Genomic DNA, 54,673 nt, shown 5'->3' with positions numbered 1-54,673 from the left:
GTGTCGTAGCTCTCGTCGTTGATGCCCAGCACGATCGTCGCGTCCACGTCCTTGCCCGGCGCGGTGATGATCACCTTCCGCGCGCCGGCCTCGAGGTGGCCGGCGGCCTCGTCCCTGGTCCGGAACTTGCCGCTGGCCTCGATCACGATGTCCACGTCGAACTCGCGCCACGGCAGCCCGGCGGGCGTGCCCACGTCGGTGACGTGGATGTCCTTGCCGTCCACGGAGAGCACCGAACCGTGCGCGTGCACCGGCGAGGCGAGCCTGCCGTAGGTGGAGTCGAATTCGAGCAGGTGCGCCATCGCCGCGGGCGGGACCACGTCGTTGACGGCCACCACCTCGATCGGGCTTCCGGGCCGGGCGAGCGCGCCGCGCAGGACGTCACGCCCGATCCGGCCGAGCCCGTTGATCGCCACTCGGGTCACCATCGTCTTCTCCTTCGTCTCACGAGGGACGGGGCGTGCCGGCGGCCACCGGCACGCCCCGCGTCGTTCACGAACCGGCCTTAACCGGGATCTCGTGCGGCTTTCCCTTCTCGCGCACCGGAATACGCACCTCGAGGACGCCCGCGTCGTAGGCGGCCTTGACGTGCGTGACGTCCGCGCTCTCGGGCAGCCGCACGCTCCGCGCGAATCCCCCGTAGGCGAACTCGGTGTGTTCGTGGTCGTGCCGGGTGAACTTCCGCTCGGCGCGCAGGTTCAGCTCACCGCGCTCGACCGTGACGTGGATGTCGTGTTCGGGGTCCATCCCCGGCAGCTCGGCCCGGACAACGTACGCGCCGTCGTCGAGGTAGTGCTCCACCCGGATGGGATGCCGGTCGCCGAACTCCTCCTCCAGCAACCGGAAGACGTCCGGGAGCAGGGTGGTCCGCGGGATCCGTGTGGGCATCGGTGCCTTCCTTCCGCCTCGTTTTCACTGGCGCCTCCAGCACAACGCCGGAACCCGGGCGCACAGCAGGGTTTCAAGTCCCTTCGGCTCAGGACCTTGGGCCCGTGACCGGGTAACCGAACCGCAGGATGAGTTGCGGGAAACCGGCCAGGCCGAGCTCCGCGGCCAGCCCGGCGCGCACCTGGTGCAGCCGCAAGGGCCGGGTGAGCACCGAGCCCGCCAGGCCCCGTGCGACCGCGGCCAGCCAGATCTGTTCCATGACGTGCCCGGCGAGAAGATGGTCGCGGCGCGTGTCATCCGGCGTCAGCACCAGCACGAGCGCTTCGGCCGCCAGCCGCTTGGCCAGCGTCGCGGTGTCCGGCAGGTGCGCCCACGGCAACGCGGAGTTCCCGTGCGGCTCACCGAACGGCGACGACCACGCACGCAGTTCCCGCCGATACGCCACGTCGTCGCGCGGGGCCTGCCCGGCGTGGGAAAGGAATTCGGCCAGCGGGGCGGATTCGGCGGCCGGGTCGAGGATCCTGCCCATGGCGCCATCGCTGACGGCCGCGAGTCGCCGCCGCTCCTGTTCGTCGATGGCGCGGACGGCGAACGGCGAACGGTAGCTGTGGCGGCGGTAGATCGCCGAGTAGTGGCGGACCTCCTCGGGGGTCGCCTCGTGCCGGTGCGGCGACGTGACGCGGGCGAGCAGATCCAGGCGCCCGGCGTCCGGCAGCAGCACTGTTTCCGGCGCCCAGCCGAGCGCGCGCAGCGCAAGCTCGAGGTTCGTCAACGCCGCGCCGCCCGAGATCACCCGGTCCCGTCCGGCGGGGTCGTGGCGCCGCCGCCTCGCCCCGGCGTGGTCGTACAGGTCGGCGCCGGCCGCGCGGATCTCCGCGGTCCAGGGAACAAGGTTGTGCACTGAGGGTGCTTCGCCGACGGCGCGCGTGAGCACCGCTCTTTCCGCGCTGGACCAAGACATGCCCGCGCCCTCCTCGTTCGAGGTCGGAACGCCCAGCGTGGTGACGCGCGAGGACGGCCCGGTAGGTCCGGCGGACACTCACGCGGGGGTCCTTCGGCCCTGTATGCGGGGCCCCGGTCCCGCGACGCTGAAGCCGGAACCCTTGGGAGGACGTGATGACAAGCCCCGTGGCGGAGACCATGCGTGCCTGGCGGGTGCACTCCCCCGGCACTCGTCAAGCACGAAAGTTCGAGCAGGCCAGGGAAGCCGTGCCCCGGCCCGGGCCCGACGAGCTGCTGGTGCGGGTCCTGGTGTGCGGGGTCTGCCGCACCGACCTGCACGTGGTCGAGGGGGATCTGCCCGTGCACCGGCCCGATGTCGTGCCAGGGCACGAAGTCGCCGGCCGGGTCGTCGCCACCGGGGCGGAGGTCCTGGACTTCCGCGAAGGCGACCGGGTGGGCATCGCGTGGCTGCGGCACACCTGCGGGGTTTGCCGGTACTGCCGTCAGGGCTCGGAAAACCTGTGCGTCGCGCCGGAGTTCACCGGCTGGGACGCCGACGGTGGCTACGCCGAATACGCCACGGTCCCCGCCGCGTACGCGCATCGGCTGCCCGATGGCTACTCCGACGCCGAGCTGGCTCCCTTGCTGTGCGCGGGAATCATCGGCTATCGCGCGTTGCGCCGGGCGTGGCTGCCGGCGCGCGGGCGGCTCGGCATCTACGGTTTCGGGGCCAGCGCTCATCTCGCGATGCAGGTCGCGCTTGCCGAAGGCGCGACGGTGCATGTGCTCACCCGGGACGAGCGGGCCCGGCGGCTGGCACTCGAACTGGGCGCGGCTTCCACCGGCGGCGCCGCCGGCGTTCCCCCGGAACCACTGGATTCGGCGATTCTGTTCGCGCCGGCCGGAGAGCTGGTGCCGCCCGCGCTGGAAGCGCTGGATCGCGGCGGGACACTGGCCGTGGCGGGCATCCACCTTTCGGACATCCCCGGCCTGAACTACCGGCGGCACCTGTTCCAGGAGAAGCAGCTGCGCAGTGTCACCGCCAATACCCGGGGCGACGCAAGGGATTTCCTTGACTTCGCCGCCCGGCACCGGTTGCACGTGGTCACCACGCCGTACCCGCTGGACGAAGCCGACCGGGCGCTCGACGACCTGGCCGCCGACCGCGTGCACGGCGCGGCGGTGCTAGTGCCCTGACCCGGCGTTCACGAGCCGCGCCCACCATCGCACCGTCCCTGAGGAGCGGATGACGGCCACGGGCGCGGTGCCGTGCCCGGCCACGGACTGGCTCACCGAGCCCAGGAACAAACCCGTGAGCCCACCGTGCCCGCGGGTGCCGACGACGATCAACCGGGCGTGCCTGCCGAATTCGAGCAGGGTTTCCTCCGGCTTGCCGCGCACCACGAGGCATTCCGGTTCGATTCCGCCGAACTCGGCCGCCACCGCGGAAACCCTTTCGCGCAACGCCTTTTCCGCGTGGTACTGGGCCTGGACGGAGCCGCCGTGGCCGGCGATCCGCCAGGAGTGCAGCGCCGTGACGCCCGTGCCGGAGCGCAGGGCCTGGTGAAAAGCGAACCGCAGCACCGCCGTGGTCTCCGGCCCGTCGTCCACTCCGGCGACGACGTGGCCACTCTCGCGCGCCGGCCCGCGCACGATGACGACCGGGCAGCCCCCGTGCGTGGCCACCGCGAGTCCGGCCGACGCGCCGGTCAGCCGTCCGAGGCCGCCCCTGCCCCGTGACCCGAGCACCAGTTCGGCCGCCCAGCCGGCCTCCTCCACGAGGATGTCCCGCCGGTTTCCCTCGTACAGCACGGTTTCCACCTCCGCCGCCGTCCTCGACGCGACACTGCTCGCGGTGTTCAGCCACTGCTCGCCGCGGGCACGCCGGCCGGCGCTCTCCTCGGCGGGGTCGCCGGCGACCGCGGGCACCGGTTCGGCCACGTGCACCAGCCGCACCCGCAGGCCCCAGCGCACCGCCTCGGCCGCCGCCCAGCGGACCGCCGCCAGCGCCGACGCCGAGCCGTCGACACCCACCACCAACGCCCCGACGCTGCGGGAATCCATCGTCAGAACCGCTTCAGGTCACGGCTGAACGTGGCCCATTCGCGGGCGAGATCCGCGTGGCGGCGTCGGTTCAGCAGCATCCGGGCCACCCAGCAGAGCACGATCAGCAGAGCCACCGACGCCACCCAGGAGTACATCCCGACCCCGATCCCGGTGCCGAGCGCGTCGCCGGTGCTCCGCGGGCGGGCGACCGCGTTCCCGGCCCGGTCGAGCCAGATCGGGACCCGGGTGCCCGCGCGGGTGCCGGCGTCGGCGCTGACCCGGCCCGTCCGCGACTGCCCGTCCGGGAGCTGCCAGGTGGCTTCCGCCGTATGCACCCGGGTCGCGGGCGAGGTGTCGGCCTGCGGCACGTCGGTGAGCAGGACGGCGGTCGAGGGCACCCGGCTCGCCTGTTCCTCCGCGGCCTGCGCGGCGGTCTGGGCCCGCACGGCCGATCCGATCGACAGCGCGACCGGCACCATACCCAACGCCAGCGCCACGGCGACGATGACCAACCCCATCTCGAACCGGTCCCAGCGGCCGGTCAGCGGGTTCCCGAACGACGTGAGCCACCGGAGCCGGCGGCCGATCCAGTCCATCACGGTCCCTCCTCGGCGTATTTCCGAAGCAGAATCTCGCCCGCCGGGGCCGTGTTCCTAGAGGCGTTCGTCCCAGGTGCGCAGGCAGTGGGGAGGACCGAAAGTCCCTGGCGCCGGGGCATTCCGGCTCTGCTCGGGACCCCGCCCCGGTGCGAGTTTGAAGCGGTAGGCCGATTCCCGTTCCCGAGGCAGGTTTCGTCATGGACCGCGGACTTCCCGACGATTTCACCGTGCAGGCCGCCGTCGCGCTCGCCGCGCGTGCCCCGTCGATCCACAACACTCAGCCCTGGCAATGGCGGGTGGGCGAACGCACCTTGCACCTCTACGCGGACCCGGGCCTGCGGCTGGCCGAAACCGATCCGCAGGGCCGGGACCTGCTGATCAGCTGCGGCGCGGCGCTGCACCACCTGCGGATCGGGTTCGGGGTGCTGGGCTGGCGTGCCGAGGTGCACCGGCTGCCCAACCCCGCCGAACCCGAACACCTGGCGGCGATCGAACTGCACCGGCACGAGCCGGGGCAGGAGGAAATCTCGCTGGCCGCCGCGATCCCCCGGCGCCGCACCGACCGCCGGCGGCACAGTTCATGGCCCGTGCCGGACGGTTCCCTGCAGCTGATGTCCGAACGCGCCGCGCGCGAAGGAACGCTCCTGCGTGTCGCCGAGGACGCCACCCGCTACCACCTCGCACGGGCGATTTTCGAGGCCGCGCAACGACATGCCGACGATCCGGCGTATCGGGTGGAACTGGCCGCGTGGAGCGGCAGGCACGCCGCGCCCGACGGCGTGCCGAGCGCGAACACCCCGGCGCCGGACGACACACCCGGCGCGCTACCCGGCAGGCCGTTCGCCGATCCCGCCCTCCGCCAGCCCCCGGGCGCGTCGGGTGAGGACGACGAGAACGTGCTGCTCGTCCTGGGCACCACCTCCGACGACCGGCTCTCCCGGCTGCGGGCCGGCGAAGCCACCAGCGCGGTGCTGCTGACCGCGACCGCGCTCGGGCTCGCCAGCTGCCCGCTCACCGAGCCGCTGGAGATCGGCGACACCTGGGAAGTGGTGCGGGACAAGGTGATCGGCGGCAGCTACCCGCAGATGGTGCTGCGGATCGGGTGGGCGCCGATCAACGCCGACCCGCTCCCCGCCACCCCACGCCGCGACCTCGCCGACGTCCTCAAGCCCCTCGGCGAGCCGGTGGAACACCAGGCGTGAAGCGCCCGGGAAGGGACGCAGCATGTCGCGAACGGCGAAACCGGGGCCCCCACCGGACCCGGTGCGCAAACCCGACCCGCCGAAGCCGCCGGCCTGGCGGGCCTGGCTGCTGCCGGCCGCCGGGCTGCTGGCGCTGAGCCTGCTGTTCCTGCCCAGCATCCTGATGAACACGCCAGCCACGAAATCCCTGTCCTACACCGACTTCCTGTCCAAAGTGGACTCCGGGCAGGTGAAGACCGTGCAGATCGGCGACAAGGGCGCGGTGGACGGCACGTTCGCCGACGGCTCGGCGTTCACCAGCCAGCTGCCGACGGCGCTCGGGGACACCCAGCTGGCGCAGCGGCTGCAGGCGCGCAACGTGGTGATCACCGGCACGATCTCGTCATCCGGCACCAACTGGACCACCATCGTCCTGGTGGTCGGCGGGTTCCTGCTGTTCGCCGGGCTGCTCGCCTGGAGCGGGCGGAGCGCGCAACGCTCACTCGCGGGCGGGCTCGGCGGATTCGGCCGTGCCAAGGCGAAGATCATCGAGGCCGAGCGGCCGACCACCCGGTTCGCCGACGTCGCCGGATACGAGGGCGTCAAGCAGGAGGTCAGCGAGATCGTCGACTTCCTGCGCGACCCGGCGCGGTACGCCGCCGCCGGGGCGAAAGGCCCGCGCGGCGTCATCATGGTCGGCCCGCCGGGCACCGGGAAAACGCTGCTGGCGCGCGCGGTGGCCGGGGAGGCCGAAGTGCCGTTCCTCTCGGTCACCGGCTCCGCCTTCGTGGAGATGTTCGTCGGCGTCGGCGCGTCCCGGGTCCGGGACCTGTTCACCGGCGCCCGCGACCGCGCCCCCTCCATCATCTTCATCGACGAGATCGACGCCGTGGGCAGCCGCCGGGGCGTCAGCGGCGTCGGCGGCCACGACGAGCGTGAGCAGACACTCAACCAGCTACTGTCCGAAATGGACGGTTTCGACCAGGACAGCGGCGTCGTCGTCCTGGCCGCCACGAACCGCCCGGAAACGCTCGACGCGGCGCTGCTGCGGCCCGGCCGGTTCGACCGGCAGGTCGTCGTCCCGCTGCCGAACCAGGCCGAGCGGGCGGCGATCCTGGCCGTGCACGCCGGGAACAAACGCCTCGCGCCCGACGTGGACCTGGACCGGCTCGCCCGCGGCACACCCGGTTTCTCCGGTGCCGATCTGGCCAACCTCGTCAACGAAGGTGCCATCAACGCCGTCCGCGGCAACCGCGTCATCCTCACCCCGGACGACCTGACCGCGGCGCGCGACCGGGTCCTGCTCGGCCGCCGGGAAACCTCCAACGCCCTGCTGCCGGAGGAACGCCATTCGGTGGCGGTGCACGAATCCGGGCACGCGCTCGTGGCCGCGCTGTGCGAGCACGCCGACCCCGTCGCGAAGGTGACCATCCTGCCGGCCGGGATGGCTCTCGGCGCCACCGAGCAGCTCCCCGAGGCCGAACGCCACCTCTACAGCGAGGCCTACCTCACCGACCAGCTCACGGTCCGCCTCGGCGGGCGCGCGGCCGAACTCGTCGTGTTCGGGCAGGGTTCCACCGGGGCGGCCAACGACCTGGCCGGCGCGACCGATCTCGCGGTCAAGATGGTCACCGAGTTCGGTCTGTCCCCCGAACTCGGCCCGATCGGCTACCCGCGCGGCGAAGGGGAGTTCCTGCCCGGCGGCAAGGAACCCGCCCGGACCTACTCGGAACAGACACAGCACCTCATCGACGAAGAGGTGGCGCGCCTGCTCCGCGACGCGGAAGAGCGGGCCGTCCGGTTGCTCGGGGAGCACCGGCCGGCGCTCGACACGCTCGCCGGCCAGCTGATGCACCGCGAAACCGTCGACGGCGGCGCCGTACTCGACGCGCTCGGGCACGAGTACGAAACCGATCACCACGGGCCATCCCCGGCCGTGCTCGGGAACAGGGCCCCTTCGCACTGAGGAGCGATCATGGACACGCTCAGTCCCCTGGACGCGGCATTCCTCGAAATCGAGGACGCCGAACCGGAATCCTCGCTGGCGATCGCCTCGATCGCCGTTCTCGAAGGACCCGTGCCAGCCCAGGAAGAACTCGTCACCGAGTACGCGGCACGGCTGCCGCAGGTGCCCCGCTACCGGCAGCGGATGCGGCGGGTGCCCTTCGACCTCGGGCCGCCGGTATGGGCCGACGACCCCGGCTTCGACCCGGCGAAGCAGTTCGAGCGGATCGCGCTGCCCGCGCCGGGCGACGAGGGCGCCTTGTGCGAACTGGTCGGGCTCATCATGAGCGAGCGGATGGACCGCTCCCGGCCGCTGTGGCAGTGCTGGGTCGTCGAAGGGCTGCCCGAGGGCCGCTGGGCGCTCGTGTCCAAGATCCACCATTCTCTGGCCGACGGCGTGTCCGCGAGCGCCCTGCACGAGCTGTTCTTCCGCGTCGAGCCCGCTCCCCCGGCGCCCGTCTGGCAGCCCGAAGACGAACCGGGCCCGTTCACGTTGCTGGGCTCAGCGGTGCGGCGGCTGGTGACCGGGCCCTTCACCGAACTACCGGTGCTGGTGCGCACGATGCTGTCCCCGGAGAGGCTCGCCCGGCGGATCGCCGACACCGCGCGCGGGATGGCGGCACTGGCGACAGCGCTCGTCCCCGCCGCGTCTTCGTCGCTCACCGGCCCGGTCGGCAGGCAGCGGCACTACGAGCTCGCGCACACCACGCTCGCCGACCTGCTCGCCATCAGCCGGTACTTCCGGGTGACCCTCAACGACGTGGCACTCGCCGCCGTCACCGGCGCGCTCCGAGCCGTGCTGCTGGACCGCGGCGAAGACCCGGCCGCCGACACCGTGCGCAGCCTGGTCCCGGTCTCCGTGCGCGATTCGTCCACTATGGACAATCAGATTTCGCTGCTGCTGCCGGTCCTTCCGGTGGACCTGCCCGATCCGGTCGAACGGCTCACCGCGGTGCACCGGCGGCTGACCGCGCTGAAACGGGAGAAGGAGGCGGAAGCCGGGCTCACGGTCACGACGACCGCCGCGCACGGCCCGTTCCCGCCGGTCGGCTGGGCGCTGCGCGCGGCCGCGAAACTTCCGCAACGCGCCATCACCACGGTCACCACGAACGTCCCCGGCCCCGCGCACCGGCTTTCCCTGCTGGGCCGCGAAGTCGTCGACCTGTACCCGTACGTGCCGATCGCCGTCCGGCTGCGCACCGGCATCGCGATCCTGAGCTACGCGGGAAAGGTGACGTTCGGGATCACCGCGGACGTCGGCACCGCCCCGAAAGCCGGCCTGCTGTCCGGCACGATCGAGCAGGAACTCGGCGCCCTGCGTCACCTGGCAGGCGGGGCGAGCGAGAAGTAGGCCTCTTCCTCCTGCGCGAAATGCAGGTTCAACACCGCGTCGAGCCCGTAGAGCGTGGCCCGCACGTCGTCCACCTGGTCGGGCTCCAGCCCGGCCGGGGACTCCGCGAGATGCCGACCGAGCCGCCGGATCAGCCGGACGATCTCGGCGTGCCCGCGGCTCATCGTCACCGTGGTCTCGGGCCCGCCGAGCACCTCGTCGAGCACGGGGTACAGCTGGTGCTCTTCCGCCATCTCGTGCGGCAGCAGGCGGCCCACCAGGAGCCGGTAGGCCGCCCCGACGGCCGCGTCCGCGTGCGGCCCGGTGCCTTCGGCGAGGCTGTCCGCGGCGTCCCGCACGGCGGCCCGGACCGGCAGCAGTTCCGTGTGCTCCCGGGCGAAACGGGTCAGCAGCGGGTCCGCGGCACGCGCGGGCTTCCGGCCGCGCAGGATCCGCAGGGAGTTGAGGATGACGGCGACGTCGATGGCCTCCTGCACCACGGCGCCCGCCACCGGGACCAGCAGCCCGAACGCCGCGACGGCCATCGCGAGCAGAGACAGCCCCGTCCCGGCACCGGCGCTCTGCACCGCCAGCCGGCGCGTGCGCCGGGCGATCTCCATCGCGTCGGCGAGATGGGCGATCCGGTCGTCGAGGATCACCGCGTCGGCCGCCTGTGCCGCCGCGGTCGACCCCCGCGATCCCAGCGCGACCCCGACGTCGGCCGCCGCCAGCGCGGGCGCGTCGTTGACGCCGTCGCCGACCATCACGGTAACGCCGTCCCGGCGTTCGGCGCGGACCCGCCCGATCTTGTCCGCCGGGGTGGCCCCCGCCTGGATCTCGTCCACCCCGACCAGCCCGGCGACCTCAGTGGCGTTGTCGACGCGGTCACCGGTCAGCAGCACGACCCGGTCGATGCCGGCGGCACGCAACCGGCGGAGCGTCCGGGACGCGTCCGGGCGCACCCGGTCGCGGACGAGCAGCGCGGCGACCGGCTCACCATGCCGGCGCACCCACACCAGCGACGCGAGGTCCAGGTGGCTGCGGCGGGCCGCGGCGCGCGCCCACGACGGCAGGGCGGTGCCCGGCGCGAACCTGCCCACCTGGATCCGTTCCCCGGCCACCGTGCCGCACGCGCCGAACCCTGGCTCCTCGGTCACCGAGTCCGCCGCTGCCAAGGGAATTCCGCGCTGTCGCGCCGCACGGACCACCGCGGCGGCGAGCACGTGCGGCGAGTACTGCTCGACCGCCGCCGCGAGGCCCAGCGCCTCCTTCGCGGTGACACCCGGGGCCGCCACGACCGCACCCACTTCCGGCTGCCCTTCGGTGACCGTGCCCGTCTTGTCGATGGCCAGGCGCGACGCGCGGCCGAGAAGTTCCAGCGCCCCACCGTCTTTGACCACCACGCCCGCGCGCGAGGCGCGGGAGAGCCCGCCGGTCACCGCGACCGGGACCGCCAGCAGCAACGGGCACGGGGTCGCGGTCACCAGTACGGCGACCGCGCGCCCGGGTTCGCCGGTCACCAGCCAGGCAGCCGCCGCGATCGACAGCGACAGCGGCAGGAACCAGACGGCGACGCGATCGGCGAGCCTCGCGACCGGAGCCGAAGCGGCCGCGGCCTGTTCGGCCAGCCGCACCACCCCGGCATACGTGCTGGCGTCCGCGCGCGCCGAGACCAGCAGGTCGAGGGCGGCGCCTGCGTTGACGACGCCGCTGCGCACCGCGTCCCCGGTCGCGCGCGCGACGGGTTCGGCTTCGCCGGTGAGCGCGGATTCGTCGAAAAGCCCGTCCGCCAAACAGGTCCCGTCCGCGGGAACCACCTCACCGGGCCGCACGACGACCCGGTCGCCGGCGCCGACTTGCCCGATCGCGACGGTCACGGGTTCCCCGGCACGGCGTACGTGCGCGCGCTGGGGCGCCCGGTCGAGCAACGCGGCCAGGTCCCGGCGGGCGCGCCGGCCCGCCGCCGCTTCCAGCAGCTTCCCGGTGGCCACCATCGCCGCGATGATCGCCCCGGCCAGGAACTCTCCGATCGCCACCGTGCTCGCCAGCGCGAGCACCGCCAGGATGTCCGCGCCCCACCGGCCCGCCCTCAGGTCGGCCACGACCCACCACACCGCCGGGACCAGGGCCACCAGGTCCGCGGCGGCCCACAACACGTCGGCGGGCATGCTGCCGAAGGGGCGCGCGATCGCACCGGCCGTCAGAAGGAGGAGCACGGCAGCGAGCAGCCACGCTTCCCGGGACCGTGTCATTCCCGGTGCCACACGTCGTGCAGGACGCCTTCGTTCGCCGGCTCGGTGCCCCGGACACGGCTGTCGTCGAAGTCGAAGGAGAGGTCGCCGACCACCCCCACGACGCCGGGCACGCGCGCGGCGAGTGTTTCGGCGATGGGCACCAGGCTCTTGCGTTCCAGCTTCCCCGACAGGGTCGCCACCCCGTCCGTCACCGAGACCGAGATGCTCGCGCGCGGCACGCACAGCGCCCGCTCCACCACCTCGAGTTCGATCTCCTCGCGCAGTTCTTCGTCCGGGCGCGCGAAAAGAGCGATCAGGTCGGCCCGGCTGACCACCGCCACCAGCTTGCCGTAGGCGTCGACGACGGGGAGCCGTTTGACGTTCCCGCGCGTCATCCGGCGGGCCGCCTCGGCGACGGTGGTGTCCGCGGTCGCGGTGATCGCCGGGCTCGTCATCAGCTCCCCGGCGGTACGCGCGTCGCGCTCGCGCGAGCGCCGCCACCGTCGCGGCGGGACCTGTTCGCGCATCAGGTCCGCCTCGGAGACGACGCCGACGACGGTGCGCTCGTCGTCGACCACCGGCATGGCGCTGATCCGGTAACCGGCCAGCAGCCCGGCCACGGCCTTGAACGGCGTGGTCCGCCGTACCGAATGGACCTCGGACGTCATCACGTCCCGGACCCGCGTCGTCTTCATGATGTCCTCCTGAACCGCCGGAGACCGGCGTGGGCGATGAGCAGCCCGGCGAAGGCGAAGACCGGCTGCAGCCAGCTGTAGGTCCGCACGAAGCCGATCTCGACCGCGATCCAGCCGATGAGCATCGAGCCAGCGACGACCGCCGCGACGCTGGTGTACGCGTTGCCGCGGCTGCCGAAGCAGGCGACGACCGTCATCGGCACGCCGACGACGAGCGCGAGCGCCACCCCGGCGAAAACCGTACTGCCCCAGGGAAGACGCGCGGTCACCTCGGCCCCGAGCCCCAGCACTCCGGTGATCAGCGCGGCCGCGCCCGCGTACGCCAGTACCGCGACCAGCCCGGCGCACGCGGCGAGGACCGGACGCCGCGCCGTGTCGCGCGGCCAGTCGATCCTGTTCATCACCACACCTTCTGCCCGCACGGCGGAGTGCTCCAGAGCCTCAGGTCCCGGCGGGCGGCGACCTTGGGCCCTTCGGCGCGGCCTGTTCGCGGCGCAGGGTGGAAAACCATGACGCACAAGAAGTGGTCCGAACTTTCCGGCCTGGCCAAGGCGAACATCATCGGTGCGGGCGCCGTCCAGCTGGCGCTGGCCGCGGACGCGTGGTGGGACCTCTCGCGCCGGCCCGCCGACGACGTGCGCGGCCCGAAACCGGCCTGGGCGCTGATCATCGCCGTCAACTTCGTCGGCCCGGTGGCGTATCTCCGGCTGGGCCGGCGATCGGGACACGGCATCCCGGTGCCGCCGTCACCGGCCGACTGACTCGTCTTCCGTTTCGCCGCCGGGCTTTTCCTGGCTGCGGCGCTGTTCCGCGGCCAGGTAACGCCGGATGTTCCGCTCGGCCAGCTCCGCCGTGCCGTGCGAGGGCGAGACGCGGTCCTGGGCGCTCTCGCGCGCTTCCCGCGCGGCCCGCAGACTTTCCTTGTCGGTCATGGCTTTTCTCCTATCGGGAGTTGCCGGACAGCTCGTCCTGCACCGCGTCGAACCGCTTACGCGCCCGCTCGTCGGCCTCGGCCAGCTCGGCCGGGGTCAGCACCCTGGCGTCCGGTCCGGGGAAACACAGCGAAGTGTGGCCGTCGGACAGCCAGTGCACGAGGAACGGCGGCGAGCCATCGGCGGACCGCACTTCGAGGATCTGCCCGCGTTGCCCGGCCACGCCGGTCGTGTGGCCCTCGATGGCGATCCAGTCACCCGCGCGCGCGTGCATGGCTCGACCCCTTCGCGGGGATGATCAGCAGCGGGCATCCGGAGTTCTTCCGCAGGGCGCGGCCGGTCCGGCCGGGCCGTCGTCCCCGCTGTCCCGTCACCAGCAGCTGCGCCCCGGCGGCCTGGTCGAGCAGGTGCCTGCCGGGATGGTCGTGCTGCACGATCCAGTGCGCGGTCACCTCGGGGAACCTCGCCTCCCAGCCCGCCAGCGCGCGGCGCATCCGCAGGATCCCGTGCGGCGCGGCGTCGACGTGCACGACGACGAGCGGCGCTTTCCGCGTCCTGGCTTCGCCGAAAGCCGCGGCGAGCACGGCGTCGCTCGCCGGGCCGCCGTCGACACCGGCGACGACCGGCGGGTTCACGACCGTTTCCGTTCATGCTCGACTTCGCCTACGTAGCACCGGGCCCGGATCACGCCCGGCACGCTTTCCGCGAGCACGACCGCGACCTCGTGGTCCTTTTCGCTCGCGTACCGGTCGATGATGGTGGCTTCGCCGTCCGCGACGTCGACGATCCACCGGTCCGCGGGAGGGAACACCGACAAGCGGCGGGTGACGTCCTCGGCGAGCTTGGCATCGGGCCGGGCGAGCGCGCGCAGGAAATCCCGGCGGGTGACGACACCGGCCACCTTGCCGCGATCCATCACCGGCAGGCAGCGCACGCGGGTATCGAGCATCAGCCGCGCTATCCGCGTGGCGTCGGTGTCGATATCGACCGTGCGCGCCACGGGGTTCATGACCTCCCCGACCGTGGCATGCGAACGATGCGGCTGCTCCGGAAACCGGTCGGCGAGGAGGTCCGCCTCGGTCACCACCCCTGCCAGCCGGTCCTCGTCGATCACCGGCAGCGCCGTGAATCCGCGCTGCACAAGGATTTTCTCCGCCACGGCCACCTCGGTGTCCGGCGTGGTGGTGACGGCGGGGCTGCTCATGATGTCCCGGGCGCGCATGGTCTTTCCTCCCTGTCGGTTTCGCTGCCGAGACTCCCCCGCGCGCACCCGCCCGGCGAAGGGTCCTTCGTCCTCCCCAGCCGGGCCGAGCGGCACCTGTGCGCGCGGCCGCCGGGTGGTCATCCTCGGTGCCATGCGAGCATTCGAGATCATGAGCAGCCCGGTACTCGGGCTCACTCCCGACGCGGGTATCGAGGAAGCCGCCGGGCTGATGCTGCGCCACGGGTTCACGTCGCTGCCGGTCGTCGGCGCGGCCGGCGAGCTGGCCGGTGTCGTGACCGAGGCCGACGTGGTCCGCGCGCGGCTCGTGCCCGGCCCGCGCGGACAGTCCACACCGGAGGGTGGCGTGACGGTGGGCGACGTCGCGCGCACCGTGCGGCAGGTCATGCGGCGCCCGGTCCCGGCAGTGGGCCCGGACGCCGAGCTGACCGCCGTCGCCGAGCTCCTGCTCGAGTCCCGGCAGCGGTGGGTTCCGGTGCTCGGCTCCGGCAAACTCGTCGGCGTGATCAGCTGGCGCGATCTGTTGCGGGCACTGGTCTTTCAGGCACGCGCCTGATCGAGCAGCAGCCTGCGCTCGGCGGCCGCGATGACCCGGTGCGCGGCGGGCACGGCGTCCGGGTCCACCGAGACCGACGTGATGCCCAGCCGCACCAGCCGCTCGGCGAACTCCGGCCGGTTGGACGGCGCCTGCCCGCACAGCGACGACGTGATGCCCAGATCACGGGCGGTGCCGATGATCCGGCCGATCGCGTCGAGCACGGCGGGGTCCGATTCGTCGAACAGCTCGGCGCATTCGGCCGAGTCGCGGTCCACGCCGAGGATCAGCTGCGTGAGGTCGTTGCTGCCGATCGACACCCCGTCGATACCGAGACCGGCGTACTCCGGCAGCCAGTACAGCACCGAAGGCACCTCGGCCATCACCCACCGGAGCAGCCCGCGCTGGCGCCCCAGCGGGCTCGCGTCCACCAGCCGCAGGCACTCCTCCAGTTCCCATTTCGTCCGCACGAACGGCAGCATCAGGTGCAGGTTCGGGGTCTGCTCACGGACCCGGGCCAGCACCTCGAGCTCGAGCGCGAACAGGTCGGGCTGGCGGACGTACCGGTAGCAGCCACGATAGCCGATCATCGGATTGTCCTCCGGCAGCTCGTAGTCCGCGCCCCCGATCAGGCCGCGGAACTCGTTGCCGCGCAAATCCGTCGCGCGGTAGACGACGGGCCGGGGCGCGAACGGCCGGGTGATCCGCAGCAGCGACTCCGCCATCCGGTCCACAAAGGACTTTTCCTCGCCGTGCGCGAGCAGGTCGCGCGGATGCCGCCCGCCGAGCGCCTCGGTCAGCATGAACTCCGCGCGCACCAGCCCCACCCCGTCCACGGGCAGCGCGGCGGCGTGCTCGGCTTGTTCCGGCATGGCCACGTTGACGTAGAGCCGCGTGCCGAGCGCCTCGGCGTCGGCGACCCGCATGACCGGGCGCCGCGTTTCCGTGCGGGCCGGTGCCGGCTGCGCCCCGGAACGGACTTCGCCCGCGCCGCCGTCGACCGTGACCAGACGCCCCGTCTTGAGCACCGTCGTGGCGTGCTCGGTGCCCACCACGCACGGCACACCCAGCTCGCGCGCCACGATCGCGGCGTGACAGGTCATCCCGCCGCCGTCGGTGACGAGCGCGGCCGCGCGGCGGATCGTGGGCACCCAGTCGGGATTCGTCATCGGGGCGACCAGGATCTCGCCCGCGCGCAGCTGCTTGCCCTCCTCCGGCGACCGCAGCACCCGCACCGCGCCGCCCGCCGTGCCCGGTGAAGCGGCGAGACCGCGGACGAGCTGCTCGCCTTCCGCCGACGCCGGCGCGAGCGTCGTGATAGGCCGCGTCTGCACGAGGAAGATCTCGCGGCCGGGATCGATCACCCACTCCATGTCCTGCGGGCGGCCGTAGTGCTCCTCCACCCGGATCGCCAGCCGCGCCAGCTCGATGACGGCCGCGTCCTCCAGCACCCGCCGCCGGGCGGCGGGCTCCGGCAGCTCGACCCGGGTGTCGCCGGTCTCGCCACGCACGATCTGGTACTTCTTGTTCCCGACCCGAACCCCGGTCAGGCGCAGCTCTTCCTTGTCCACCACGTAGGAGTCGGGTTCGACCGCGCCGCTCACCAGCGTCTCGCCCTGCCCGAACACCGCCTCCACGACGAGCCGCTTCCGGTCCGCGGTGCGCGGGTCGGCCGTGAAGATCACCCCGGCGCGCTCGGCCTCGACCATGCGCTGCACCACCACCGCGATCGCCGGCTCGGCGGTGAACCCGCGCTCCGCGCGATAGGCGACCACCCGGGGCGAGAACGCCGACGCCCAGCAGTCCACCACGCGGCGCAGCAAGGCGTCTTCGCCGACTGTGTTGGTATAGGTGGCATTCATGCCCGCGAACGACGCGTCGGCGCCGTCCTCGCCGGTGGCGGACGAGCGCACGGCCACCCGCACGTCACGGCCGATCCTGCCGTAAGCGGCGAGGATCTCGTCACGCAGCTCCCCCGGCAGCGCCGCTTTGCGGATGAGCTCCTGCATCTCCCCGCAGTTCGCGGCGAGCGCGTCCGGGTCACCCGCCGCGGCGAGCGCCCGCTCGTGCAGCCGGGCCAGCCCCGCCCGGACGCCGCCCGCCTCCATCGCCGCCAGGTAACCCTCCCGCAGCACCACGAAACCGCCGGGGACCGGGAACCCCGCGGCGGTCATCTCCCCCAGGTTGGCTCCCTTGCCGCCCGCGGACACGTCGTCCGCGAGCCGGAGTTCGGTGAGGTCCTTGACGGCTGTCATCTTCTCCTCCTGACTCGGTCCGGTCACGCCCCGAGTGTTCGGCGCGCGGCCGGGTGCTTCGAGAGCCCGAAGTCCCTTTCCGCGAGGGCGCATCGGCAGGACTTTCGGCTCTGTCCGGGCGTTCCCGGCCACGCGCACCCTGGCGACATCGTCCTTCGAAGGAGGAATCCCATGTCCGCCAAGCGAAAGATCGTCGTCGGAGTCGACGGATCCCCGCAGAGCGAGGCCGCGCTGCGCTGGGCGCTGGGCGAAGCCGTCCCGGAGCGCGACGAGGTCCGTGCCGTGCTCGTGCGCGCACGCGACGACCTGCTGCCCGGCACCTCCTACGCCATCCAGCCACACGGCCGCCGCCCGGTCGGCCCGGCCCCGGAGTACGCCGATCTGTTGCACAGCACCGTGCGGGGCGCCCTGCGGACCATGGAAAACCCGCCGGAGGCGAGCGAAACCCTCACCGACGGCGATCCCGCGACCGAACTGGTCAAGGAGGCCAAGGACGCCGACCTGCTGGTCGTCGGCTCGCACGGCTCCCGGCCGATCGCCGAAATCCTCGTCGGCAGCGTGGCCACCCGATGCGTGCGGCACGCGCACTGCCCCGTCGTCGTCATCCCCGCCGCGGCCACGAGCCGCGAACACTGAGTCCACATCGGACACGATCATCCAGGACGGCGGGACAGCGCCTGGCCGATGTGCGCCGCCTACGCCCGGACGTCCGGCCAGTCCCGGTAGTCCCCGGGGTCGAGCGCGACGGCCGCCGCGCGCTCGGCCGGATTCAGCCGGTCTCGGTCGAGGCTGCCGTCGAACAGCCGGTGCCGGTGCACGTGCACGAGCTCACGCAACCGCGGCAGGTCCGCCGGGTCCGCCAATGGCCGCGGCGGCCTGCCGAGCGGGCCGCTCGAAAAAACCACACCGGGCGCGTTCGCAACACCGCCCGGTGTCGGCTGCCGTCGCTGGCGCTGGAGCGCAACGCCGGTTTCACCGGGACGTCCGCGGCTTCCTCCGCGGCGCGCTTCGCGACGCGCAGCAGCCGTTGCCCGCGCATCCGGAGCATTTCCCGGACATCGGTCACGCCCCGGTACGCCGCGGGCGCCTCCAGCAGGATTTCTTCGGTCGCGTGCACGATCCGCAGTTCGCGGCGGAGCCGTGCCGCTTCCCTCGCCGCCCAGAGCACGGCGGGCAGCGCGCCGGGTGATCCGTCGACGCCGGCCACGACGGGGCCCGGAAAGTCTGCCAACATCGCTTTCCCTTCTCCCGCGGGAAAACCGGACGGTAGCGCCGGAGAGGCCCCGGAAACGCCGGGCATACGTCCCGCCGCCCGGTGACTTTGTCCCCCTGACTCCCCTCGGGCGCGCCAACAGACTCGGCGGTGCAACCACCCGGGAGAAGGGAACGAAAATGTCGATCCAGGACGACACCCGATTCACCGAGGCCATGCAGGTTCCGCCCCATCGCGCGGCCGAGACCGCGCCCGTGCACGGTGCCGTCATGACCCCGACCGCCGCCCGGCTCATGGCCGTGCTGCGCGTCGCCACCGGCTTCATCTTCCTGTGGGCCTTTCTGGACAAGACCTTCGGCTTCGGCTACGCCACGACCAGCGCGCAGGCCTGGATCAACGGCGGCTCGCCGACGAAGGGATTCCTCGGCAGCCTGACCGCCGGCCCGCTGGAGAGCACTTTGCGTTCGTGGGCGGGGCAGCCGTGGGCGGACTGGCTGTTCATGATCGGCCTGGCGGCCATCGGTCTCGCCGTCATCGCCGGGATCGGGCTGCGCATCTCGGCCGTCACCGGCACGGTCATGCTGCTGCTGATGTGGATCGCGGAATGGCCGCTCGCCCGCGCCGACGACGCGGGCAAGGCCACCCAGTCGACCAACCCGATCGTCGACTACCACGTGCTCTACGCGCTCGTACTCATCGTGCTGGCCGCCGCCTACGCCGGGAACACCTGGGGCTTCGGCCGCCAGTGGGCGGATCTGGTGAAGCACAACCGCTGGCTGCTCTGAACCGGGACGCCACCACCGAACGCATGGAGCCGGGCGAACGCGCCCCGGCTCCGTGCTGTTCTTTCCCGGTCATGGCTGCCAAGCTGGTGGCATGGTCGAGGAGACCGGTCAAGGCGCGGCTCTGCGCAGCAACCCTGGCCCGGCTGAGACTGCGTGAACTGCTCGGCGAGGTCCAGGAGAGCGTCGAGCGACCAGTCGGTGTGCGCGACCAGGTGGACGCGCTGCTGGAGGCCATGCTCGCCGTCGCGGGCGGCCTCGAGCTCGACGCCACGCTGCGCCGCGTCGTACGGGCCGCGATCACCTTGGTGGACTGCCGCTACGGTGCGCTGGGCACGGGCAACACCGGCCTCGCCGAGTTCGTCCACGAGGGCATCGACGAAGAGATCCGGGCCGGAATCGGCGACCTTCCCCAGGGGCACGGCCTGCTCGGGCTGCTGATCGAGCAGCCGAAACCCGTGCGCCTCGACGACCTCGCCCGGCAGCCGTGGCAGGAAGCCACCAGCGAAATCCGGGCGAAAAACTGTTATCCGGCAACGATTTCGACGAAGCGCCGAAACTGATAGCCGAACGCACCCTGGCGCTGACCGGCGCCGACCGCACCTTCCTCGCCCAGCCCGACGACGCGGAGCTGCCGACCGCGGATGTGATCACGTTCGTAGTGACGGTGTCCGTCGGACCGGAACCGGATCCCCTCCGGGGAAGTTGTATTCCCGTGGACTGCTCGGGCAGCGGTGACGCGTTCCGGACGGCCGCGCCCGTCTGCAGCGACCGGCTGCGTTACGACCTCGACGAGCTGTCCGGGCCCGCGGCGATCTTCCCGCTCCGCGCCGCCACGGGCACGGTCTCCGGCGTCCTGGCGGCCGTGCGCGAACCAGGCCGGAAACCGTTCCCCGGCAACGACCTTCCGCTGGCGGCTGTTCGCGCACGGGCTGACACTGCAGAGCACCCGCCTGCGCACCCACTCCCCCGGCATCCGGAAACGGCTCGCCGACGCCACCTGCGAGACGCAGGACATCATCGGCGAGATCCGCACCGCGATCTTCGACCTGCCCCCGGAGACAGCGCAGCTCCGCAAGCGGCTGCACGAGATCATCGCCGAGCTCACCGCGGAGACCTCGCTCCAGACGGTGGTCCGGATCTCCGGCCCGCTCGGCGTCGTGTCCGCGGAGCTGGCCGAGCACACCGCCCGCGGACTACCGGACGCGGTCGCGCGCAGCGGCCCGCACAACCTCACCGAGCGCGCCGAACACGCGGGTGGCACGTTCATCGTGGAAGCCCCGCCCGGCGGCGGGACGAAAGTGGTCCGGAGCGCCCCGGTCTCCTGAACGACAGCCTCAGCCGTCGCCGTGGTGTTGCTGCACGGCCGTGTACTGGACGCCGCTCCACGCGGCGCGCGCCCCGGAATCCCCGATCCGCACGACCTGCACCGCCGACACGCCGGCCAGCGCCACCGTCAGCACGATCAGCACCGGGGTGAGGATCCTGGTCGGCACTTTGTGCTGCCGCCCCAGCCAGACCAGCGCGGTCAGCACCACGAACAGCCCCGCCACGAAGACCAGCAGTTCGTCGCCGAGCTGGGCATGCTGCCGGATCAGCTCGGTGGGCACGAGCCGGTCGCGCAGGTCCTCGCCGCTGCTCGTCGCGACCGGAATGCACACCCCTGCCACCGCGGTCACGCCCACCGCAAGCCAGCCGTAGCGGCGGCGGGCCGCGGGCCACAGCGCGACGACCAGCGCGGCCACCACCGACAGCGGCACCAGCACCACCACCGCGTGCACCACGAGCACGTGCAACGGCAGACCGGAAACGAACACGGGCATTCCAGCTCCCCCTTCGACGACCACGGGCACGGCACAGCCTGACGATCGACTCTGGGAGTTTTCTTGGAACGAGGACCGCGATCGTGATCCGAGGACCTTCGGCACTCCGGCCGGGGACCAACGCCGCGTCCGGCGGGACGATCACGGTCCTAGGCTCGGCGGGGTCACGGAGGTGATTCCCTTGACTATCAAGGTGTTCCTGGTGGACGACCGCGAGCCGCGGGGCGGGCCGCGATGACCGCCACGCTCCGGCGGGACTGGACCGGCGTCCGGGAAACCCACATCGGTGCCGTCTTCTTCGCCGGCGAACTGGCGTACAAGCTCAAGAAGCCCGTGGATTTCGGCTTCCTGGACTTCACCCGGCGCGAAACCCGGCAAGAGGTCTGCCACCGCGAGGTCGCGCTCAACCGCCGGCTCGCCCCGGACGTCTACCTCGGCGTCGCGGACGTGACCGGCCCGGACGGCGAGCCCTGCGACCACCTGGTCGTCATGCGGCGGATGCCGGAAGAACGCCGGCTGGCGACACTCGTGCGCGCGGGCGAGGTGCCGGTGGGCACCATCGACGAACTGGCCCGCACGGTGGCCGCCTTCCACTCCCGCGCCGATCGCGGCCCCGGGATCTCCGCTGCAGGTACCCGCGACGCCCTGCGACACCGGTGGCGGGACAGTTTCTCGCAGGTGCGGCCCTTCGCGGGCACCGTGCTGGACCCGTCCGTCACCGCCGAGATCGAGCGGCTGACCGAGGAGTTCCTCGCGGGCAGGGAAACCCTGTTCGACCACCGCGTCGCCAAGGGCCACATCGTCGACGGGCACGGCGACCTCCTCGCCGACGACATCTTCTGCCTCGACGACGGGCCCCGGATCCTGGATTGCCTGGAGTTCGACGACCGGCTGCGCTGGGTCGACGGGCTGGACGACATCGCCTTCCTCGCGATGGACCTGGAACGCCTCGGCGCGCCCGCGCTCGCCGGCCGTTTGCTGGAGCGCTATGTGGAGTTCGCCGGTGATCCCGCCCCGCCCGCGCTGCGTCATCACTACCTCGCCTACCGCGCCTTCGTCCGGGTGAAAGTGGCCTGCCTGCGGTCCGCGCAGGGCGATGCCGGCGCGGCGGAGCCGGCGCGCCAGTACGCCGGAATCGCCGTGCGGCACCTGCGCGCGGCCCGCGTGCGGCTCGTGCTCGTCGGCGGGCTGCCCGCGTCGGGAAAGTCCACTTTGGCCGGCGCGCTCGCCGACCGGCTCGGGGCCACCCTCATCTCCAGCGACCGGGTCCGCAAGGAGCTCGCCGGGATCCCGCCGGAGCGGGACGCCGCGGCCGGCTACGAACAAGGCATCTACGACGCCGAACACACCGGGCGTACCTACGCCGAGCTCAACCGGCGGGCCGGCACTTTGCTGGCACTGGGCGAGACCGTGGTGCTCGACGCGTCCTGGCGCGCGGCGGATCATCGCGTGCATGCCACTGAAGTGGGCGCGGCGACGAGCAGTCACGTCGTCCCGTTGCGATGCTGGGCCCCGGACGCGATCACCACCGCGAGGCTGACCACGCGCCGGAATTCGATCTCCGACGCCACCCCCGCCGTGGCGCACCGGATGGCGGCCACCGTGGCGGAATGGCCCGAAGCGCACACCGTCTTCACCGCCGGCACTGAGGAGGATTCGCTGGTGCAAGCCCTGGCGTACCTGGGCTGATCCCGTGGGCCGCCCGAGACGGGGCCTGGTCAGGTAGAAGCGGACAAGGCGCGGCCCCACGCAGCTCTCCGGATTCGATACCGGGAATTTGGCGCGCCGCAACAGTTTCAGCGCACCTTGCCGCAGCAGATCCGGTGAGCCGGCGCGCTTTCTTCAGGCGGGGGTCGAAGGCCGCGCCACGGATACCGGCCGGCGCCTCGCCGGGTGTGCTCAGCGAGATCCCTGGCGCCTCGTCAACGTTCACGAAGTCCACTTCGGACTTCGGCTCCAAAACCCGCGGCGATCCGCTCGGTGTCACCGAACATCGATCTATACGCGATGAGCGTGTGCATCCTCTTCTCCTTTCTGCTGCCGCGAGGCGCGGTGCACCGGGACAGCGATCAGTAACGCGCCGAACAGCAGCAGCACCGCGCCCGCGCCGAGCACCCCGGTCGCGATCCACGGCAGGCCGGGGATCGTCGCGCCCGCTTCGGCCCGCACGTCCAGTCCCGGTGCCCCGTCAGGACGCATGACCACGAGCGTCCAGTCGCCGGCGCGCAACGGCCAGCTCACCGTCTGCGTCCCGGGACCCGCGGAACGGACAGCCCAGATCCCGGCGCTTTCCGGTGGCACAGCGGGCGCGCCGCCGGCGTTCACCGTCACGGAGGCCGACGACGGGGTCCGCACGGTGGCGTAGCCGACACCGGCGAGATAACGGCCGGCGTCCGCGGACGTGGCGATCCCGACGAACACCGGTGTGGCCGGGTTCGTTTCGGTGACGCGGACGCGCACGTCCCCGAGCACGTCCGAGGAGGCGGGCCAGCCGCCGAGGACGATCTTGCCCGTGCTCAACGCGTACTGGCTGGTGCTGAACGATTCCGTGGTGGTGAGGTAGCCGTCGGCGTCGCGCGCGGAGCGGTCGGCCCACAGCAGGGCGCCGCCACCGGTGAGCAAGCCCATCGAGGTGAGGGCGAGCACCGCGCCGAGCACCACCGAGGCGACCCGCCCGCCCGTCCAGCGGTGGGCAGGCCATCCGGTCCGCTCGTCCGGGCGGCTGGGCCCTGCCGGGTCGGTGCCACCCATGTCGAGCCGGAACGGCGGGTAGTCGTCGGTCATCAGCGCGGCGTAGGCGCCGACCCGCACCACCCATCGGTCCATGCCCAGCACGAAATCGAAGACCGGTTTCGGATAGGAACCGGTCACCAGCAGCACGACCCCCGCGACGAGGACGAGCACGCCGATCAGCCCACCCGCGGCCCAGTGGAACTGCCCGGGCTCCGAGCGGCCCACGAACCACGCGCCCCCTCCCGCGAACAACCCGACGATGACGTACTGCGGTAACGCGAGCAGCCACCATTTCACCAGTACCAGTCCCCGGGAAAGCCGCTCCGGGTAGTCGATCTCCAGCCTCGCCGGGTACGCGGGCACGTCGGCGAGGGTGAACGGCGGATAGGCGTCGGTGCCCAGCGCGGCGTAGGCGTAGTAGTGCACGCGCCAGCTCCACCGCAGGACGCCGACGTTGAAGTCGAAGATTGTTCTCGGGTACCGGCCGGTGACCAGGATGGCGAAGAACGCCACCACGGTCAGCACGGCGAACGCCGCCCACAACAGGGCGAGCAGGAAGTAGTGCGGCACGGCCAGCAGCCATTTCACCAGCCACAGCCAGCGGGACAGGTTCGGGTCGAGGTCCGCCTCGACCCGAACAGGATATGGTCTTCGGTCGTCCATTTCGCTCGCCTCCGGCGAAGCTCAGATTTCGCGGGACACCGGCACGAACAGCACCGGGCATTCGGCGTGGTGCAGCAGCACCTGGCTGGTCGAACCCAGCCGAAGGCCGGGGAAGCCACCGCGGCCGCGGGTCCCGGCCACCAGCAAGCGCGCCCTGGCGCTCCACTCCAGCAGCTGCTGTCGCGGGTGGGCGTTCTCCACCAGCCAGCGCACCGTGGTGTCCGGGAACTTCTTTTCCCACTCCCCCAAGGCATCGGCGAGCGCGAACGTCTCGGTCTCGCCCACGGCGGCGTGCAGGGCGACCAGCGACACCCCGCGCAGCGCCGCCTCTTCGAACGCCAGCACCAGCGCGGGCTCGTTGGCCGGGCTGCCGTCGACACCGACCACCACCGGTCCGTCGCCGTCCGCACCGCTGCCGCGGATCACCGCGACGGGGCAACGCGCGTGCGCGGTCAGGGCGGCCGCGCACGAGCCGACCACCAGGTCGCCGAGCACGCCACGCCCGGCCGATCCCAGCACCATCAGCGAAGCCTCGTCGGACCGGCTCAGCAACAACGGAATCGGAGAGTCCAAACTGGACTCCGTATCGACGTCGAGGCCGGGATGCTCGTGAGTTGCCTCCCGCGCGGCTTCCCGGAGCCAGGCCAGCGACTGGTCACGGTGGACGTCGAGCCAGTCACGCGGGGGCATCGCCTCGCCGTAGCAGGCGCCGGGGATCCCGAAACCGTTTACCAGCCGCAACGCGGCGTTCCGGTACGCGGCCTCGGCAGCGCCCCAGCGGACCGCTCGCAGCGCTCCGGGCGAGCCGTCGACACCGACCACGATGAGTGAGCTCATCGTTGTTCTCCTCGCTGTGCGCCTGGTGTTCCCACCGTTTCCGCTCCGTCCGTGCTCCCGAAGGGGCCTTCGTCACCAATGCCGGGGACCGAGGTTCACGACGCCATCGGGTTCGGCGGCAGCACCGGCCACCTCGCGACGGTCAGGGCCGAAGGTCCCGCCCGCCAGGGACCATGTCCACCGCGCAAGGTCCCGGCACCGGATGGCCTTCCCCCGGCGCGACGCGGGCACACCGGATGCCACCGTCGGGATGGACGCCGAGGAGGACCCGATGGAACTCACCAATCGCGACGAGAAGGCCAGGGCCGTGCGCGTCACCTCCGCGTATGCCCACGACGCGGAAGACCTCGGGATGCTGCTGGACATGCTGGGCCTCAAGGCCGCCGACGTCCTGCCGGAGCCTGCGGACGCCGGGCCGGAAGTGCCCGCACCGCAGGGCAAGGGCCTGCCGATGGCGGAACTGACCGCCCTGCTGGCGACGCTGGGCCGGCAGCCCGCCTGAAGACCGCCACGGGCGATCCATTATGGACACTGGATCCGGGCCCACCTCCCTCCTCAGGTGCGCAGTCGCCGCAGGAACGGGTCGGCGGGTGGCCGGGGTTCGAGCCGCACCCTGGCATCGAGCACCAAGCAGCCGCGGGCCCGCGCGACGATCGGGTTGAGGTCGAGTTCGGCGACCTCGGGCAGCGCCTCCGCGAGCCTGCCGAGCCGGATCAGCACGTCGCGGACCGCGGACCGGTCGAGGTTCCCGTGCCCGAACAGCCGCGGCGAGGAACGCAGTCCGTCCAGCAGCTCGCCGGCGTCCGCCTCGGTCAGGGGCGCCAGCCGCGCCGACCGGTCGGCGATCACGTCGGTGTCGGTCCCGCCGAGACCGAACACCAGCAGCGGGCCGAACACGTCGTCGGAGCTGACGCCCGCGAGCAGCTCCCGGCCTGGCTTCACGTTCGTCTGCAGCACGGCTCCGCGCCAGCGGTCGCCGAACGTGCGCCGCCACCCGGTCACCACGTCGCGGACCTCCGCCTTCGTCCGGACGCCGAGCACGACACCGCCCGCCGCGCTCTTGTGGAGCACGCCTTCTACGTCCGCCTTCAGCACGACCGGTTTCCGCAGTGTGGTGAACGCGGCGGCCGCGGACTCCTCGTCCCTCGCGTACAGCGTCTGAACCACCGGGATCCCGAAGCACGCCAGCAGTTCGGTGACTTCGGCGGGGTTGAGCCACCGCCGCCCCGCGGACAGGCACGCCCGCACGAGGACGCGCGCCTTCTCTTCATCCACAGTGGACAGTGGAACCGTGGTGTTCCCCGGCCGCGAACGCCAGGCCGCGTACCGGGCCAGCTGTCCCAGTACCGCCGCGGCGGCGGCCGGGTCCGAGTAGGCGGCGGTTCCCTCCAGGGCCGCCACATGGCCGAGCTGCCCGAGCCGGACCGCCAGCATCGGCTTGTCCCCGCGCGCCTCCGCGGGCACCGCCGCGATGGGGTCGCCCAGCGCGGTGGGCACGGCCGCGGCGATCACGGCGTCGACGCCAGGGTCGGCCAGCACCAGATCCAGGCACCGGCCGAACAGGCCGGCGTCCACGGCGGCCGTGGTGTCGACCGGATTCCGCAGCGAAGCCTGGCCGGGCAGCACCGCCCGCAGCGCCGCGGTGGTGGCCTCCGCCAGCTCGGGCAGCACGAGCCCGTGTCTCACGCAGGCGTCGGCGGCGAGCACCCCGGCACCGCCCGCGTTGCTCACGACCGCGACCCGGTTGCCTGCCGGAAGTGGTTGCCACGCCAGGGCCGCGACGACGTCGACCAGTTCGTCGATGGTGTCCACCGCGATCACCCCCGCCTGCCGGTACAGCGCATCGCGGGTGACCGCGGGCGTGGCCGCCGCGGCGGTGTGGGAGGCCGCCGCCCGCCGCGCGACTTCCGTGTCCCCGGTGCGGATCGCGACGACCGGTTTCACCCGCGCCAGCGCGCGGGCCAGCCGCCCGAACTTGCGCGGGTTGCCGAAGGATTCCAGGTACAGCACGGCGATCGCGGTGCCGTGGTCGCGTTGCCACCACAGCAGCAGGTCGTTGCCGCTGACGTCGTACTTGTCCCCCGTCGACACCAGGCTCGACAGGCCGATCCCCAGCTCGCGCAACTCTTCGAGCACCGCGATCCCGAACCCGCCGGACTGCGTCACCACCCCGACCGGGCCCTCCGGCACCGGGCCCGGCACGAACGTGGCGTTGAGCCGGGCTCCGGGATCGGCCACGCCCACGCAGTTCGGCCCCACCAGGCGCATCCCGTACCTCCGCGCGGCGGCGGCCACCCGCGCGCCGAGGCCGGTTCCGGTCAGCCCCGCGGAGATGACCACGACGGCACGCGCGCCCCGTTCCCCGCTCTGCTCGACCACCTCCGGGACCGCCGGTGCCGGCACGCAGACCACGACCAGCTCGGGGGCGTCGGGCAGGTCCAGGACCGAAGGCGCGCAAGGGATGCCGTCGATCTCGGTCGCGTGCGGGTTGACCGCGGTGAGCTTCCCCGCATATCCGGCGTCGACGAGGTTGGCCAGTACCGCGTGCCCGACCGAGCCCGGATTCCTGCTCGCCCCGGCCACCGCGATCGACGCCGGGCGCAGGACGGCGCGGAGGCTGGCGACGTCGGCGACCCGTTCACGTTCGGCCACGGCGTCCCAATACCCGTCACCGGGATCGAGAGCGAGCACGAAATCCCGCTCCGGCCCACCCGCCGAAATCTCATACGGCAGGCCCAGATCGGAGAACACGCGCAGCATCCGGGTGTTCTCGGCGAGCACCTGGCCGGTGAACCGCCGGAGGCCCCACGTCCTCGCCATCGAACCGAGGTGCTCCAGAAGCAGCGTGCCCACGCCGTGGGCCTGCGCGCGGCCATCGACCGCCAGCGCGACTTCGGCCTCCACCGGATCGCGCCCCACCTCGTAGTGCGCGACACCGACAAGCCGGTGCTGCCGGAAAGCACCGACAGCGCCGTGCCGCGGCCCGGGCGTGGCGGCGATCCGCCGCGCCAGCTCGGGCAGGCCGGCGGGCACACCGAAGAACCGCAGGTACCGGTCGCGCCGGTCGAGCCCGTCGTGCAGCCGCAGCACGGCATCCGTGTCGGCGGGCGTCAGCGGGCGGACCAGGACCACCTCTCCGTCGGCGAGTACCGCGTTCGAACCGGGCATCAGCTCCGCCTCTCGAAAGGGGACGCGGGCGTGCCCGCGTCCCGATCCGGTTCACTTCTTGGTGACTTCGATTTCGACCTGCTTGCCGGGCTTCTCCTCCGCGTAGGGAACGGTCACTTCGAGGATTCCGTCGGTGTACTTGGCGGCGATCTTCGAGGTGTCCGCCCCGCGAGGCAGCGAAACGGTCCGGCGGAACGACCCGTAGCGGAACTCGCTGCGGCCCTTCTCCTCCGTCTTGGCCTCACGCTCGGCCTCGACGGTCAGCAGCCCGCCCTCGGCCGTCACCCGGATGCCCTTGTCCGGGTCGAACCCGGGCAGCTCCGCGCGCAGCACGTATTTGCCCTCCTCCACGGCCTCCTCGATCCGCATCGGGCTGTGCTCGGTGAACGGCCAGGCGGACTCGAACCATTCGGCCAGCATCGGCAGCGCCGTCCTGCCCCTGGGCACGATCGACGACATCGGTTGAACTCCTTCCTTTTCCTGTTATTTCCGTGGCTCCGCGCCGACGGCTTCCCGCGGGCGCACGATCATCACCGGGCACCGCGCGTGGTGGATCAACGCCTGGCTGGTCGAGCCCAGCAGCAGTCCCTGGAACCCGCCGCGGCCCCGGCTCCCGACGACGACCAGGCAGGCTTCGGCGCTCCGGGCCAGTAACTGGTGCCGTGGCCGGTCCTTCACCACCACCCGCTCGACCCGCACCTCGGGGTACTTCTCCGGCCAGCCGGCGAGACTTTCCGCGAGAATCCTCGCCTGTTCCTCGGCGGTGGGCTCGGTTTCGAGCAGCGCCGCGGCGACCGGGGTCTCGGTGACGTAGTCGGCGTCGCTCCACGCGTGCACCGCCACGAGCGGTACCCCGCGCCAGGAGGCCTCGTCGAACGCCATTCCGAGCGCGGCCACGCTGTTCGGGCTGCCATCGACCCCGGCGACGACCGGCCCCACCCGCTCCGGGCGCACGACCACCACCGGGCAGGAACCCCGCGCCACCACCGAAACCGCGGTCGAACCGGTGAGCATCCCGGTGTACCCGCCGTGCCCGGAAGCGCCGAGCACGACTATCCGCGCCGAGGCGGAGCACTCCAGCAGCAACGGGATCGGCGCGAGCCACGCCCGTTCGGTGGTGACCGCCACGCCGGGCACGGCGTCACGCGCCGCCCGCTCGGCGTCGGCCAGCTGGGTGAGGGCGAGGTTCTCCACCGCGTCGAAGGAATCCGGCGGCACCGGGAGCCCGCCCCCGTAGAACCCGAGCGAGGAATCGCAGCCGGACACCAGATGCATCCGCAGGTTACGGCTTTCCGCTTCGGCCGCGGCCCATCGGACCGCACGCAGCGCCTGCTCCGAACCATCGACCCCGACGACGATCGCGTCCGTGCTCGTGTCCCGTGCCCGCATGGCCACTCCTCCGCTTCGGCTACCGGGAACGCTAGGAGCGCGAGCGCGCGAGGTCAGTGGCCGAGCGTCCCCACGTTCGAGGACTTCTTGCCCGCCACCGGACGAACCAGCGGCGCAGCTCGTCGGCGCCCCACACGATGAACGGGAACGGCAGCACGAGTGCCAGCATGTCCGGGGTCAGCGCGGCCGTGCCCAGCAGGTCCTGCAGGAACGGGACGTAGATGATCGCGGCCGCCAGCGCCAGCTCGAACACGATCCCCCACAGCAGCAGGGGATTCGACCAGACCCCGATGGAACGCAGCGACGCCCGCTCGGTCCGCGCGGCGAACGCGGTGCCGACCTGACCCGCGACCATCCCGAGGAACGTCATCGTGGTCGCCTGGAGATACGCGTGGTGCAAGGGACTCCCGGGGCCGACATCCGCGCCCGGATGCCAGCCGGCCCGGGTCAGGACGTAGAAGAAGCCGAGCATTTCCAGCGCCGCGCAGAGCACACCGAGGAACAGCCACGCGCGGATCAGCATCCCGCCCCGGATCACCGGCTCTCCCCGCCTGCGCGGTGGTTTGCGCATCAGCCCCGGTTCGGCCGGTTCGCGGCCCAGCGCCAGCGCGGGCACTGTTTCGGTACCCACGTCGAAGGACAGCAGGAGTAACACGGTCAGAGGGAGTGGCACCGCACCGCCGGAGAGCGCGAACACCAGGAACGGCACGACCTCCGGGGTGGCGTGGGCGAAGATGTAGAAGATGAACTTGCGGATGTTGTCGTACACCCGCCGCCCGGCCTCCACCGCCGCGGTGATCGTGGCGAAGTTGTCGTCGGTGAGCACCATGGTCGACGCCTCGCGCGCCACGTCGGTGCCGGACCGCCCCATCGCCACGCCGATGTCCGCGCGGCGCAGGGCCGGCGCGTCGTTCACGCCGTCCCCGGTCATCGCCACGACGTGACCGGTCGCGCGCAGCGCGTCGGCGATGCGCAGCTTCGCTTCGGGAGACGAGCGCGCGAAGATGAGTTCGGCGCCGGAGGTGAGCAGCGTGTCCAGCTCGGCTTCGCTCATCGCGCCGAGCTCTTCGCCCGTGACCACTCTCGGTGTGTCGCCCGCGATACCGACCTGGTGGGCGATGGCCGCGGCCGTCAGCCCGTGGTCGCCGGTGATCACGATGACGCGGATCCCGGCCGCGCGGCAGTCGGCCACCGCCCGCGCGACCTCCTTCCGCGGCGGATCGACCAACCCGACCAGCCCCAGCAGGGTCAGGTCCCGTTCGGCGTCGTCCCGGCCGGCGGGCGGCTCCGGCAGCGACCGGTCCGCGACAGCCAGCACACGCAATCCCCGGCGCGCCTGGGCATCGACGGCCGCGGCGAGCTCCCGGCGCCGCTCCGGCGACATCGGCCCACCGCCGAATTCGCTGGTGCACAACGGGATCACCGACTCCGGTGCTCCCTTGACCGCCAACCGCAGCACAGCACCGACCTGGTCCACAGTGGACATCCGCTTGCGCGCCGGGTCGAAGGGGAACTGCCGCAACCGCGCGGCTTCCCGCTCCCCCGGCGTGAGCTCCACGCCCATCCCGGCCGCCGCGTCGAGCAAGGCGATCTCCATCGGATCCCCGATGCCCGCGCCCCGTGCGTTGGTGCAGCGGGCCATCGCGCCGGCCAGTCTCTCCCGCGGGCCTTGCCCGGTCACTTCGGTGACACGCATGCGGTTTTCGGTCAGCGTGCCCGTCTTGTCCGTGCAGATGACGTCCGTGCAGCCGAGCGTTTCCACCGAACTGAGCCGTTTGACCACCGCGCCCCGCCGCGCGAGCCCGCGGACGCCGATCGCCAGCGCGAGCGTGATGACCGGCAGCAGCCCCTCCGGCACGTTGCCGACCAGCAGTCCCACCGCGAAGACCACGCCGTTGAGAAACGACAGGCCGGCACCGAAGGTCGCGATCGGGATGAACGCCACCCCGAGCACCACCGAGATCAGCGCGATCAGCCAGGCGACCCGCCGGACCTGGTGCTCCAGCGGGCTTTCGTCGCGTTCCACCCGTTCCGACAGCGCCGCGATCCGCCCCAGCTCCGTGCGCATCCCGGTGGCGAACACGATCGCGCGGGCCTGCCCCCCGGTGCACGTGGTCCCGCTGAACACCAGCTCACACGCCTGCTCCAGCGGCACGTGCGTGTCCAGCAGTTCCGCGGACCTCGACACCGGCACCGATTCCCCCGTCAGCGCGGAAAGATCCACCTCCACCACGCCGTCGATGAGCCGCGCGTCCGCCGAGATCCGGTCGCCTTCTTCGATGACCAGCACGTCCCCCGGCACCAGCGTCGTGGCCTCGATCTCCCGGACCTGCCCGTCCCGCACCACTTTCGCGCGCACCGGCAGGAACGCAGCCAGCGCCTCCACGGCACGCTCGGCATGCCGCTCCTGCACGAACGCGAAGAGCGCGTTGATCACGATCACCACGACGATCGCGATGGCCACCTGCTCGATGCCCACCGCCCACGCCAGTCCCGCCGCCGCCCACAGGAGCAACGCCAGCGGGTGGGTGAACTGCCGCATCAGCTGCCCCGGCCACGTCCGCCCGCCCCGGCGGTGCAGCTCGTTCGGCCCCGTCGCGACGAGCCGCCGCGCGGCCTCCCGCTCCGTCAGCCCGGACGGGGAACCGCGCAGATCCCGCAGCAGCAGCTCGATCCGCTCGGTAGGATCGGGGCTCGTCTCCGGTGGCGCCTCGGTGACTCCGGACATGGGCACACCCTTCGGTAGGCAGACCCCGTCAGCGTCCCGGCCGGAACCACGCGGACACGACGGGCAGTGGCCCTCTCACGCAAGGACCAAAGCCCCTGCCGCGCCTCCCTGGTCCGCACCCGCCCGCGCCCAAGCACCGAACTTCACGGCTGCTTTTGCCTGCGGCCGGCGTTTTGGGACGTGGAACGCTCCGAGTCCCGGCACGCCAGCCGTCGTGACCAGACCTCCGCACCGTCTACTGTGGATGTCCTTGATGCCCGGAACCGCTGTCCTCCCACTAAATTGACGAAAAATTGACGCCCGGCCGCCGGGTCATGACGCCCCGGCGACCGTGCAATAGGGGCATGGCACGACAGCACGATCACGTCCCGGCCCCGGCGCTGCCGGAGGAGTCGCTCGGTTACCTGCTCAAGCGCGTTCTCCTCGGGCGCCCGCTGATCACCAGCAGACTGCACGCCGAGCGGTTGTCGAACCCGGTCGCGCTGGGAGTGCTTTCGCCGGACGCGATTTCCTCGTCGGCCTACGGGACCGAGGAGATTTTGCTCGAATTGCTGCCCTATGCGGGATTGGCGGCCTTCACGTTGGTCATCCCGATCACCGGGATCATCCTGTTCATCCTGATCCTGGTCACCGCGTCCTACCGGCAGGTCGTCATCGCCTACACCCGCGCCGGCGGCTCGTACGTCGTCGCGCGGGAAAACTTCGGGCCGAAGGTCGCGCAGGTGGCCGCGGCGGCGCTGCTGATCGACTACGTCGTCACCGTCGCCGTGCAAACCGCCGCGGGGACGGTCGCGGTGGTCTCCGCCCTCCCCGCGCTGGGCCCCTACAGCCTGGAAATCACCATCGGCGTGGTCTCCCTGCTGTGTTACGCCAACCTGCGCGGCCTGCGGGAGGCCGGGCGCCCCTTCGCCGTGCCCACCTATTTCTTCGCGGGCATGGTGTCGCTGATGATCGTGGTCGGCGTCGTCCGCGCGCTCACCGGCACGCTGTCGCGCTACGATCCGGCGCACCTGCCCGGCGCCGTCGAAGTGCATCAGGGCAACGGGCTCGTCATGGGCGCGACCGTGCTCGTCGTGTTGCGTGCCTTCGCCAACGGCGGCTCGTCGCTGACCGGGGTCGAGGCGATCTCCAACACCGTGAGCGCCTTCCGCAAACCCCAGGGCCGCAACGCCCGGCGCGTGCTGACGACGATGGCCTCGGTCCTCGGGTTCCTCGTCGCCGGAGTCTCGTTCCTCGCCTTCATCACGCACGCCACGCCGTACGAGAACGGCTACCCCTCGGTGCTGTCACAGGAGGCCCGGCTGGTGTTCGGACACGGCCCGCTCGGCACCGCCCTGTACGCGGCGCTGCAGGCCGCTTCGGCGCTCATCCTCTACACCGGCGCGAATACCAGTTTCAACGGCTTCCCGTTCCTGGCCAGCTTCGTGGCCGAGGACCGGTTCCTGCCCCGGCAGCTGACCCGGCGCGGGCACCGGCTGGTGTTCTCAAACGGGATCCTGGTGTTGGCGGCGTTGTCCATCGCGCTGCTGCTGGTGACCCGGGGTTCGGTCAACGGGCTGGTGCCCTTCTACGCGATCGGCGTGTTCACCGGGTTCGCGATCGCCGGGTTCGGCATGACCCGGCATCACCTGCGGCGCAAGGAACCGGGCTGGCGGCGCCGGCTCGCGATCAACCTCAGCGCCGGCATACTGGCCACCGTCGTGGTGGTCATCTTCGCCGTCGCCAAGTTCACCGAAGGCGCGTGGCTGATCGTCGTGGTGTTCCCCTTGCTGGTGCTGGCGCTCATCCGGCTCAACCGCGAGTACCGCCTCGAGGAGGCGATCCTGGAACGCGCCAGGGAAAACCCGAAACCGACGACGAACTACGCGCGGCACAAGGTCTTCGTCCTCGTCAACACCGCCGACCTCGCGGTCATGGAAGCGGTCCGCTATGCCCGCAACTTCAAGGGTTCCGAGCAGACAGCCGTGCATTTCATGGTCGACCGGCTGCACGCGGAGCGGCTGCGGCAACGCTGGGAGCAGCTCGGGATCGGCCTGCCGCTCCTGATCGTGGACTGCCCCGACCGGCGCCTCACCCGCGCGGCGCAGAAACTCGTGGCCGACGCGACGAAGGAGCGCGGCACCGGCGTGACCGTGCTGCTCCCCCGGCGCACCTACGCGCCGTTGCTGGGCCGGCTGCTCCACGACCGCACCGCCGACCGGATCGCGAAAGGCATCAGCCAGCTCGAACACGCGGCCGCGACCATCGTGCCCTACGACGTGCAAAGCCGGATCCGCCGCTACTCCCGCCAGCTCCCCGAACACGCCACCACCGCGGCGGAACGGACCGGGGACGAGGTCGCGCGCCCGCCGGCGAAGTAGTGTCCACAATGGCCGCTGGCTAATTAGCGCCCGCGCGGCCCTGTGGTCACGGTAAATACAAATCCCGCGCGCCCGCGTCGATCGCTTCGAGGGAGCCGCCGGAAATTTCCGCCAGCCAGGTCTCGAAATCGCCGACGGCGGTTTCCGGGACGGCGACCGTGAACGTCACGTCGGCGCCGTAATCCTGCTGCCGCAACGAATACGGCGAGTTGCGCAGATCGTGCTCAAGCCGGCCCGCGCGGTCGTGCGGGGCGGCGACGAGCAGTTCCCGGTGCCGGACCCGCCGCAGTTCCCCCACCTTGTCCAGGGTTTCCGACAGCACACCGGAATACGCGCGGGCCAGTCCGCCCGCGCCGAGTTTGATGCCGCCGAACCACCGTGAGACGACGGCGACCACGTCGGTCAGCTCGCGACGGGCCAGGACTTCCAGCATCGGGACGCCAGCCGTGCCCGCGGGTTCGCCGTCGTCGTTGCTGCGCGCGGTCAACCCGCCGGAATCGCCGATCCGCAACGCGGTGCAGTGGTGACGGGCGTCCGGCCCGGCCTTCCGGACGCGCGCGATCACGGCGGCTGCCGCGTCGACATCGCCGACGCGGGCCACCGTGCACACGAACCGGGAACGGCGGATCTCGATCTCGTGCGCCCCATCGCGGGCTATGACGCGCATACGCGGCGCCGGTCGGTGTTCTGCATCCCGCTCAGTATGAGGCGCTTACACGAACGAAACACGCGAGGCCTTGACGGCGTCGCGTGGGGTTCTTACCGTGTGTTTGCATCTTACGAAAGGCGTTCGTATATGTCAAACACATCGCGGACCTCCAGCACCGTCGCCACCGCGTTGCGCGTGCTGCGGTTGCTCGCCGACCACCCGGACGGCCTGGGCATCAGCGAGGTCGCGCGAGCGCTGGACATCGGGAAGAGCACGGCACACCTGCTCCTCGCGACCCTGCTGGAGCAGGAGTTCGCCGAGCGGACGCCGGACAGCCGCTACCGCCTCGGGCTGACCGCCTTCGAGGTCGGTTCGGCGGTACCGGACGCGGCGCGGTTCGGCGGGGACCTGATCACGCCGATGCGGGCGCTCGCGGATCTGTCCGGCGAGGCCGTGTCCCTCGCGGTGCTCCGCAACCGGGACGCGATCATGATCCAGCGGTTCGAGACGAAACACGTGCTGCGGGCCGAGATCGGCGTCGGCACGCGGATGCCGCTGATCAGCTGCGCGTCCGGGAAGTTCCTGCTCGCGCACATGAGCGACGAGCAGGTGGACAGCCTGTACCCGGCGGAAGCACTGCCCCGCGTCACGGTGCACAGCGTCCGCACCAAAACCGGGCTGCGGGCGATGTTCCCGGAGATCCGCCGCCGCGGCTACGCCCTGAACGACGAGGAATACGCGGAAGGAATCACCGGCATCGCCAACGGCGTGGCCGACGCGAGCGGCCAGTACGTGGCCGCGCTCAGCGTCGCGGGCCCCACCAGCCGGTTCCGCGCCGAGCACTGGATCGAACCGCTCGCCGAAGCGGCCCAGAAGATGACCGAACTGCTGTCCGGCCGGCGCTGACCGGCCGAGGAAGACCCGAGGTTCAGCCCAGTCATGGAGATCATTGCCGGAATCGACGTCGGCGGCACCTTCACCGACGTCCTGCTCTACCACGCGGTGAGCGGGGAACTCCGCCTGGCCAAAGTCTTTTCCACCCCCGGCGCTCAGGCGGACGGGCTGCTCACGGGGCTCCGGCAGTTCGAGGTCCCGCTCGCGGAGCTCGACGCGGTGGTGCACGGCACGACCGTCGCCACCAACGCCGTGCTGGAGCGCAAGGGATCGCGGACAGCCCTGGTCACCACGCGCGGTTTCCGCGACGTGCTCGAACTGCGCCGCCGTGACCGCCCCACCACCTACGGCCTGACGGGCACTTACCGGCCTCTCGTGCCACGCAGCCTGTCCTTCGAGGTGGACGAACGTGTTGACGCGCAAGGGAATGTCGTCGAACCCCTCTCCCCCGCCACCGTGGAGGCCGTGGCCGCGAAGCTGCGCGAGTCCGAAGTGGAGAGTGTCGCGATCTGCCTGATCAGCAGCCACGCCAACGCCGATCACGAACGATCCCTGGCGCACGAGCTGCGGCGCCTGCTTCCGGGCGTCGAGGTGACCGCGTCGTTCGAGGTCTGCCCCGAGCCGGGCGAGTTCGAGCGGGCGGCGACCACGGCGGCCAACGCGTTCGTCCGCGCGCCGATGTCCCGCTACCTCGGCGCGGTCCAGGAACGCCTGGGGGAACAGGGATTCGCCAAGGACGTCCAGGTGATGCAGTCCAGCGGCGGGCTCATCCCGGCCCGCCGCGGCGGCGAGCTCGCCGTGCGCACGCTCTTGTCCGGTCCGGCGGCCGGAACCGTGGCCGCCGCTGCATTCGGTGCGGCGGCGGGCCTTCCCGACGTCATCTCCTGCGACATGGGCGGCACGAGCTTCGACGTCGCCCTGATCCCCGGCGGCCGTCCGGCGGTGACCGCGGAAAGCGCGCTCGACTACGGCGTGCCGATCAAGGTCCCGATGATCGACATCACCACGATCGGCGCGGGCGGCGGCTCGCTCGCCTCCGTCGACCGCGCCGGGATCCTCCAGGTGGGCCCGGAAAGCGCGGGCTCGGACCCCGGCCCGGCCTGCTACGGGCGGGGCGGCACGCGGCCCACCGTCACCGACGCGAACATCGTGCTCGGCCGGATCTCCGCCGACCAGCGCCTGGGCACCCAGGACGGATTCCGCCTCGACCGGGAGGCCGCGGTCGAGGCGATCCGGGCGCACGTCGCCGGACCGCTCGGCCTCGACGTGACCGCGGCCGCGCTCGCCATCATCCGGTTCGCCAACGAAAAGATGGCCAACGCCATCCGCATGGTGAGTGTCGACAAAGGACACGACCCGCGCGAGTTCGCGCTGGTCGGGTTCGGTGGCGCCGGGCCGATGCACGTCGCCGAGCTGGCGCGCGCGGTCGGTGCCACCACCGTGCTGGTGCCCCCGCATCCCGGCGCGCTGTCCGCGTACGGCTGCCTGATCGCGGACGTGAAGTACGACTACGTCACCGCCGTCGGCACCGATGTCGGCGAATGCACCCCCGCCGTCGTCGAACGGATCCTCGCCGACCAGGCCGAACTCGGGCGCAAGACGCTGGAGTCGGACGGGTTCACCGGGCCGGACGTCGTCGTGGAGCACATCGCCGAAATGAGCTTCAGCAAACAGCTTTACTCGATCCGCGTGCCGCTGGGCTCCGAGCGCGACGGGTGGACTTCGGCGCGGCTGGCCGAGGAGTTCTCCCGCGAATACCTCGCGATCTACAACGGTCGCAACCCTTCCGGCGCGATCCGGCTGATCAGCCTGCGCACCGTGGTGACCGGCAAACGCAAGCCCGTCAAGCAGGTCACCGCCGTCTCGGCCGAACGCGCGCCCGCGGGCGAACGGACCGTCGTGTTCAGCGACGGCACGCACACCGTTCCCGTGCTGCGCCGGGAATCCCTGCGCTCCGGCGAAACCCTGCGGGGCCCGCTGATCGTGGAACAGAGCGACACCACGATCGTCCTTCCCCCCGCCACGTCCGCGGCCGTTCACGAGAACGGCAGCCTCATCGTCAAGGTGGCCTCATGACCGAGCTCGACCCGTTGTCCATCGCCGTCATCCGCGGCAGGCTCGAACAGATCGCCGACGAGATGGACACCGTCTTCGAACGAATGGCCTTCTCCCCGGTGATCTCCGATGCCTGGGACCGCGCCGACGGCATCTACTCCGCCACCGACGGCAGCATGATCGTGCAGGGCACGCGCGGGCTGCCGATCTTCGTCGGCACCATGCAGTACACCGTCGCGAGCGTGATCGCCCAGGCCCGCGACGCCTCCCCCGGCGACACTTTCCTCGTCAACGACCCGTTCGCGGGCGGCACCCACATCATGGACACCAAGATGGTGCGCCCGTTCTTCTACCGCGGCGAACTGTTCGCCTACCTCGCGAACACCGGGCACTGGCCCGATCTCGGCGGCCGCGTGCCGGGCGGGTTCGGCGCGGGAGCCACCGACTGCTACCAGGAGGGCCTGCGCCTGCCGCCGGTGAAACTGTTCGCGGGCGACGAGCTGAACGCCGACATCGTGGCCATCCTGCAGACCAACTCCCGGCTGCCCGAGGACGTGCTCGGCGACATCGACGCGCAGGCGACGGCGTTGCGCGCGGGCGAATCCCGGCTCACCGAACTGCTCGACGAGTACGGCCCCGAGCTGGTGACGGCGGTGATCGAGTCCCTGCGCGAGCGGTCGGCGCGGCAGATGCGTTCGCACATCGCGGAAATCCCCGACGGCACCTACCACTTCACCGAGGAGATGGACAACGACGGCATCACCGACGAGATGCTGCGCGTCGACGCCCTCGTCACCGTGGCCGGTGACGAGCTGACCATCGACTTCAGCGGCTCCTCCGCGCCCTGCCAGGGCCCGATGAACTCCGTGTACGCGGCGACGGTGTCGAGCAGCATCGTGGCGGTCAAGCACCTGTTCCCGGACATCCCGATCAACTCCGGCATCTTCGAGCCGATCACGTTCGTCATCCCGGAAACCGTGTTCCTCAACGCCAAACCGCCGCGCCCGGTCGCGGGCTGCGCGGCCGAAACCAGCCAGCGCATCATCACCGCGGTCATGGGCGCGCTCGCCGAAGCCGCACCCGACCGCGTGCCCGCGGGCTCCTCGGCCACCGTCAACAACCTCTCGATCGGGGGCGTGCACGAGGACGGCACACCGTTCGTGCTCTACGTGTTCCTCGGCGGCGGCTACGGCGGCCACCCCGGCGGCGACGGGCTGTCCAACGGCTGTTCGCTGATGAGCATCGGCCGCGTGCAGTCCATCGAAACACTGGAACAGCGCTATCCCTTGCGGTTCCGGCAGTACTCGCTGCGCGACGGCTCGGCGGGGCACGGCAGGCAGCGCGGCGGGTTCGGGGTGCATTTCGAGTTCGAGTTCACCGCCGCCGAGGGCCAGGCGAGCCTGCTCGGCGACCAGGCCAAGACCGCGCCGGTCGGCCGGGCCGGCGGGGCGCCAGGCGAGACCTCGTCACCTTGGTTCGAAATCGGTGGTGAGCGCGTGACGCTGCCGATGATCAGCAAGGGCGAGAACGTTTCGCTGCGCGCCGGGGACATCGTGTGCCTGCGCACCCCGGGCGGCGGCGGGTACGGCCCCGTGTCCGAACGCGCCGCCGAAGAGATCGCCCAAGACATCGACCGTGGCTACCTCGACAGCGAGACGGCCGCCCGGATCTACGCGCGCACCGCGTAGCCAGCCCTGGAGGTAAGCCATGTCCGAACCAGCCCCGGCGCCCATCGGGCGCGCCATCCTCGGCAGTCTCGTCGGAACCTCCCTTGAGTGGTACGACTTCTTCCTCTACGGCTCCGCCGCGGCACTGGTGTTCAACGAGGTCTTCTTCCCCTCGTTCGACCCGCTGACCGGCACCCTGCTCTCGTTCCTGACCTTCGCGATCGGCTTCCTCGCCCGCCCGGTCGGCGGGATTCTCGCCGGGCATTACGGAGATCGCTTCGGGCGCAAGAAGATCCTGCTGTTCACCGTCTCGCTGATGGGCGGCTCGACTGTCGCGATAGGACTGATCCCGAGCTACGCGGTCATCGGCGTAGCGGCGCCGATTCTGCTGATCCTCGTCCGGCTGGCGCAGGGCTTCGCGCTGGGCGGTGAATGGGCGGGCGGCGCGCTGATGATCGCCGAACGCGCGCCGTCGGCACGCCGCGGGTACCTCACCAGCTTCGTCCAGGTGGGCGTGCCCATCGGCACGCTGCTGAGCACCGCCCTGCTGTACCTGATGTCCGGCACGCTGTCCCGCGACGCGTTCGTGCACTGGGGCTGGCGGGTGCCGTTCCTGGTGTCCGTCGTGGTCGTCCTGATCGGCGTCTACATCCGGCGCAGGGTGGGCGAATCCCCGGTGTTCACCGAGCTGAAGGAGGAGGCCGGGGACAGCCGGGCGCCGTTACTGACGCTGCTGAAGACGCAGCCATGGGACGTGCTGCGCGTGATCGGCATCCGCGCCGGCGCCGACATCGTCTACTACCTGCTCGTCACGTTCCTGCTCACCTACGTCACGACGACGCTGGGCCTCCCCCGCGGCGTCGGGCTGCTCGCCACGCTGATCGGCGCGGGCATGCAGTTGTTCACCTACCCCGCGTTCGCGGCGCTGAGCGACCGGTACGGCCGCAAGGGCGTGACCATTTTCGGGGCGGCCGGGGCGATCGCGTGGATGTTCGTGTTCTTCCCGCTCGTGGACACGAAAAGCACCGGGCTGATCGTGCTCGCCGTGCTCGGTGGCCTGTTCTTCCACTCCGCGATGTACGGCGTGCAGGCGTCGTGGATCTGTGAGCTCTTCGACGCCCGGCACCGCTACAGCGGCGCCTCGCTCGGGTACCAGCTCTCGGGGATCGTCGGCGGCAGCCTCGCGCCGACGATCGCGGTGGCGCTGCTCGGGATCTCGGACTCGACCGTGCCCGTGGTCGCCTACGTCTGCGCCGCGCTCGCGCTGGTGCTCGTGACGGCCTTGCTCACCAGGGAAACCCAGGGCGGCAGCCTCCGGGAGACCAGTGTCGCGGAAACAGCGAGGAGCGCGTCGTGACTCTGCCCGACCGGGCCCGGCGCGTGCTGCCGGGCGGGAACACCCGGACCACGTTGTTCGTGCCACCCAACCCGCCCTACGCGGTCCGGGGTGAGGGCGCGATCGTCACCGACCACACCGGACACCGGGTGATCGACTGCAACAACAACTACACCTCGTTGATCCACGGCCACGCCCATCCGGAAATCCTCGACGCGGCAACGGAAGCGGCCCGGTCCGGCACCGCTTTCGGCCTGCCGACACGGTCCGAGGTCGCCCTCGCCGAGCACCTGCGCGAGCGGACCGGCATCGAGCAGTGGCGGTTCTGCAACTCCGGCTCCGAAGCGGTGCTCATGCTGTTGCGCGCCGCCCGCGCGCGCACCGGGCGTGACCTCATCGTGCGGTTCGACGGCAGCTATCACGGCACCGGCGACGCGGTCGTGTCGCCGGAGGCGCCCGGCGTCGTCTCGGAATCCGTCCTCGTGCTGCCGCAGAACGACCTCGAAGCGGTGCGGAAAACGTTGCGCGCCCACGGCGAACGCGTCGCCGCGGTCCTTATCGACCTCATGCCCAACCGCGCCGGCCTCACCCCCGCCGATCCGGCGTATGTGGCCGAACTCCGGGACCTCACCAGGAAATACGGCGCGCTGCTGGCCGTGGACGAGGTCATCACGTTCCGCCTGCACGAAGGCGGGCTGCACCAGCGCTACGGCATCCGGCCGGACCTCGTGTCCGTAGGCAAGATCATCGGCGGTGGGTTCCCGGTCGGCGCGGTCGGCGGGAGCGCGGAAGTCCTGTCCCCGTTCGACCCGCGCACCCCCGGCCCGGTGTCGTGGGGCGGCACGTTCAGCGCGAACCCGGTGACCATGGCGGCCGGGCTCACCGCGCTGAACCTGTTCGGCACCAAGGAAATCGCCGACCTCAACCACCGCGGCGACGAACTGCGGAAGCGGCTCCGCGAGGGCGGCGTGCCGGTCAACGGCTCGGGTTCGCTGCTTCGGCTCATCACCCCGGACACGACGAAACTGTGGTGGGCACTCTACGAACGCGGCGTCCTCACCGGGACGAACGGCCTACTCGCGTTGTCGACACCGATGACGCCCGACGACGTGGAGCAGGTCGCCGAGGCAGTACTCACCACGCTCGGCGGCGCGTCGCCGGATGCCATCGGTTAGCCTGCCACGGATGAGGCGACCGAATCGGCAGGCTGCCGCTGGAGCGATCCTGGTCGCGATGCTGTCCGCGATCACGGCATGCGGGACAACGACCACCACGACCACGCCCTCCTCGCAGGTGACGACAGCGCCGACCACGGACCCGACCACCGTGGGGAGCACAACCGCCCGGTCCGAGCCGGCCTGCGCGACGCCGGTCGCGGGGTTCGACTGTGACTTCCAGCAGCGGTTCGCGGCCGTCGAGAGTTACCTCAAGGGGCGGCCCGGCGTCGTGGGCGTGGTGGTGCGCGACCGCCAGACCGGAGCGACGTGGCGGACCGGCGCGACGGGCACCGCGATGTGGACCGAGTCGACGATCAAGCTCGCGATGACCGTGGACCTCTTCCTCCGGGACCGCGCCGGCAAGATCAGCCTCACCTCCGGTGACCGGACGCTGATCCAGAAGATGCTGCACAGCTCGGACGACGACGCCGCCGACTCCCTCTGGTCGAAGTACTCGGGAGCGGACCACATGGCGTTCAACCGCGACTTCGGCGAGTACGGCATGACCTCGCTCGTCCCACAGCGCGGCTACACCAGCACCTTCCCGTACTGGGGCTTCCAGAAGTGCACCCCGGACGACCTCGACCGCCTGGTCAACTACGTGCTCGGCAAGCTCCCGGCCGACACCCGCCAGTACATCGTCGACCAGCTGTCCGACGTCGACCCGGACCAGCAGTGGGGCGTGTGGGCCGCCGGCCCCGCCGCGAACCCCGGCAACAAGGACGGCTGGGGCCCGGAGGACAACGGCTGGGTGATGAACACCGTCGGCTGGGCCGGCCCCGGCCAGCGCTACACCCTCGCGGTGATGAACGAGCTGCGCGGCCACGGCGGCGAGGAGGACGGGCGCACCACCGACAGCCACGTCGCCGAGCTCTTGTTCACCGGCCGCTTCCCGTAACCGCCGGCTCAGGCGAGGAAACCGCCGTCGACGGGGAGGACCACGCCGCTGAGGTGACTCGAGCGGTCACTCAGCAGGAACGACGCCGTGGCACCGATTTCCGCGCCCGTCCCTGCCTTCCGCAGTGGGGTGGCGGCGATCCGCGCCTCGACGCCGCCGGGGATCGTGCGGCGCAGTTCGTCCAGCATCGGGGATTCGGTGGGGCCCGGGGCGATCGCGTTGACCCGGATGCCGAGCGGGCCGAAGTCGTGCGCCGCGGTGCGGGTCAGGCCGATGACCGCGTGCTTCGTGGCCTGGTAAGCCCCCATCCCGGAGCTGCCACGAAGCCCGCCGATGCTGCTCATGGTGATGATCGAGCCAGACCCCTGGCGTTCCATCACGCGCACTTCCTCGCGCAGGCACAACCAGGTCCCCTTGACGTTCACCGCCATCACGCGGTCGAAGTCCTCCTCGGAGACCTGGTCGAGACGGCCGCCCTGGCCGATCGCGGCGTTGTTGAACGCCCCGTCGAGCCGGCCGAACCGGGCGACCGTGGCGTCGACAAAGGCCGCGACGCTCGCCGGGTCGGCCACGTCGCCGGTCGTGAACGCCACGTCGTGGCCTGCCGACGTCAGCTCGTCGGTGAGCGCCGCGAGCGGTTCCTTCGTGCGGGCCACGAGCATCAGCGACGCCCTGTCCGCGGCGAGCACCCGGGACGCTTCGGCGCCGATCCCCGCGCTCGCGCCGACGACCACGACGACCTTGCCCGCCAAACCGGTCATGCGACTGCGCTCTCCTCGGTTTCGGTGCCCCGCAAGGCAAGCATCGCCCGCGCGTCGGCGGGCGTGGCGATCGGCCTGCCCAGATCCTCGACGACGGCCCGGATCTTCTCGACCTGCTGGGCGTTGCTCTCGGCCAGCCGTCCCTTGCCGATCCACAGGCTGTCCTCCAGCCCGACCCGCACGTGGCCGCCGAGCCACGCGCTGTGGGTGCCGAACTGCAGCTGGTCACGCCCACCGGCGAACGCCGAGAACAGGTAGTCGTCGCCGAAAAGCTTGTCCGCGATGCGCACCATGTGCTCCAGGTTGGCATGATCCGCGCCGATTCCGCCGAGAACGCCGAACACGCCTTGGATCATCAGCGGCGGTTTCGCCAGGCCACGCTCCACGAAATGCGCCAGCGAATACAGGTGACCGATGTCGTAGCACTCGTACTCGAACCGGGTGCCGGCCTCGCCGAGCGCGCGCAGGGTGTGCTCGATGGACTCGAAGGTATTCAGGAACGGATGCGCGTAAGTGTTGAGCACATAAGGCTTTTCCCAGTCGTGGCGCCATTCGGTGATCTTGTCGGCGATCCCCGAGTACACGAAGTTCATCGAGCCCATGTTGAGCGACGCCAGTTCGGGCCGCAGCCGGACGGCGGCCGCGAGGCGCTGCTCCATCGTCATCGCCGACGAGCCGCCGGTGGTGATGTTGATGACGGCGTCGGAGTTCGCGGTGATCGGGCCGACGATCTCCTCGAACACCTCCGGTTCGAAGGTGGGCCGCCCGTCCGGAAGCCGCGCGTGCAGGTGCACGACGGCCGAGCCCGCCTCGACGGCTTCGATCGCGGCCTCGGCGATTTCCCCGGCGGTCAGCGGCAGGTACGGACTCTGCGAAGGGACGTTGACCGAGCCGGTGATCGCCGTCGTGATGATGACCTTTTCCGCCCTGCGCATCAGCTTTCCTTCCGGAACGAGGTGACCAGCCCGCGCGCGGCTTCGGCCAGCATCGAGGTGTCGTTGCTCAGCAGGACGAAGTCGCAGCCCTCCCGGACGGCCTGGGCCGCCCGCTCCGGAACGCCGCCGAACGCGAGCCCGCATTTCTTCCCGGCCGCGTGCGCGGCGTCGATGGCCGACGCGATCAGCTCCTGCACCTCCGGCGAGCCCGGAGTCGTGCCCAGGGACATCGACAGATCCGCGGCCCCCACGAACACGGCGTCCACTGTGTCCAGTGCGAGGATCTCCGGCGCCGCCTTGATCGCCTCGGCGCTTTCCAGCTGCGGGATGCACAGGACGTCGTCGCCGGAAGCGAGGTACTCGGCGTTCGGGAGCAGGCCCCACGCGCCGGCGCGGCTCGTCCCGCCCGCGCCGCGCACCCCGTGCGGCGGGAACCGGCACGCCTGCCCGACCGCCGCCGCTTCCTCCACGGTGTCCACGTGGGGCACGAGAATCCCCTTCGCGCCCGCGTCGAGGAGCTTTTGGATCATCGACGCCGTCTTGTCCGGGACACGCACCAGCGGCGCCATGCCCAGCGCGCGGGCCGAGTTGATGAGCCGGTACACCGTCTGCAGGTCCAGCGGCGCGTGCTCGGTGTCGATCACCACGAAGTCGAACCCGGCGTAGGCGATGATCTCGACGGGCTCGGCGGACGCGATCTTCAGCCACGTGCCCAGCGGCGTGGCGCGGCCCGGGCCGAACAGGCCGCCGCCCGTGCGTCGCGGCGCGCTCACGGCATCGGGTAGTCGTCGGCGTTCAGGACCCACCCGGGTTTCGCCGAGAAGTCCGCGCGCGGCGGGCTGAAGATGTCGATCAGCTGGTTCACCCCGGGATCGCTCGCCGCGGAGGTGTGCACGGTGGGCGGCGGGATGACGGTCACCGACGGGCTGCCGGTCCGCACGTGCTCGTCCTCGCGCCACACGGTGCTGTCGGGCAGCCAGGGCGTGCGGATGTGGTGCACGTACTCCCCTTGCACGGCAAGGGAAAGCTGCTCGAAATCATCGTGCGAATGCGGCGAGAGACGGCGCGGGTCACGCGGGCCGTGCTGCTCGGGCAGGAAGTTCACCATGAACGAGCGGGTGCGGAAGATACGCCCGAACCGCTGCGGGTCCTCCGGCACCTCCGAAAGCGGGTAGAACCGCACACCCTGCTCCCCCACCGGTTCCGGCCACCTCTCCAGCAGCGCGACTCGCGGGTGGTCTTCGGCGTAGTCGGCGGCGTTCGCGGCCTTGTCACCCCAGTGCGGTTCGCCCGCTTCGACGAGCCGGATGAGCGGCCCGTCGCCGCGCACGCTGATCCGGGACGCGCCCGGCGGGACCACGACGAGCCCCGGCGAGTCGATCAGCGTCGCCCCGTCGGCGGTGAGCACCGTGAACTCCGGCGACGCGCCGGTGACGATGGTGGCGAGTTCGCCTTGCAGCGTCCCGTTGTCGAGGTCGTCACCGGCTTTCGCTTCCGTGTGGATCAGCAGCACGTTCTGCCCGCGCACCACCGGGGTGGCGCGCAGGTCGAAGTACTGTGGGGCCGCGATGGCCGCGCCACTGTCCGGCCGCGCCGCGGTCGCCGTCGCGAGCGAGGAACGGGGATCGTCTTTTCCGTACACCGCAGGTCCTTCCGGCTCAGGCGTCCAGGTTCAGCAGGTAGTTCGGGTTGTCCCGGACCATGCGCCGCAGGTCCTTTTCGGACAGTCCGAGGTCGAGCAGTGCTCCGGACACACGCAGCCATGCGTCCACCGGTTTCGGGTTGGACTTCTGGCCGAAGTCCGACGCCAGCACGGTGTGCTCCGGGCCGAGCTTTTCGATCCAGGTCAGCAGTTTCTTCGGGTCCCACTTCTGCGTGCCTTCGGGGTCGTACATGCCGACCTCGTGCTCCACGAACGCCCCGAGCCCGGTCAGCTCCTTGCACAGCTCCGGCTCGGCGCCGATCACGAAGTCGGGATGGCTGACCACCATTCGCTTGATACCGCGCTCTTTCGCGGCCTCGAACAGCGTGCGGATGTACTCGGGATACATGTGACCGCCGTTGACGACGGCGCCCTGCTCCTTGATCTCGTCGAGGATCTCGCCCGCTTCGGGCTTGAGCTGCCCGGTTTCGTCGACGATGTCGATGCGCTCGAGCGTCAGCGGCACGGTGGTGGTCGGGAAGGCGCCGTCCTCGGGATGGCAGTCGATGTGCCTGCCGGAGGAGATGGTCGGGAACCAGACGACCTTGCCGCCCATGCGGAGGCACATCCGCACGGCGTGCACGTTCAGCCCGCCGACGGTGCTGTTGAGCGCGATGCCGCCGAACACGTCCGCGTCGACCTCGGCGAGCCTGCCGCGCATGGCGAGCACGTCCATCTGGGTGTTGTGGTGGTGGGATTTGGCCACCATGGCGCGCAGGCCGATCCGGGCGCCGTCGCGCGCGGCCTCGACGTGGTCGAACCGCCGGGGGAACGGGCTGGGCCCGGAATGGACGTGCATGTCGACCAGTCCGTCCAAGACGGCGGCCAGGGCTGGACGTTCGCTCATGGAGCACCTTTGTTCGCGATGTGAATTTCTAGTTCACTATAAGACGCGCCAGCCCCGCCATCAACCCACTTGTGCGGCGCACGTCACATGTTTAAGGTATTCACGTTCACTTTGTGAACACGAGGTTCGAATTTAACCCCACCCCGGAGGACGACGATGTCCACTCCTCGCCCCGCCGAGCCGCTGTCGCAGGCCCCGCGCGCCCACGGCCCGGACCAGGCCAAGGTGCGTGCCGCCGTCCGCGGCGGCACGCTGGCCTACTTCGTCGACCAGTTCGACATCTACCTGCCGATCGTCGTGCTCGCGCCGGCGTCGGTCTACTTCCAGGCCGCGAACCTCAGCGCGAGCACCACCGCGCTGCTGTCCTCGCTGGTGTTCGCGTCGACGCTCATCGGCAGGCCCCTCGGCGCGGTGATCTTCGGCCACTTCGCGGACACGGTGGGGCGCAAGCGGACCACGCTGGTCGCGGTCGGCGGGTTCGGCATCATCACGCTGGCGACCGCGTGCCTGCCGGGGCACGAGACGATCGGGATGTGGTCGGTCGGCCTGCTGATCGCGCTGCGGTTCGTCGACGGGATCTTCCTCGGCGGCGAATACACGACAGCCGTGCCGCTGGCGATGGAGTGGAGCCCCCGGCACAAACGCGGCCTCTACGCCTCGCTGATCACTTCGACCTCACCGGCCGCGTACGCGGTCATCGCCGCGATCACCTTGCTGCTCCTGCAAATGCTGCCCGCGGCGGGCCTGCACAGCGCGTACGTGCAATGGGGGTGGCGGCTGCCGTTCCTGGTCGGCGCGCTGCTGTCGGCGGTGTTGTTCCGCTACTACCTCAAGCAGGTCCACGAACCTCCGCGCGAACTGACGGGCGAGAAGCACAAACTGCCGCTGGTACGGCTGATCGCGCGCTACCCGAAGGCGCTCGCGCAGGTGTTCGTGCTGATGACCGGGACGTGGCTGGCGACCAACATGGAAGCGGCCGTCACGCCGGTGCAGCTCAAGGCGCATCTGCTGCTGTCGAGCAAACAGGTCACGCTGACCATGCTCGTGATCAACGCCGCCGCCGCGCTTTCGTACCCGCTGTTCGGGATGCTGTCCCAGCGCATCGGGCGGCGGCGGTTCTACATCGGCTACGGGCTCTCGGTGATCGTGATCGGCGCCGGTTCCTACACGCTGCTGATGATTTCCGACGGCGGCCTCGGCACCGTGCTGGGCTTCGCGGTGCTGATCGGCCTGTTCACCGTGGGCACGTTCGGCCCGATCGCGGCCTACCTGACCGAGCGGTTCCCTGCGAGCATCCGCTCGACCGGGTACGGCGTCGGGTACAGCCTCGCCCTCATCGCGCCCGCGTTCTACCAGTTCTACCTGCAGCAGTTCGACGGCGTGCTGCCCGCGCACCTGGCACCGGCCGTCCTCATCGCGCTCGCCGGCGCGCTGATCAGCCTCGGCGGTTTCCTCGGGCCGGAGACGAAGGACGTCGACATGGCCGACGACACCACGATTCCCGCTCTGTCCTAAGCGCGGTCGTCGGGCCGGTAGTGCCCGCCGAGCTCGTGGGTGAGCTCGCGCGCGGTGTCGACGACCACCCGCAGTTCGGGGGCGTCGTCGGACATCGCGAGGGTGTTGTCCGGCCCGACGATCGCGATCGTGGCGCAGATGCCGTACTCGTCGAAGACCGGGGCCGCCACCGCGACCACGCCCGGCGTGGTCATCCCCGAGCAGTGCCCGACGTCGCGGACCCGCTCGACCTCGGCCCGCAGCTCCTCCCGCGCCTGGTCCGGCAGGTTCGCCACCAGCCGTTCCATCGACAGCTGGTCGGCGTGGTAGGCCAGGAAAACCTTGCTCTGCGCGGTGTCCAGCGGCAGATGGCTGCCGACGCGGACCGACACCACGACCACCGCGGAGAGGTTCTCCTCCACCCGCGACACCACCGGCCCCGTCAGCCCCCAAAGGCTGAGCACCACGCTGCAGCGCGTGCCGCGGGACAGCGCGCGCATGTGCCGCGGCGCGAGGTTGATGACGCGGCGGTGCCCGATCGCGAACGCGCCGAGCTGCAGCAACAGCGCGCCGGGCACGTAGCCGCCCTCGCCGCTGCGTTCGAGCATCCCGGCGGCGACCAGCGAAGTGCAGTACCGGTACGCCGTGGTGCGGTTGAGCCCGAGCCGCTCGGCGACCTCGCCTGCGGTGACCTCCGGGGTGGCGGGCTCGAACAGCGACAGGATCTGGCTGACCCGGCTCACCGCCTGGATGTCGGCCCCCTCCGCCCGGTCCGCGCGCCCGCCGTCCGAGGGCCGCGTCGACTTGGTCACGGAATCCTCCACCGGATACTCGAAAGCGGGCAGGGCACGTTCACCAGGTGAACGAGGCGTCAGCTTACCTGAACACCCCTGGTGGTCCACTGTGGACGGACCTCGTGCACGATCCCGGGCGCGGGTCGCGGACCGGGCTCACCGCTGCCTCGACGGCTTCCGGCGCACCCGAGTATCCACGGTATCCGATACCTCCGGGTATCTTCGGGCCATGAGCGCTGCGCCCCGAGAGCCCGGCCCGGTCCCCCGCGTCCGGCGCGCCGAGGTGCGCCGCCGGCTGCTCGAAGCGGCCGCGAAGGTGTTCGCCGAGCGCGGCTACCAGGCCGCCCGGCTCGACGAAATCGCTTACGCCGCCGGGTTCACCAAGGGCGCGGTGTATTCCAACTTCGCGGGCAAACAGGCGCTGCTCGCCGAGCTGATCGAGGAGCACGTCCGCACCCAGTTCGCGGTCGGCACGGTCGAAATCCGCAACAAGAGGCGCCCGGACCGGGTGCTGGAGGACGTCGCCGAGGTCTTCGCCCGTGGCATCGTCGAACAGGACACCTGGAGCCGCTTGCTCGTCGAGATCGCCCAGCAGGCAGGCCACGACCCGGCCGTGCGCGAGGTCTACGCCGAGGTCCGCCAGGGCTTGCGCGAGGAGCTCGCGGCCGGGATCGCCAAGGCGTGTGACCGGCTCGGACTGGAGCTCACGGTTCCCCCGGAGCAGCTCGCGTTGACCCTGCAGTCGCTGCGCCTCGGGCTCTCGCTGGAACACGGCGTGGACCCGGATCGGGTCGACAAGGCCGCTGTCGTCGCGGTGTTCACCGCCACCCTGCACGGAGTGATCCGCTAGCACACTGTCCGAAGTGGACCGAGTGGGCCCGGTGCGCCTCCATACCGATACTTGCGAGTATCCGATACTCGTGGGTATCGTCGCGTCGTCACCGGCGAACTGGAGGAACCCGTGCCCGGACTGCTCGACCTCTCCGCGCGGATCATCGACACCGGGGTCCGCGACGAGCCGGTCAACCGCGTCACGCAGGAACTGTCCGAACTGGCCGGGAACGTCGCGATGGTCGAGTCCTTCTCGCACTCACTGGCCTTCCGCACGGACGACGGGCTCGTGGTCTTCGACGCGAGCAGCGCGGGCAGCGGCGCCTTCCTGGCGGACACCGAAAGCCGCGACACGGGCGATGGCGGCGAAGGAGCGCGAACTGCTGCTGCCCGCGCACGGCCCGCCCATCGCCGGGCGCGACCGCATCGCGACCGTGCTCACCGAAGTGGCCGCGGTACTGGAACTCGTGCACGAGACCGTGCGGCTGATGAACGAAGACGCGCCGCTGAACCGGCCGACGCCGCCGTCGGCACGGAGGTCGCCGCCCTCGCCGGGGGCGCGGCCACGCTCGTGCGACGCGCCGACGAATTGGCCGCGTAGGGCGACTTCCGGCTCGCCTGCCAGCTCTGCCGAGCGCGCAGTGAGCACGAAACTTCCTTGATGGCCAAAGGAATCCTCAGCCACGAAGCCCGGGTTGTCCGAGACCCGCCGACACTTCGAGGAGCACACCATGCCTGTCTCCCGTCGCCACGTCCTCAAGTCCGCCGCCGCCGTCCCCGTCGTCGGGGCCGGTGCGGCGGCCATCCCCGGCACGGGGGCGCACCTCGTGTTGCTGGGCACGGCCGCGGGCCCGGTGCCGATGGCGGGCCGCACGGGTATTTCCACCGCGCTCGTCGTCGACGGCCGCACCTACCTGATCGACCTGGGGCACGGCGCTTTCGACCAGTTCCAGAAGTCCGGTCTGGACCTCGGCACGCTGGACCGGATCTTCGTCACGCACCTGCATTCGGACCACCTCGCCGACCTGTATACCTTGCTGTGGCTACGGTTCGGCGGCGTGAACCCGATGACGCACCCCGTCGACGTCTACGGCCCCGGGCCCGCGGGCGCCCTGCCCGCTCCGTCGTCCGGACAGCCCACTCCCGTTGTCTCACCGGGGAATCCGACGCCGGGGCTGGCGGACTTCTTCGCGAACTCCCTCGCGGCCACCGCCTACGACGTCAACCTCCGCATGCGCGACGAGGCGTGGCCCGACATCCGCGAGCTGTACCGCGTGCACGAGATCCCGCTCCCCGACGTCGGCGCGAGCGCGACCGGGGATCTCGCCCCGCCGATGCAGCCGTTCCCGGTCATGGCCGACGACCACGTGTCGGTCAGCGCGATCCTCGTGCGGCACCCGCCGGTGTTCCCGTCGTTCGCGTTCCGGTTCGACACCGCGCACGGTTCCGTGGTCCTCGGCGGGGACACGACCATCACGCCGAACATGGTCACCCTCGCCCGTGGCGCCGACGTCCTCGTGCACGAGGCGATCGACCTGCGCGTCGTGGAACAAGCCGGCACTCTCACGCCCGAACAGCTGCAACACCACCGCAACGCGCACTCCGACGTCACCCGCATCGGCCGCGAAATCGCCCAGCCCGCGGGCGTGCGCACCCTCGTGCTCTCGCATCTGGCGCCCGGCAGCAAACTGATCCCGGACGCGTCCTGGAAAGCGCAGGCGAGCCAGGGATTCGACGGCGAGGTCATCGTCGGCAACGACCTCCTGCGGATTCCGGTCGGAAGATAGAAAGTCGCCGGAAAGCACTTTCCCGTTACGTGCTCGTGGTCACATTCCCTTACTGGTAACGCGATGGCGGCCGGCCCCGATGTCTGGGCGGATTCCCGGAACCGGGCTCATCGGCACCTTCGGATCCAGTGGGGAGAAACGTCCAATCATGGCCGCAGGGCTGTTTTTCTTTTTCACGGTATTGGCCGCGATCGTCGCGGTATTCGTCCCGTCCGTGCGGCGGTGGGTCCTCACCCGCCGCCACCCGGTGCGGGCTGTGGGGCTGACCGCCGTCGTGTGGCTGGTTGTCCTCATCACGCTGGCCGCGACGAGCAGCACTTCACCGCCGCCCAGCACCAACGCCGCCGCGAGTGCGGTTCCGACCACCACCACCGCCGCGCCGACCACGACGACGAGCACGGCGCCGGTCCAGACCTGCCACGCCGGCAACGACAACGGAAAACCGCTGCCCGACACGACGTGCACGCCCGGCGCGACCAACCCCGTCGTCACCGCGAGCACCCTCGACAGCACGATCTGCGCGACCGGCTGGGCCGATACCGTGCGGCCTTCCGCCGCCTACACGGATGAGCTGAAGGTCCAGCAGATCGCCGCCTACGGTTATGCCGACGTTCAGGCCGCCGATTACGTGGAAGATCACCTGATCCCGCTCGAACTCGGCGGAAATCCCACCGATTCCCGGAATCTGTGGCCCGAACCCGGCACCGGCCAGGCCGTCGCCGCGAAGGATGCCGTGGAGAGCGCGCTCAACCGCGCCGTCTGCGGCCACCGGATTACCCTGACCGCCGCCCAGCAGGCGATCGCGGCGAACTGGAGCACGGCTGAGACCGTGCTCGGCCTCGATGCCCCGGTCAGCACCCCCGCCACGACGGCACCGTCGACGACCAAGACCAAGGCCAAAGCCACGACGACCGCCGAGGCTCCGGCTCCGGTCGAGGAGGACACGTCCGCGGCCGACGACCCGCTCGCGGGCCGGTACCGCGCCGGGGAGTTCTGCAGCAAGAGCAACCTCGGCGTCAGCACCATCGCCACCAACGGCGCGACGATCACCTGCGTACCCGACGGCAGCCGCTACCGCTGGAAGGCATGAGGCGCCACCTCTAAAACCGCCCCAGGGCAACGAAAGCGGCGAGCGCCAGCAGGAAAACGTTGGCGGGCAACGGCTGGCGCTCGTTGCGGGTCAGGTGGACGCGGAGCGCCCCGATCTGTACCGCAACGAGGCCGACGGCGGCGATGGGGGTGAGGATCGGGGCGATGCCGGTCAGCCAGGGCAGGACCACCCCGAGCGCGCCGAGGACCTCCACGACGCCGACCGCTTTCACGCCGGCGTCGGAGGTGTCCTTCATCCAGTCGAGCTTTCCCGTTTCCACCAGCCGTTCGCGCGGCCGCACGATCTTGAGCCCGCCCGCGGCGAGGTAGACCACGGCGAGCACTACCTGGGCGATCCACAATGCGATATTCACCGTATTCCCCGATCCTTACTTCTTGTGCGTAGCCTGATGGTCTGTGCGCAACGGGGCGGCCACAAAAGGCACAGCGATGTATGTGTCCAGGAAAGGGGGTCCGGCTATGGCGAAGGTCACAGACGCGACAGGAGAGCCTTCGCGGATCCGGGACGGCGGGGCGGTCCGCGAGGTGCTGGACAGGATCGGCGACAAGTGGAGCCTGCTGGTGATCGGCACACTGCGGTCCGGCCCACTGCGCTTCGGTGAGCTGGAAAAGGCCGCCGCCGGGATCTCGCAGCGGATGCTGACGCTGACGCTCAAACACCTCGTCGAGGACGGCCTGGTCACGCGCACCGCGTATGCCGAGGTGCCGCCCCGCGTCGAGTACGAGGTGACCGAACTGGGCCGGAGCCTCGTGCCGCTGGTGATGGCACTCGCCCAGTGGGCGATGGACCACCACGAGGAGATCAACGCGAACCGCCGATCCCACGCCTGAGCACACCGGCCCGCTCCCGACCGCACCGGTGGCCACGCCGAACCCCACCGGCCCCACGCCCGACCGCACCAGTCCCACACCCGGGCGCACCGGCCCCCACGCCCGACCGCCCCGGCCGCCACGCCCGAGCGCACCGCTCCCGCGCGCGACCGCACCGATCCCACGCCCGAGCACACCGCTCCCACGCGCGACCGCTCCGATCCCACGCCCGAGCACAGCAAGCCCGCGCCCGACCGCAGCCTGCCCCACGCCCGAAGACCCCGGCCCGATGCCAGACCGCTCCCCGCTCCCACGCCCGACCACACC

Annotated in this window: 54 protein-coding genes (1 of these 54 cut by a window edge); 25 read left to right on the top strand and 29 right to left on the bottom strand. The window is 71.2% G+C overall.

The genetic code is table 11. The annotated features are described in order from the left end of the window. The 3 genes from gap to FPZ12_RS17935 all read right to left on the bottom strand — a co-directional run. On the bottom strand, positions 1 to 428 hold the start of the coding sequence (gene gap / locus FPZ12_RS17945; protein WP_144748575.1) for a type I glyceraldehyde-3-phosphate dehydrogenase. 586 nt of this gene lie to the left of the window's left edge; the window shows 428 of its 1,014 coding nt (coding positions 1–428); the start codon lies at positions 426 to 428; its stop codon lies beyond the left edge, outside the window. Between the two features lie 64 nt (positions 429 to 492). After that, positions 493 to 888, bottom strand: a complete 396-nt coding sequence (locus tag FPZ12_RS17940) for an Hsp20/alpha crystallin family protein (RefSeq protein WP_144748574.1) — start codon at positions 886 to 888, stop codon at positions 493 to 495. A gap of 88 nt (positions 889 to 976) precedes the next feature. Further along, positions 977 to 1,927, bottom strand: coding sequence for a nitroreductase family protein (locus FPZ12_RS17935; protein WP_243769898.1), 951 nt, complete (start codon positions 1,925 to 1,927; stop codon positions 977 to 979). 101 nt (positions 1,928 to 2,028) lie between these two features. Here FPZ12_RS17935 and FPZ12_RS17930 point away from each other — a divergent pair, with 101 nt between their 5' ends. Next, positions 2,029 to 3,027: a zinc-binding alcohol dehydrogenase family protein gene (locus FPZ12_RS17930; protein ID WP_208025894.1), complete on the top strand. Its 999-nt coding sequence runs from the start codon at positions 2,029 to 2,031 to the stop codon at positions 3,025 to 3,027. Here FPZ12_RS17930 and FPZ12_RS17925 read toward each other — a convergent pair. Together FPZ12_RS17925 and FPZ12_RS17920 are read right to left on the bottom strand one after the other, a co-directional pair. Beyond that, positions 3,016 to 3,894, bottom strand: coding sequence for a universal stress protein (locus FPZ12_RS17925; protein WP_144748572.1), 879 nt, complete (start codon positions 3,892 to 3,894; stop codon positions 3,016 to 3,018). The genes FPZ12_RS17930 and FPZ12_RS17925 overlap by 12 nt on opposite strands. A 2-nt stretch (positions 3,895 to 3,896) precedes the next feature. Continuing rightward, entirely contained in the window at positions 3,897 to 4,472 is a 576-nt protein-coding gene (locus FPZ12_RS17920) for an Rv1733c family protein (protein WP_144748571.1), read from the bottom strand. 200 nt (positions 4,473 to 4,672) lie between these two features. On the opposite strand from FPZ12_RS17920, the gene FPZ12_RS17915 reads away from it, so the two are divergent. The 3 genes from FPZ12_RS17915 to FPZ12_RS17905 are packed head-to-tail and all read left to right on the top strand — an operon-like array spanning position 4,673 to position 9,011. Continuing rightward, on the top strand, positions 4,673 to 5,677 hold the full coding sequence (locus FPZ12_RS17915; protein WP_144748570.1) for an Acg family FMN-binding oxidoreductase: 1,005 nt from the start codon (positions 4,673 to 4,675) through the stop codon (positions 5,675 to 5,677). Between the two features lie 22 nt (positions 5,678 to 5,699). Beyond that, complete coding sequence (gene ftsH / locus FPZ12_RS17910; protein WP_144748569.1) at positions 5,700 to 7,622, top strand: ATP-dependent zinc metalloprotease FtsH; 1,923 nt, start codon at positions 5,700 to 5,702, stop codon at positions 7,620 to 7,622. Between the two features lie 9 nt (positions 7,623 to 7,631). After that, on the top strand, positions 7,632 to 9,011 hold the full coding sequence (locus tag FPZ12_RS17905) for a wax ester/triacylglycerol synthase family O-acyltransferase (RefSeq protein ID WP_144748568.1): 1,380 nt from the start codon (positions 7,632 to 7,634) through the stop codon (positions 9,009 to 9,011). Here FPZ12_RS17905 and FPZ12_RS17900 read toward each other — a convergent pair. The 3 genes from FPZ12_RS17900 to FPZ12_RS17890 are packed head-to-tail and all read right to left on the bottom strand — an operon-like array spanning position 8,981 to position 12,320. Further along, entirely contained in the window at positions 8,981 to 11,242 is a 2,262-nt protein-coding gene (locus FPZ12_RS17900) for a heavy metal translocating P-type ATPase (protein WP_144748567.1), read from the bottom strand. The genes FPZ12_RS17905 and FPZ12_RS17900 overlap by 31 nt on opposite strands. Continuing rightward, positions 11,239 to 11,919, bottom strand: a complete 681-nt coding sequence (locus FPZ12_RS17895) for a CBS domain-containing protein (protein WP_144748566.1) — start codon at positions 11,917 to 11,919, stop codon at positions 11,239 to 11,241. Before FPZ12_RS17895 ends, FPZ12_RS17900 begins: the two co-directional genes overlap by 4 nt. Next, positions 11,916 to 12,320, bottom strand: coding sequence for a hypothetical protein (locus FPZ12_RS17890; RefSeq protein WP_144748565.1), 405 nt, complete (start codon positions 12,318 to 12,320; stop codon positions 11,916 to 11,918). The genes FPZ12_RS17895 and FPZ12_RS17890 overlap by 4 nt, the downstream gene beginning before the upstream one ends. 108 nt (positions 12,321 to 12,428) lie before the next feature. Between FPZ12_RS17890 and FPZ12_RS17885 the strand changes: the two genes are divergently transcribed. Next, complete coding sequence (locus FPZ12_RS17885) at positions 12,429 to 12,680, top strand: PLD nuclease N-terminal domain-containing protein (protein ID WP_144748564.1); 252 nt, start codon at positions 12,429 to 12,431, stop codon at positions 12,678 to 12,680. Here the strand turns inward: FPZ12_RS17885 and FPZ12_RS17880 are convergent. Genes FPZ12_RS17880 through FPZ12_RS17865 form a run of 4 tightly spaced genes read right to left on the bottom strand, consistent with a single transcriptional unit; the run spans position 12,666 to position 14,073 of the window. Beyond that, positions 12,666 to 12,851, bottom strand: a complete 186-nt coding sequence (locus FPZ12_RS17880) for a hypothetical protein (RefSeq protein ID WP_144748563.1) — start codon at positions 12,849 to 12,851, stop codon at positions 12,666 to 12,668. The two genes, FPZ12_RS17885 and FPZ12_RS17880, sit on opposite strands and share 15 nt — an antisense overlap. A gap of 10 nt (positions 12,852 to 12,861) precedes the next feature. Beyond that, the gene (locus tag FPZ12_RS17875) at positions 12,862 to 13,125 is read right to left on the bottom strand and encodes a DUF1918 domain-containing protein (RefSeq protein ID WP_144748562.1); all 264 of its coding nucleotides are present in this window, start codon (positions 13,123 to 13,125) and stop codon (positions 12,862 to 12,864) included. Then, positions 13,106 to 13,486, bottom strand: coding sequence for a universal stress protein (locus FPZ12_RS17870; RefSeq protein ID WP_144748561.1), 381 nt, complete (start codon positions 13,484 to 13,486; stop codon positions 13,106 to 13,108). The genes FPZ12_RS17875 and FPZ12_RS17870 overlap by 20 nt, the downstream gene beginning before the upstream one ends. After that, positions 13,483 to 14,073 (bottom strand): CBS domain-containing protein, encoded by a 591-nt coding sequence (locus tag FPZ12_RS17865; protein ID WP_208025891.1) that lies wholly within the window; start codon positions 14,071 to 14,073, stop codon positions 13,483 to 13,485. Before FPZ12_RS17865 ends, FPZ12_RS17870 begins: the two co-directional genes overlap by 4 nt. A 133-nt stretch (positions 14,074 to 14,206) precedes the next feature. Between FPZ12_RS17865 and FPZ12_RS17860 the strand changes: the two genes are divergently transcribed. Further along, on the top strand, positions 14,207 to 14,629 hold the full coding sequence (locus FPZ12_RS17860; protein ID WP_144748560.1) for a CBS domain-containing protein: 423 nt from the start codon (positions 14,207 to 14,209) through the stop codon (positions 14,627 to 14,629). On the opposite strand, the gene ppsA is transcribed toward FPZ12_RS17860, so the two are convergent. After that, entirely contained in the window at positions 14,614 to 16,863 is a 2,250-nt protein-coding gene (ppsA, locus tag FPZ12_RS17855) for a phosphoenolpyruvate synthase (protein ID WP_144748580.1), read from the bottom strand. The genes FPZ12_RS17860 and ppsA overlap by 16 nt on opposite strands. A 171-nt stretch (positions 16,864 to 17,034) precedes the next feature. On the opposite strand from ppsA, the gene FPZ12_RS17850 reads away from it, so the two are divergent. Next, the gene (locus FPZ12_RS17850) at positions 17,035 to 17,499 is read left to right on the top strand and encodes a universal stress protein (RefSeq protein ID WP_144748559.1); all 465 of its coding nucleotides are present in this window, start codon (positions 17,035 to 17,037) and stop codon (positions 17,497 to 17,499) included. A 133-nt stretch (positions 17,500 to 17,632) separates the two neighbouring features. On the opposite strand, the gene FPZ12_RS46040 is transcribed toward FPZ12_RS17850, so the two are convergent. Continuing rightward, positions 17,633 to 18,097 carry a universal stress protein gene (locus FPZ12_RS46040; protein WP_208025890.1) on the bottom strand — a complete coding sequence of 155 codons (465 nt, stop codon included), beginning with the start codon at positions 18,095 to 18,097 and terminating at the stop codon, positions 17,633 to 17,635. Positions 18,098 to 18,255: 158 nt separating this feature from the next. Here FPZ12_RS46040 and FPZ12_RS17840 point away from each other — a divergent pair, with 158 nt between their 5' ends. The 3 genes from FPZ12_RS17840 (at position 18,256) to FPZ12_RS46450 (ending at position 20,186) form a co-directional block, all read left to right on the top strand. Beyond that, positions 18,256 to 18,861: a hypothetical protein gene (locus FPZ12_RS17840; RefSeq protein ID WP_144748557.1), complete on the top strand. Its 606-nt coding sequence runs from the start codon at positions 18,256 to 18,258 to the stop codon at positions 18,859 to 18,861. A 71-nt stretch (positions 18,862 to 18,932) separates the two neighbouring features. Further along, positions 18,933 to 19,421, top strand: a complete 489-nt coding sequence (locus tag FPZ12_RS46455; protein WP_243769897.1) for a hypothetical protein — start codon at positions 18,933 to 18,935, stop codon at positions 19,419 to 19,421. Between the two features lie 171 nt (positions 19,422 to 19,592). Next, positions 19,593 to 20,186, top strand: a complete 594-nt coding sequence (locus tag FPZ12_RS46450) for a sensor histidine kinase (RefSeq protein ID WP_243769896.1) — start codon at positions 19,593 to 19,595, stop codon at positions 20,184 to 20,186. A gap of 9 nt (positions 20,187 to 20,195) precedes the next feature. Here the strand turns inward: FPZ12_RS46450 and FPZ12_RS17830 are convergent, their stop codons facing one another. After that, positions 20,196 to 20,681 (bottom strand): DUF2231 domain-containing protein, encoded by a 486-nt coding sequence (locus FPZ12_RS17830; protein WP_144748556.1) that lies wholly within the window; start codon positions 20,679 to 20,681, stop codon positions 20,196 to 20,198. Positions 20,682 to 20,915: 234 nt separating this feature from the next. Between FPZ12_RS17830 and FPZ12_RS17825 the strand changes: the two genes are divergently transcribed. Beyond that, entirely contained in the window at positions 20,916 to 22,370 is a 1,455-nt protein-coding gene (locus FPZ12_RS17825; RefSeq protein ID WP_144748555.1) for a bifunctional aminoglycoside phosphotransferase/ATP-binding protein, read from the top strand. 309 nt (positions 22,371 to 22,679) lie between these two features. On the opposite strand, the gene FPZ12_RS17820 is transcribed toward FPZ12_RS17825, so the two are convergent. After that, complete coding sequence (locus tag FPZ12_RS17820) at positions 22,680 to 24,077, bottom strand: DUF4389 domain-containing protein (protein WP_144748554.1); 1,398 nt, start codon at positions 24,075 to 24,077, stop codon at positions 22,680 to 22,682. A gap of 21 nt (positions 24,078 to 24,098) precedes the next feature. Then, entirely contained in the window at positions 24,099 to 24,914 is an 816-nt protein-coding gene (locus FPZ12_RS17815) for a universal stress protein (RefSeq protein WP_144748553.1), read from the bottom strand. A 202-nt stretch (positions 24,915 to 25,116) separates the two neighbouring features. On the opposite strand from FPZ12_RS17815, the gene FPZ12_RS17810 reads away from it, so the two are divergent. Continuing rightward, positions 25,117 to 25,416 (top strand): hypothetical protein, encoded by a 300-nt coding sequence (locus FPZ12_RS17810; protein ID WP_144748552.1) that lies wholly within the window; start codon positions 25,117 to 25,119, stop codon positions 25,414 to 25,416. 53 nt (positions 25,417 to 25,469) lie between these two features. Here the strand turns inward: FPZ12_RS17810 and FPZ12_RS17805 are convergent, their stop codons facing one another. Genes FPZ12_RS17805 through FPZ12_RS17790 form a run of 4 tightly spaced genes read right to left on the bottom strand, consistent with a single transcriptional unit; the run spans position 25,470 to position 32,199 of the window. After that, the gene (locus FPZ12_RS17805; RefSeq protein ID WP_144748551.1) at positions 25,470 to 28,082 is read right to left on the bottom strand and encodes a bifunctional acetate--CoA ligase family protein/GNAT family N-acetyltransferase; all 2,613 of its coding nucleotides are present in this window, start codon (positions 28,080 to 28,082) and stop codon (positions 25,470 to 25,472) included. A 51-nt stretch (positions 28,083 to 28,133) separates the two neighbouring features. Beyond that, positions 28,134 to 28,541 carry an Hsp20/alpha crystallin family protein gene (locus tag FPZ12_RS17800; RefSeq protein WP_144748550.1) on the bottom strand — a complete coding sequence of 136 codons (408 nt, stop codon included), beginning with the start codon at positions 28,539 to 28,541 and terminating at the stop codon, positions 28,134 to 28,136. A gap of 24 nt (positions 28,542 to 28,565) precedes the next feature. Further along, a complete protein-coding gene (locus FPZ12_RS17795) occupies positions 28,566 to 29,471 on the bottom strand; it encodes a universal stress protein (protein WP_144748549.1) in 906 nt (301 codons plus the stop codon). A 31-nt stretch (positions 29,472 to 29,502) separates the two neighbouring features. Continuing rightward, positions 29,503 to 32,199, bottom strand: a complete 2,697-nt coding sequence (locus FPZ12_RS17790; RefSeq protein ID WP_144748548.1) for a cation-translocating P-type ATPase — start codon at positions 32,197 to 32,199, stop codon at positions 29,503 to 29,505. Between the two features lie 344 nt (positions 32,200 to 32,543). Between FPZ12_RS17790 and FPZ12_RS17785 the strand changes: the two genes are divergently transcribed. Then, on the top strand, positions 32,544 to 34,559 hold the full coding sequence (locus FPZ12_RS17785) for an APC family permease (RefSeq protein WP_144748547.1): 2,016 nt from the start codon (positions 32,544 to 32,546) through the stop codon (positions 34,557 to 34,559). A gap of 46 nt (positions 34,560 to 34,605) precedes the next feature. On the opposite strand, the gene FPZ12_RS17780 is transcribed toward FPZ12_RS17785, so the two are convergent. Further along, positions 34,606 to 35,226: an IMPACT family protein gene (locus tag FPZ12_RS17780; RefSeq protein ID WP_144748546.1), complete on the bottom strand. Its 621-nt coding sequence runs from the start codon at positions 35,224 to 35,226 to the stop codon at positions 34,606 to 34,608. Between the two features lie 129 nt (positions 35,227 to 35,355). Here FPZ12_RS17780 and FPZ12_RS17775 point away from each other — a divergent pair, with 129 nt between their 5' ends. From FPZ12_RS17775 to FPZ12_RS17750, 6 genes are read left to right on the top strand one after another with little or no spacing between them, the layout of a single operon-like run. Further along, positions 35,356 to 36,114: an IclR family transcriptional regulator gene (locus FPZ12_RS17775; protein ID WP_144748545.1), complete on the top strand. Its 759-nt coding sequence runs from the start codon at positions 35,356 to 35,358 to the stop codon at positions 36,112 to 36,114. 33 nt (positions 36,115 to 36,147) lie between these two features. Further along, positions 36,148 to 38,178, top strand: coding sequence for a hydantoinase/oxoprolinase family protein (locus tag FPZ12_RS17770; protein ID WP_144748544.1), 2,031 nt, complete (start codon positions 36,148 to 36,150; stop codon positions 38,176 to 38,178). Further along, entirely contained in the window at positions 38,175 to 39,845 is a 1,671-nt protein-coding gene (locus FPZ12_RS17765; RefSeq protein ID WP_144748543.1) for a hydantoinase B/oxoprolinase family protein, read from the top strand. The genes FPZ12_RS17770 and FPZ12_RS17765 overlap by 4 nt, the downstream gene beginning before the upstream one ends. A 19-nt stretch (positions 39,846 to 39,864) precedes the next feature. Further along, complete coding sequence (locus tag FPZ12_RS17760) at positions 39,865 to 41,181, top strand: MFS transporter (RefSeq protein WP_144748542.1); 1,317 nt, start codon at positions 39,865 to 39,867, stop codon at positions 41,179 to 41,181. Beyond that, complete coding sequence (locus tag FPZ12_RS17755; RefSeq protein ID WP_144748541.1) at positions 41,178 to 42,335, top strand: aspartate aminotransferase family protein; 1,158 nt, start codon at positions 41,178 to 41,180, stop codon at positions 42,333 to 42,335. Before FPZ12_RS17760 ends, FPZ12_RS17755 begins: the two co-directional genes overlap by 4 nt. Before the next feature lie 10 nt (positions 42,336 to 42,345). Continuing rightward, the gene (locus FPZ12_RS17750; RefSeq protein ID WP_243769895.1) at positions 42,346 to 43,275 is read left to right on the top strand and encodes a serine hydrolase; all 930 of its coding nucleotides are present in this window, start codon (positions 42,346 to 42,348) and stop codon (positions 43,273 to 43,275) included. An 8-nt stretch (positions 43,276 to 43,283) separates the two neighbouring features. On the opposite strand, the gene FPZ12_RS17745 is transcribed toward FPZ12_RS17750, so the two are convergent. The 5 genes from FPZ12_RS17745 to FPZ12_RS17725 are packed head-to-tail and all read right to left on the bottom strand — an operon-like array spanning position 43,284 to position 47,520. Beyond that, a complete protein-coding gene (locus FPZ12_RS17745) occupies positions 43,284 to 44,036 on the bottom strand; it encodes an SDR family NAD(P)-dependent oxidoreductase (protein ID WP_144748540.1) in 753 nt (250 codons plus the stop codon). Next, positions 44,033 to 44,971 carry a 3,5-dioxohexanoate:acetyl-CoA acetone transferase gene (gene kce, locus FPZ12_RS17740; RefSeq protein ID WP_144748539.1) on the bottom strand — a complete coding sequence of 313 codons (939 nt, stop codon included), beginning with the start codon at positions 44,969 to 44,971 and terminating at the stop codon, positions 44,033 to 44,035. Before kce ends, FPZ12_RS17745 begins: the two co-directional genes overlap by 4 nt. Then, positions 44,971 to 45,744: an HpcH/HpaI aldolase family protein gene (locus FPZ12_RS17735; RefSeq protein ID WP_144748538.1), complete on the bottom strand. Its 774-nt coding sequence runs from the start codon at positions 45,742 to 45,744 to the stop codon at positions 44,971 to 44,973. The genes kce and FPZ12_RS17735 overlap by 1 nt, the downstream gene beginning before the upstream one ends. Next, entirely contained in the window at positions 45,741 to 46,613 is an 873-nt protein-coding gene (locus FPZ12_RS17730) for a cupin domain-containing protein (RefSeq protein WP_144748537.1), read from the bottom strand. The genes FPZ12_RS17735 and FPZ12_RS17730 overlap by 4 nt, the downstream gene beginning before the upstream one ends. Positions 46,614 to 46,629: 16 nt before the next feature. Further along, entirely contained in the window at positions 46,630 to 47,520 is an 891-nt protein-coding gene (locus FPZ12_RS17725; protein WP_144748536.1) for a DUF6282 family protein, read from the bottom strand. Positions 47,521 to 47,676: 156 nt separating this feature from the next. On the opposite strand from FPZ12_RS17725, the gene FPZ12_RS17720 reads away from it, so the two are divergent. Further along, positions 47,677 to 49,035: an MFS transporter gene (locus tag FPZ12_RS17720; protein WP_144748535.1), complete on the top strand. Its 1,359-nt coding sequence runs from the start codon at positions 47,677 to 47,679 to the stop codon at positions 49,033 to 49,035. Here FPZ12_RS17720 and FPZ12_RS17715 read toward each other — a convergent pair. Beyond that, on the bottom strand, positions 49,032 to 49,826 hold the full coding sequence (locus FPZ12_RS17715) for an IclR family transcriptional regulator (RefSeq protein WP_144748534.1): 795 nt from the start codon (positions 49,824 to 49,826) through the stop codon (positions 49,032 to 49,034). The genes FPZ12_RS17720 and FPZ12_RS17715 overlap by 4 nt on opposite strands. 211 nt (positions 49,827 to 50,037) lie before the next feature. On the opposite strand from FPZ12_RS17715, the gene FPZ12_RS17710 reads away from it, so the two are divergent. The 4 genes from FPZ12_RS17710 to FPZ12_RS17695 all read left to right on the top strand — a co-directional run bounded on the left by FPZ12_RS17710 (position 50,038) and on the right by FPZ12_RS17695 (position 53,516). Then, the gene (locus FPZ12_RS17710; protein WP_144748533.1) at positions 50,038 to 50,658 is read left to right on the top strand and encodes a TetR/AcrR family transcriptional regulator; all 621 of its coding nucleotides are present in this window, start codon (positions 50,038 to 50,040) and stop codon (positions 50,656 to 50,658) included. 111 nt (positions 50,659 to 50,769) lie between these two features. Further along, positions 50,770 to 51,240, top strand: coding sequence for a hypothetical protein (locus tag FPZ12_RS17705; protein WP_208025889.1), 471 nt, complete (start codon positions 50,770 to 50,772; stop codon positions 51,238 to 51,240). Between the two features lie 130 nt (positions 51,241 to 51,370). Further along, complete coding sequence (locus tag FPZ12_RS17700; protein ID WP_144748532.1) at positions 51,371 to 52,426, top strand: MBL fold metallo-hydrolase; 1,056 nt, start codon at positions 51,371 to 51,373, stop codon at positions 52,424 to 52,426. 148 nt (positions 52,427 to 52,574) lie between these two features. Further along, entirely contained in the window at positions 52,575 to 53,516 is a 942-nt protein-coding gene (locus tag FPZ12_RS17695; protein ID WP_150980384.1) for a hypothetical protein, read from the top strand. Positions 53,517 to 53,526: 10 nt separating this feature from the next. Here the strand turns inward: FPZ12_RS17695 and FPZ12_RS17690 are convergent, their stop codons facing one another. Next, positions 53,527 to 53,889 carry a DoxX family protein gene (locus FPZ12_RS17690; RefSeq protein ID WP_144748530.1) on the bottom strand — a complete coding sequence of 121 codons (363 nt, stop codon included), beginning with the start codon at positions 53,887 to 53,889 and terminating at the stop codon, positions 53,527 to 53,529. A 106-nt stretch (positions 53,890 to 53,995) separates the two neighbouring features. On the opposite strand from FPZ12_RS17690, the gene FPZ12_RS17685 reads away from it, so the two are divergent. Next, entirely contained in the window at positions 53,996 to 54,367 is a 372-nt protein-coding gene (locus tag FPZ12_RS17685; RefSeq protein WP_144748529.1) for a winged helix-turn-helix transcriptional regulator, read from the top strand. The last annotated feature ends 306 nt before the right edge of the window (positions 54,368 to 54,673 follow it).

This window comes from Amycolatopsis acidicola, from assembly GCF_007713735.2.
Lineage (GTDB): Bacteria > Actinomycetota > Actinomycetes > Mycobacteriales > Pseudonocardiaceae > Amycolatopsis_E > Amycolatopsis_E acidicola.
The sequence above is the reverse complement of the archived record's forward strand: the minus strand, read 5'-3'. Positions and strand labels throughout refer to the sequence as shown.

What these genes read in the sequence shown, in the direction of transcription:
- FPZ12_RS17795 (WP_144748549.1), bottom strand. Translation starts at nt 29,471, where the DNA reads ATGCGGGCACGGGACACGAGCACGGACGCGATCGTCGTCGGGGTCGAT.
- FPZ12_RS17805 (WP_144748551.1), bottom strand. Translation starts at nt 28,082, where the DNA reads ATGCCCGGTTCGAACGCGGTACTCGCCGACGGAGAGGTGGTCCTGGTC.
- FPZ12_RS17860 (WP_144748560.1), top strand. Translation starts at nt 14,207, where the DNA reads ATGCGAGCATTCGAGATCATGAGCAGCCCGGTACTCGGGCTCACTCCC.
- FPZ12_RS17790 (WP_144748548.1), bottom strand. Translation starts at nt 32,199, where the DNA reads ATGTCCGGAGTCACCGAGGCGCCACCGGAGACGAGCCCCGATCCTACC.
- FPZ12_RS17815 (WP_144748553.1), bottom strand. Translation starts at nt 24,914, where the DNA reads ATGAGCTCACTCATCGTGGTCGGTGTCGACGGCTCGCCCGGAGCGCTG.
- FPZ12_RS17920 (WP_144748571.1), bottom strand. Translation starts at nt 4,472, where the DNA reads ATGGACTGGATCGGCCGCCGGCTCCGGTGGCTCACGTCGTTCGGGAAC.
- FPZ12_RS17820 (WP_144748554.1), bottom strand. Translation starts at nt 24,077, where the DNA reads ATGGACGACCGAAGACCATATCCTGTTCGGGTCGAGGCGGACCTCGAC.
- FPZ12_RS17725 (WP_144748536.1), bottom strand. Translation starts at nt 47,520, where the DNA reads ATGAGCGAACGTCCAGCCCTGGCCGCCGTCTTGGACGGACTGGTCGAC.
- FPZ12_RS17875 (WP_144748562.1), bottom strand. Translation starts at nt 13,125, where the DNA reads ATGCACGCGCGCGCGGGTGACTGGATCGCCATCGAGGGCCACACGACC.
- ftsH (WP_144748569.1), top strand. Translation starts at nt 5,700, where the DNA reads ATGTCGCGAACGGCGAAACCGGGGCCCCCACCGGACCCGGTGCGCAAA.
- FPZ12_RS17900 (WP_144748567.1), bottom strand. Translation starts at nt 11,242, where the DNA reads ATGACACGGTCCCGGGAAGCGTGGCTGCTCGCTGCCGTGCTCCTCCTT.
- FPZ12_RS17830 (WP_144748556.1), bottom strand. Translation starts at nt 20,681, where the DNA reads ATGCCCGTGTTCGTTTCCGGTCTGCCGTTGCACGTGCTCGTGGTGCAC.
- FPZ12_RS17940 (WP_144748574.1), bottom strand. Translation starts at nt 888, where the DNA reads ATGCCCACACGGATCCCGCGGACCACCCTGCTCCCGGACGTCTTCCGG.
- FPZ12_RS17695 (WP_150980384.1), top strand. Translation starts at nt 52,575, where the DNA reads ATGGCCGCAGGGCTGTTTTTCTTTTTCACGGTATTGGCCGCGATCGTC.
- FPZ12_RS17850 (WP_144748559.1), top strand. Translation starts at nt 17,035, where the DNA reads ATGTCCGCCAAGCGAAAGATCGTCGTCGGAGTCGACGGATCCCCGCAG.
- ppsA (WP_144748580.1), bottom strand. Translation starts at nt 16,863, where the DNA reads ATGACAGCCGTCAAGGACCTCACCGAACTCCGGCTCGCGGACGACGTG.
- FPZ12_RS17930 (WP_208025894.1), top strand. Translation starts at nt 2,029, where the DNA reads ATGCGTGCCTGGCGGGTGCACTCCCCCGGCACTCGTCAAGCACGAAAG.
- FPZ12_RS17770 (WP_144748544.1), top strand. Translation starts at nt 36,148, where the DNA reads ATGGAGATCATTGCCGGAATCGACGTCGGCGGCACCTTCACCGACGTC.
- FPZ12_RS17700 (WP_144748532.1), top strand. Translation starts at nt 51,371, where the DNA reads ATGCCTGTCTCCCGTCGCCACGTCCTCAAGTCCGCCGCCGCCGTCCCC.
- FPZ12_RS17685 (WP_144748529.1), top strand. Translation starts at nt 53,996, where the DNA reads ATGGCGAAGGTCACAGACGCGACAGGAGAGCCTTCGCGGATCCGGGAC.
- FPZ12_RS17800 (WP_144748550.1), bottom strand. Translation starts at nt 28,541, where the DNA reads ATGTCGTCGATCGTGCCCAGGGGCAGGACGGCGCTGCCGATGCTGGCC.
- FPZ12_RS17895 (WP_144748566.1), bottom strand. Translation starts at nt 11,919, where the DNA reads ATGAAGACGACGCGGGTCCGGGACGTGATGACGTCCGAGGTCCATTCG.
- FPZ12_RS17710 (WP_144748533.1), top strand. Translation starts at nt 50,038, where the DNA reads ATGAGCGCTGCGCCCCGAGAGCCCGGCCCGGTCCCCCGCGTCCGGCGC.
- FPZ12_RS17750 (WP_243769895.1), top strand. Translation starts at nt 42,346, where the DNA reads ATGAGGCGACCGAATCGGCAGGCTGCCGCTGGAGCGATCCTGGTCGCG.
- FPZ12_RS17745 (WP_144748540.1), bottom strand. Translation starts at nt 44,036, where the DNA reads ATGACCGGTTTGGCGGGCAAGGTCGTCGTGGTCGTCGGCGCGAGCGCG.
- FPZ12_RS17885 (WP_144748564.1), top strand. Translation starts at nt 12,429, where the DNA reads ATGACGCACAAGAAGTGGTCCGAACTTTCCGGCCTGGCCAAGGCGAAC.
- FPZ12_RS46040 (WP_208025890.1), bottom strand. Translation starts at nt 18,097, where the DNA reads ATGTTGGCAGACTTTCCGGGCCCCGTCGTGGCCGGCGTCGACGGATCA.
- FPZ12_RS17720 (WP_144748535.1), top strand. Translation starts at nt 47,677, where the DNA reads ATGTCCACTCCTCGCCCCGCCGAGCCGCTGTCGCAGGCCCCGCGCGCC.
- FPZ12_RS17780 (WP_144748546.1), bottom strand. Translation starts at nt 35,226, where the DNA reads ATGCGCGTCATAGCCCGCGATGGGGCGCACGAGATCGAGATCCGCCGT.
- FPZ12_RS46455 (WP_243769897.1), top strand. Translation starts at nt 18,933, where the DNA reads ATGGCTGCCAAGCTGGTGGCATGGTCGAGGAGACCGGTCAAGGCGCGG.
- FPZ12_RS17865 (WP_208025891.1), bottom strand. Translation starts at nt 14,073, where the DNA reads ATGCGCGCCCGGGACATCATGAGCAGCCCCGCCGTCACCACCACGCCG.
- FPZ12_RS17760 (WP_144748542.1), top strand. Translation starts at nt 39,865, where the DNA reads ATGTCCGAACCAGCCCCGGCGCCCATCGGGCGCGCCATCCTCGGCAGT.
- FPZ12_RS17765 (WP_144748543.1), top strand. Translation starts at nt 38,175, where the DNA reads ATGACCGAGCTCGACCCGTTGTCCATCGCCGTCATCCGCGGCAGGCTC.
- FPZ12_RS17890 (WP_144748565.1), bottom strand. Translation starts at nt 12,320, where the DNA reads ATGAACAGGATCGACTGGCCGCGCGACACGGCGCGGCGTCCGGTCCTC.
- FPZ12_RS17880 (WP_144748563.1), bottom strand. Translation starts at nt 12,851, where the DNA reads ATGACCGACAAGGAAAGTCTGCGGGCCGCGCGGGAAGCGCGCGAGAGC.
- FPZ12_RS17825 (WP_144748555.1), top strand. Translation starts at nt 20,916, where the DNA reads ATGACCGCCACGCTCCGGCGGGACTGGACCGGCGTCCGGGAAACCCAC.
- kce (WP_144748539.1), bottom strand. Translation starts at nt 44,971, where the DNA reads ATGCGCAGGGCGGAAAAGGTCATCATCACGACGGCGATCACCGGCTCG.
- FPZ12_RS17785 (WP_144748547.1), top strand. Translation starts at nt 32,544, where the DNA reads ATGGCACGACAGCACGATCACGTCCCGGCCCCGGCGCTGCCGGAGGAG.
- FPZ12_RS17925 (WP_144748572.1), bottom strand. Translation starts at nt 3,894, where the DNA reads ATGGATTCCCGCAGCGTCGGGGCGTTGGTGGTGGGTGTCGACGGCTCG.
- FPZ12_RS17840 (WP_144748557.1), top strand. Translation starts at nt 18,256, where the DNA reads ATGTCGATCCAGGACGACACCCGATTCACCGAGGCCATGCAGGTTCCG.
- FPZ12_RS17810 (WP_144748552.1), top strand. Translation starts at nt 25,117, where the DNA reads ATGGCCTTCCCCCGGCGCGACGCGGGCACACCGGATGCCACCGTCGGG.
- FPZ12_RS17775 (WP_144748545.1), top strand. Translation starts at nt 35,356, where the DNA reads ATGTCAAACACATCGCGGACCTCCAGCACCGTCGCCACCGCGTTGCGC.
- FPZ12_RS17915 (WP_144748570.1), top strand. Translation starts at nt 4,673, where the DNA reads ATGGACCGCGGACTTCCCGACGATTTCACCGTGCAGGCCGCCGTCGCG.
- FPZ12_RS17905 (WP_144748568.1), top strand. Translation starts at nt 7,632, where the DNA reads ATGGACACGCTCAGTCCCCTGGACGCGGCATTCCTCGAAATCGAGGAC.